Below are 57,671 nucleotides of genomic sequence, written 5' to 3'. Positions count from 1 at the left end.
GGAATTTCTGTAAAAATGATTACAGGTGACCATAAAGATACTGCGATGGCAATTGCTAAAGAAATCGGTATTGAAAACTACGCACAAGCGCTAGTCGGAAAAGATATTGAACAATTATCTGATGAAGAATTAGCTGACGTGGTTTTAGAAACAGATGTTTATGCACGAACCACACCTGAACATAAGCTACGATTAGTCGAAGCGATTCAAAAAAATGGTTTGATTGTTGGAATGACAGGGGATGGTGTCAATGATGCTCCAGCGTTAAAACAAGCCGATATCGGAATCGCCATGGGAATCAAAGGAACTCAAGTAACAAAAGACGCAGCTGACATGGTTTTAGCCGATGATAATTTTGCAACAATCACTAGCGCGGTCAAAGAAGGACGCAGAGTGTATGACAATTTAAAGAAAACAATTTATTTTTCATTGCCAACAGCCTTTGCTCAAGGTTTACTGGTTGTCGTATCATTATTGATGGACACACCTTTACCGTTGACTTCTGTTCAAATTCTTTGGTTAAACATGGTAACAACTATTACCTTGTCTTTTGCCTTAGGTTTCGAACCTTTAGAAAAAAATGGCATGACCCGCTCCCCGCGTGATCCGAAAGAAAATATCTTGAGTCGCTATGCTGTCTTCCGTATTTTCTATGTGTCCATCTTGTTAGCTTCACTAGGGTTTTTAATTAACGGTTATTTAGCTAATCAAGGTTCTAGTACAGAGGCAATGCAAACAACACTGATTACTACCCTCGTTTTAGGGCAAGTATTTTACATGATCAATTGTCGCGAGATTCATCGCTTCTCGATCAATAAAAGCATTCTTTCGAATAAAGTGTTGTGGTTGTCATTACTGATTCTATTATTACTACAACTATTGTTGATTTTCACTACACCAATGCATATTGCACTTGGAACGACTGCCATTAGCTGGTCATACATTCGATTAGCGTTATTGTCAGGTATCGCCGTGTTTATTGTTGTAGAAATTGAAAAATTTCTCACACGTCGATTTTTTAATTAAACAGACAAAGGTACTCAAAATATATTTATAGCTAGTATATCTAAGCAGTAAGCACTAGTTTCTCCTTTTAAATCAATTATTTTGTAAATAGCGTTTACTAATTGGTGCTTACGATCTGGTGTTACTGGACTGGAATACTACCATAGTTCTCCATTCAGCCTATACAGATTGCTGGGTCAATCTATAGACAAAACAGATCGTGTCATAAAAAGATAAATAGATTATTTTCAGCTTATCTCCCAAAAAAGGGGACATATGCCCCCAGCGTATATTCGTATTTAGGGTGTGAGACAAAAATAAAATTCATTTTTGTTTCACACCCTAAGTTCGTATAAAAATTGAACCCAGAAGCAATTTTTTCGTAAATAATTGTTTATTCTAGTCTCTTTTTATTGTTCTTCATTCGATTTTAGAAAAGAAGCATTGATGAAAAAAACGATTGATTTTTGTGGTAGGATCATTTTCTTCGCGTAAATTTCAAGTCTAAACATTCTATATTGATAATTATACTGGTTTAGCTGAAGTAACAGATTTAGATAATGCTAAATTATATCAAATTCAAGAGGGTCAAAATGGTGTTTCAGGACGTTTTTAGTGGATAATTTAAGACGGAAAAGTTACACACAGAATATTTGTTAGAAATTCAGAATTGAATGGTAAAAAAAAATCCAAAGCATAAAGAAATTTTCAACATGAAATTGTAAAAGTTAAGAAACCCATAAGCATTTCTTTTCAACACTTTAATAGAGTTATTTAAACATTCTAATGGCCACTTTATCTTCCGATGGACAATGAGGATAAGGATGAACTGAATAATCAAGTAGACCTGAGAAGACCTGACAGATTCTTCCTTTTTAAGCAATTTTTAATAACAGTGATGTTTAAGTCTAGAATATCTAAGGTTTCTTTTATATGATTTGTATAGACACCTTGTTTTCTTCCATTACTACAAAAGCAGCGATGTAACCGATAAAAACAAATGGTAGTACAACAAACGAATAAATCAATCCATAAGGCTGGTTCGGTGTGTTTCCTGAAAAATCAACTTTTAAGAGTCCATAAATAAATGTTGCTGCAAAAATCAAAAACGGCAATAATACCGCTGTTTTTGTTATCTTTTTAAATTTTATAATACCAACTCCTCCCTACTTTCTTCAAAACTCCTTTTTCGATCGAGCCTAACTCTCTATTAGTTTACCACAAGGAAAAAGTAGGTCTACTTAATAGTTAAATTTATACGGCTGCCTTTTTCTTAACTAAAACAGCTATTGCAGCCATTAGCAGAATTATCCCCATAAAAGCAGGTGCAGCAGCTCCTAGCATTACATAAAGCTGTCCCCCGATTATTGGACCAATGATTCTTGCTAATGACTGAATCGATTGGCTCCCACCTTGGACGCGGCCTTGCTCACTCGAATCAGCAGATTTTGAGACCATTCCATTGAACGCTGGACCAAAGACTGAATCACCAAAACCGAAGATAAACATCCCGACGATGAAAAATAGATAGAAAGAAAAAATTGCGGAGGCACCGATCAACCCATATCCAATAATTTCAGAACTCATTCCTAAAATAACGATTTGTTTATCACTTAGTTTACGTAAAAGCCCTGGCATAATAAATCCTTGAGAAATAATATCCTGAATCCCCATAATTGAAAATACCAGACCGATCAGAGCAGGTTTCCAATGAAATGTATCGATTGTAAATTGGGACAAAATAGCTTGTAATGAACCGCTTGGAATCCAAAGTAAGAAAGCTGAAATAAGCAAACGATTTAAATTCTTCATCGATAATACATTAAATAGTTGGATAAATGGATTTAATCTTGATGGGGTAATTTCTTTTAAACGATTATCCTTATGAAGACTTTCCGGCATAAAAAAGTAGCCATAAACCACATTCAATAACGTGATGATTGCACCAAAATACAATGGCGCAGCATAACCAAATTTTGCTGCTAATCCCCCACCTAATGCAGGCCCCATAACAGAACCGACACCCGTGATCGCACTGGCCCAGCCAAAGTATTTGGTTCGCTGTTCTTTGGGTGTGATATCGGCAAAGTAAGCAAAAATCGTACTGATGCTTCCTCCTGTTATTCCTTCAATGATCCGGCCAGCAAATAACACCCATAAAGAACCGCCGATCCCAAAAACCAAGAATCCGATTGCAGCTCCTAAAAGACTGAATAACAGCAACGGTCGTCGCCCAAATCTATCGCTCAATGCGCCAAGAATTGGAGCTGAAAAGAACATACAAAAGGCATATACTGAAATCAAAAGTGTAACGACAATTGCTTGATTATTTGGATTGATGATATATGGTTGGACTAAAAACGGGATGACAGGAGTTATGATGCTAAACCCTATTCCGATTAGAAATACAGAGATTAGACCAAAGAGTAACGCATGTTTATCTGTGGATGGTCCCGCTGCTATTTTATTTTGTGATTTTAACTTTGACATGAATAGTTCTCCTTAAACTTTTTAGTTTCCTCGGAAACATATACACTTTACCTTTAATTTGTTTCCATGTCAACAAAAAAAGATGAGACAAAAGTAAAAATCGCTTTTATCTCATCCTCTTTGAATACTATTATTTTTATTCTGACTTGATATTGATTCCTTGTTTCCTCATTTCTTCGTCTAAGTGTTCACTATATTTTCCTATAAAACGAAGCATGTCATCAAATTGTTCTTGTGTAACATCTTCAAAAACCACTTTATCACGTTCTTGAAACTCTTCATGAAGTTTTTCATGAAGATCAAAAACCTGCTGACCTTGCTGCGTAAGCCGAAAATAGATTTCTTTTTTATTTTCAGGTTTTTGATAACGCTCAATCAAGTCTTTTTTTAGAAGCTTTTTCGTTATCTTGCTGATAGCACCTCTTGTCATATACAAGGATTCCGCAAGTTGGGTCACATTGGGATCTGTCGTTTTGCCAATTGATTCGATACAATGAACTTCGGAAGGTTTATATTCTTTAAGCGCTTGTTCCATTTTTTGTTTATTCAACCAAGATAGCTTATTAAATAACGTTCTGAATTCCATTGTTGTCTGTTCTTTTTTATTCATAGCCTATCTCCCTTTACCATTGAATCATTTATTCTAGTATAATGATTTTTTGTTTCTTTTACAACAATATTCAGTTTTTTAAAAAAAACTCGCCCCTGTCCTCTGTCTCACTTAGCGTTAGAAAATGCTTAATCTAACTAAGCCAAATATTGACTTTTTTAGTCAAATAACGTACACTATGAACTTGAATCTGATAATTAAATAGTACCTCAAATCGAGGTAGAGGTTGCGTTTTTTATTAAGCTTATGGAGTGAGAGGACACGTCGAAATAAGTCTAGGAAAAATCGCCGAAATACATAATAGCCTCCCTGTTATGTGTTGGGCCGCAAGTGAAAAACTTGTGGACTGTCTTAGTAGTGATGCTAAGTTGCGCTATGTTTTTGTTGAGAGTACCTGACGATAGTAGGCAACCATGCATATTTGTATGGTTGCTTTTTTGTGCGAAGAAGAGCAATTCAACGCTCTTCTTCAAAGCTCTTTAAACCAAATTATAGTAGCACAAATTCAGTGATTTAAAAGAAAGGAAGAATAATATGAACAAAAAATCATTTTCACTTGGCTTACTGTTTGCAGTTATATTTAGTATTTTCTGCGCTCCATTGTTGAGCCAAGCAGAAGGAACAGGCGCAAATGGTGAATTCCGTGTCGGTATGGAGGCAGGTTATGCCCCATTTAACTGGTCACAAAAAACAGACGCAAATGGCGCTGTCCCCATTCAAGGAAATTCTTCTTATGCAGGAGGATATGATGTCCAAATCGCCAAAAAAATTGCGGATGGACTGGATAAAAAACTCGTTATCGTTCAAACAAAATGGGATGGCTTAGCACCTGCTCTACAATCTGGAAAAATCGATGCCATCATTGCTGGTATGAGTCCAACCGCAGAGCGCCGAAAAGAAATTGATTTTACTGACCCTTACTATGAATCACAATTGGTAGTTGTCGTTCAAAAAAATGGACAGTTTGCAGAGGCTAAAAATTTAAAAGATTTATCTGGTGCGAAAATCACAGCACAGTTAAATACGTTCCATTATAGTGTAATCGACCAAATTCCTGGTGTGAATAAACAGCAAGCAATGGATAATTTTTCTGCAATGAGAACGGCCTTAGCATCTGGCATGATCGACGGTTATGTCAGTGAACGTCCTGAAGGTGTAACTGCAACAAGTGTCAACAAAGACTTGGAAATGCTTGAATTTTCTAAGGAAAATGGCTTCCAAACAAATGCTGAAGATGTTCAAATCGCAGTCGGAATGCGAAAAGCTGACCCCGAAATCAGCAAAGTCAATCAGATTTTATCTGGTATTTCTTCAGAAGAGCGAACAAAAATCATGGATCAAGCAGTCAAAGATCAACCAGCTGCTGAAACAAGCGACAATGAAAAATCGGGTCTTTTAAATGATTACAAAACTATTTGGAATCAATACGGCGGGATGTTTATCCGTGGTGCAGGTTTAACTTTATTTATCGCATTGATCGGAACGGTTGTGGGAACAACCTTAGGACTGTTGATTGGTGTTGTCCGTACGATTCCAGAATCTGAAAATAAAGTAACACGCTTCTTCCAGAAATTGGGTAATGGCTTGCTTTCTATTTATATTGAAGTATTCCGTGGTACGCCAATGATGGTACAAGCGATGGTTATCTTCTATGGTTTGGCTTTGGCTTTTGGAATTTCTCTGGATCGGACAGTTGCTGCATTGTTTATTGTTTCAATCAATACAGGGGCTTATATGTCTGAAATCGTTCGTGGCGGAATTTTTGCTGTCGACCAAGGACAATTTGAAGCGGCCCAAGCAATCGGGATGACACATGGTCAAACAATGCGTAAAGTCGTTGTTCCTCAAGTATTACGTAATATTTTACCAGCGACCGGAAATGAATTTGTCATCAATATTAAAGATACTGCTGTATTAAGTGTTATCGGTGTAGCTGATTTATTCTTCCAGGGAAATTCCGCATCTGGCGCGAACTTCCAATTCTTTCAAACATTTACGATCGTTGGAGTCATGTATTTGATCATGACGTATGCGATTACGCGTATTTTACGTGTCGTTGAGAAGAAAATGGACGGTCCTTCTGCTTATGTGAAACTAGAAGAAACAGATAATATAAAAGAAAGCTAAGAGGTGATGATGATGAACCAAATTATTGAAGTCGAACATTTAAGAAAAAGCTTTGGTGAAAATGAAGTGTTAAAAGATATCAACGTGACGGTAAATAAAGGAGAAGTCGTGACGATCATCGGCTCTTCTGGTTCGGGTAAATCGACTCTTTTACGTTGCATCAACTTACTGGAAAAGCCAACTGGCGGTAAAATTATCTATAAAGGTGAGAATGTTTTAGAACGTGGCTATAACTTGCCGAAATATCGAACTAATTTAGGCATGGTCTTCCAATCGTTCAATCTGTTTAATAATATGAATGTTTTAGAAAATTGTACATCTGGACAACTTACTGTTTTAAAACGCGGGAAAGAAGAGGCACGAAAAATTGCTTTAGAAAATCTTGAAAAAGTTGGGATGGAACGTTTCATCGATGCGAAGCCATCGCAACTTTCTGGTGGACAAAAACAACGTGTCGCAATCGCTCGTGCCCTTTCAATGAATCCTGATGTAATGCTTTTTGATGAACCAACCTCGGCACTTGATCCTGAAATGGTCGGTGAGGTATTAAAGACAATGAAAGATTTAGCGAATACAGGACTTACCATGGTCATCGTAACGCATGAAATGGAATTTGCAAAAGAAGTTTCTGACCGTGTAATTTTTATGGATAAAGGTGTGATTGCTGAAGAAGGTACATCTGATGATATCTTTGTTCATCCAAAAGAAGAACGGACGAAAGAATTTTTACACCGTATTTTGTCAAAATCATAAGTAACAGTGACTAGGACAGAAGCATATCTCCAGAAGAATTACTTTTGTTTTAACTGTTTATTTGTATTTAGGGTGTGAAACAAAAGTGATTTTGGCTTTTGTCTCACACCCTTTGTTTATTTATATTTTCTAATCGTTGGTGGTGTATACGTATCAATAAATTGTTGAATTTCCTCTAACGAATTCGAAAAGAAAACCTTCTCTCGATCAGTCTGTGTTAAAAATCCATCTGCGACCATTTTATCAAAGAAATCCGCTAATAAATCATAATACCCATCGACATTAAAAAAGATACACGGATTTTGGTGTTCCCCAACTCGCCCCCATGAAACAACTTCTGATATTTCCTCTAGCGTTCCCGGTCCACCAGGTAATGCTAAGTAACAGTCTGCTAAATCGATCATCTTACGTTTGCGTTCATGCATATCCCTTACTTCATGCATCTCAGTGATATGTTGATGTGCTAACTCTCGCTCTAATAAAAACGACGGCATTATACCGATCACTTTTCCGCCCTTTTCAATAACCGTATCAGCCAAAATTCCCATTAAGCCGACATTCCCTCCACCGTAAACAAGGTCATAACCATTTTGACTCATCCATTGGCCTAATTCTTTTGTTTGCTCCTGATAAATCGTCTTGTTTCCTAAACTTGCGCCGCAATAAACTGCCATTTTTTTCATAAAATTCCCACCTACGCTCATTAAATAATTTTTTATGCTTCTTCATTTTTTGTTTGATACGATATATCATTAAACGATTTTATTGTATAGTTTTTTTGCTTGTATTCTTTTTGTAAAATCGTAATACTTGTATTGGCCAGCGGTCCACCTTCACGCCATTTAGCTTTTTCTTTTCCCACTAGTGAATTGATCAGCGTAATTAATAAAACCCCATGCGCTACGATCAATATTTTTCCATCCGGATATTCTTCACTAATCTTTTCTATCGTCTGAGTTGAACGTGCCACTAAAGAATCGATGGTCTCACCGCCAAAAGCTACTGGATCATATAAGTCTGGCCGTTGGCGCAAATGACTCGTTTGCTCATCTGTATGATCGATTTCAGCACCTTCACGTTTGCCAAATTTAATTTCTCTTAAGTTGTCATAATACTTAAGCGTTAAACCATCCAAAAAATTATTTTCTTTTAGGATGTAATTTGCTGTGTCCATTGCTCTTTTTTGAGTACTAACAAAAGCTGCATCAAATGATAGATCACAAAGATAACGTCCGGCTTGAATCGCTTGTTCGATTCCTATCGGCAACAAGGGTGAATCAATGTCTCCTCCTTGAAATCGTAAACTTAAATTCAACTCAGTTTTACCGTGTCTAACAAAATAAAATGTGGTCATTTTTTTCCATCCCTTCATTTTTTAAGCGTCTTTATACTTGATTATGATACTACAAATAGAGCCTCTTTACTTTAGGAACACTAAAGTATTTTTCATTTTAGTCTTCTCTATGATACCATAACAAAAGAGACTGTCAGGGTTTGTTAGGATACACAATCAATTTTTGTCTGTGTATTTTAATTTAGCAGATCAATGTGGTACTTCTTTTAAGCTATTTTGATCGCTCTTACACACAAACTAAAAAGTTCACTAAATTAGATTTAAGAAAGATGGGATATAATGGAAAAGAAAATCAGGATTCGCTCAATGGAAGAACGTGATCTTCCTGCATTACTTGAGATTGAAAATACGATTTGGACAAATGAAAATTCTCCAGTACTTCATTATTATAAATCTGTTGATGAATATAAAGAGAAAATCGACGGACGAATCATTTTTGTCGCAGTAGAAGGAGATACTGTTCATGGTTTTGTTGATGTTCATCATCCAACGCCTCTGCTCTCTCATAAAAAACAATGGATGTTTGGTATCGGCGTTCATCCGAATAGTCAGTCATTCGGTATTGGGCGGCAATTATTAGATTATTTAAAGGAAGTTGCAGTGACAGAAGGGATTCATAAAATTTCTTTGCGCGTCATGGGGCCAAACACGAAGGCGATTCAGTTTTACCGTAAAAATGGGTTTATTCAAGAAGCGTTATTCAAAGATGAATTTTTTATCAATGGTGCATTTTGTGATGATTATCAATTTGCCTTTTTCACTAATCAATCTCAGTGATTTTCAATATTTTCAAAAAACCTTTCATTTTTTCTGAAAATTCGCTTGCTGTAGTCTTCTTATTCTGTTATTTTTATTAAGGACAAAATTTAAGGAGTGTTGAAGTGTGACAAAGAAATTATCATGGCGTGATTACCTTTATGTAGGTTCCATGCTATTTGGTTTATTTTTTGGAGCAGGGAATCTGATTTTTCCTGTTCATATGGGACAAGAGGCTGGAGCTAGTATTTTTCTGGCTAATCTCGGCTTTTTGATTACAGGTATTGGTTTACCCTTTTTAGGTGTGATCGCTATCGGTATTTCCAAAAGTAATGGTGTTTTTGATTTGGCAACTCGTATTAATCGACGTTATGCAGTTTTATTTACAGTATTGTTATATCTGACGATTGGTCCTTTTTTTGCCTTACCTCGTCTGGCAACAACGTCTTTTGAGATTGGTTTAGCTCCTTTTATCCCAAGTGATCAGTATACCTTGATTTTAGCAATTTTTTCAGCGCTGTTCTTTTTGGTTGCTTGGGCTTTTTCACGTAAACCTACTAAATTATTAGGTTATGTAGGAAAATTTTTAAATCCATTATTTCTATTTTTGTTAGCAATTTTGATTCTACTGGCTTTTCTTACACCACTCGGGTCTATCTCATCTGCCCCAGTGACTGAGACTTATGCAGCCAATCCTTTTTTTAAGGGCTTTACTGAAGGTTACAATACATTAGATGCACTAGCTTCTCTAGCATTTGGGATCATCATTGTTTCGACGATTCGAGGAATGGGTGTAGAAAAACCAAATGATATTGCGAAAGATACCATCAAATCTGGTGCGATCAGTATTATTTTAATGGGTATCATCTATACCTTGTTATCTTACATGGGGACAATGAGTTTGGGTAAATTTCCTCTTAGTGAAAATGGTGGAATTGCTTTAGCTCAAATCGCAAACTACTATTTAGGTAATTTAGGTAGTATTTTACTGGCATTTATTGTTATTTTAGCCTGTTTGAAAACAGCAATTGGGTTAATCACGGCTTGTTCTGAAACGTTCAGTGAGCTTTTTCCCAAACGTTCTTATGGTTTTTACATTGCAGCAGCCAGTATTTTACCTTGTCTGTTTGCCAATGTTGGCTTAACGAATATTATTCAATTTTCAATTCCTGTCTTAATGTTTCTCTATCCTTTAGCGATGACCTTGATGATTCTAGTCATCATCAGCCCACTCTTTCATCATCGCAAGGAAGTCTATCAAATGACGACTTATGTGACATTATTTGCAGCCTTACTTGATGCTTTAAACAGCTCACCTGAGTTCATCAAATCAAATGGTCTCGTTACAACTATTTTAAAGGCTGCTGAACATTATTTGCCTTTATTTACGATTGGTATGGGATGGGTCGTCCCTGCAATAATTGGCTTTGTGATTGGTTTGATTTGGACGAAGGTCAAAAAAGAAGCTGTTCCTAGCTAATCGCCATAGGCTCGGACAGAGGTGGTTGCTTGTGCTTCCATCATTCATATTTGAGGAGTGAGATAAAAGTAGATTTTACTTTTGTCTCACTCCTTTTTTTTAAATAAGTTCATGATTTTATTTTTTTAATCCAAATAAGAAATAATGTTTACGCTCTTTTATCCTTTGTTCAATTTCACAAAAAAATATCTTTTTGTTAAGTATGCATCACTAAATATTCATCGACTATCGTCTTAGCTGACAAGTGTCCATAAAGTACAGTAGAATAGGGGCAAGGAAGTGATTAAAATGTTATATGAGGAATTGATGATGGATTCAGGAATGCTTACAAAGTTTAAAGTATTCAAGCGTATTACACAAATCAATCAACCAGATATCTCTATTACCCAGTTATCTGAAGAACTCTTTTTAAATTATCAGCAGACATTTATTATCATAAATGAAATCAATAATGATTTAGTTAAAGTGATTTCTACTCACCCATCAATTTTGCAAAAAGCAGGAAAGATCGACAGTACAAAAATGCTGGTAATGATTGATGAATATCGGTATTATCTACTAAAAAAATCGGTTCCGTTTCAATTTATTCTTTATTTTTTAAATCATGATTCTCCAAGTATAGATGATTTTTGTCAACGTTATTACGTGAGTCGCTCAACAGTTTCCAGAAAGATCCTACCCTTAAAAAAACATGTAAAACAATTTAATTTACGCTTTACATATACTGAAGCAAACTTGTCTGGTGACGAGCGCGCTGTCAGGATCGCGCTTTTTGATATTTTATGGCTAGGAACACGAGGAACCGTTTGGCCTTTTAAAAGCGTTGCCCTTGAAGACGCTGAAAAACTTGTCCATGCATTTTCTGAATATTTCCCATTGTCCAGAACCTATTTGGGTGCCAAAGAGCTGACGTATTTTGCAGCAATCTTTCTTTGCCGTACTCGGAAAAAATTTTTTGTTCTTTATGATGAACGTTATAACTTCTTAATGATGAATAATCCGTACTATGATTTTGAACGACTGAACAAAGAGCTTAGTCCAATTCAAGCATTACCTTCTAAGTATAGTAAAGGAGAAAGTAGCTTCATCTTTTTCTTAGCTCACTATTCACCTTTTTATACGTTAGATGATGATCCTTCATTAATTCAAACGCTCCATGACTTTTCTTCTAGACCGAATCCTGTCTATGAATTAGTCCAAGAATTTTTAGCGTATGCTAAGCTCAATGTCTTTAAAAAAGAACCGGAATTGCTCGATAAACCAAATGTGATTGGAAATTTGCTGAACATTACCTTTGCTTTTTATGTCTTGCGCCAACCTCTTCCAAATCTTCAAAAATTGATAGAATTACCGCGTAAAAGGAAAAAACTAGACGAACTTCTGGAAATAAAAATTCAAGCTTTTTTTGATGAAAAAGCAAAAGAAAAAGAGTATAAATTTATTTATACAATTAAAGCGTCGGTCGTTACCATGTTCAAAGCTGTATTACTTCCTATTTATGATAAACCAAAGCATTCTGAGCATTTAAAAATCGGTATTGCTTTTGAACATAATTTTCTTTTGGTCAGAAGGATTTATCAGTTTTTAAATGATTTAGATTTTGTTGATGTCTCTCATTATCAAGAAGAATTGAATGAACAATATGATTTGGTCGTTAGTTCTTCTTTATTACCTAGAAAAAAATATCCAGAATTACCGCTTTATTTCTGGGATTTGTCTTATAACGAAGAAAATCTAGCTGACCTGTACCGCACAGTCCAGCAGGTTGTTGATAAAAAAAATAGTATCACAGAATAAAGAATCAGCACTGAACTAGTATGAGATACCCTTTATTTCACCCAATATTGTATATTATTCTGATTTTTTTAGTAGGAAGAAATACTTTATAAAAAAGGATCCAGATTGTATAAAAAAAGAGTGAGGCAAAAGTTAAAAATACTTTTGTCTCACTCTCGACTAACTAGATAATATGAAGCTTACTCATCATAAGTAGTCTCATGAAAAAATGCTACGTCCAATCCTTTTTCTTGTTCTTCTTTTGTTGTTTCTATTCTGGTTACTTTTGATGCAGCAATCAAAATAAGTCTAGTCACAATGAATGCATAAGCGGCAACGAAACAGACCCCTAAAATTTGAACAAGTAGTGCCTTTAAGCCCTCGGATGTTACCAATGAAGCGCCGGTTCCAAAAATACCAATCAAAATAGTTCCAGTAAATCCTCCGACACCATGAACACCCCACACATCTAATGCATCATCCCAGCCTTTTTTCTTACGAAAATCAACAGCAAGATTACAAATATGCATCTTCGCGGATTGCAGTATGCGGACAACTTCCTGTTTTTACACCTATAATACGATCTTCACTTAGTACAGAGTTATCACACAAAAATTTCACATCTTCTTTTGTATAGATATCATTTGTGATTACAGCAACATTCAACTCCTCATTCATTTGTCTCACTAAGCGTTCAATAAGTAGCGTTTTTCTTGATCCAACAGGTCCATCGACATCAATTATTACTTTTTTTTCATCTATTATTTTCTCCCTATGACATAAAAAGTCTAAAAATCTGTGTCTCATGATTAATTTGTGATAATTCGATTCCAGGGACATTTGCACCTAGATACGAAGCGTCTATTGGATCATCAGAATCATTTCAGAAATACCTTCCATAACATCATTTTTTATTAAAAGATTTCTTCCCTCATTCATTAATTCCGAGACTGTTTTTCCCTCACGTGCTCCCTCTAAAACTAAATCGGTAATTAGTGCCACACTTTCAGGAGGGTTTAATTTAATTTTTTTGTCTTTTCTTCTTTGGGCAATCATGGCCGCTAAACTGATCATCATTTTTTTTGTTCTCTTGTTGTCAACTGCATATTAAGTGCTCCCCTCTTCTTTTTATTTAGGCCATAAATCAAGCAGCATCAGGAATCCTGGAATCCAAGCTGTAACAATTCCTTCACCGACTAATAGATAACCTACAAATTTCCCTAAATTTTTTCCCAGTGTATTTTCAAGAAATCCTGTAAACCATAGAATTCCCCAGAGAAACCAAATTATTCCATATAATGCATTGCCACCATATCCATAAAAACATAATATTCCTGCTGGAATAGCGTTGATTGCTGTATAAAGATAAGTGAACGCAAATAATACCCCCGTCGCACTTGCATAGAACCCAGACGAATCTTTACTAGCAACTATTCCATAGATAGTACCACCAAATTTAAAATTAAACGTAATCCGCCTTTAAATAGATTCATGACCACGATGGATTCATCTTTGGTTCCTTGAAGCCGATATAGCCCGTTACTCATCAATACCATTCCTACATACAGTAAAATAACTAAAAAAATTATATACACTTTATATAATCCGCTTACAAAAAAGGATATCCAAAAATACTTGATCAACATTATTTAAAGAGTTTTTGATTTATATTAAAAAAACAGACTAAAACCTAATTCCATCCTAGAAACAACTAATTATGAGTTAAAAATAACTAAAATCTAAAGTATTAACCTTACACAAAAATAGAATAAATCTTTTATTTATATGTTTATTTCATTTTGTCAACAAAAAGCCTTTATATAACATGTATTCTACTCTTAAATATCCTCATTTACAAACAATATCATTCTTTTATTCTTTTTTCATAAATTTTGTTATAAAAAAAGGACTAAAACACAGATTTTTGTCCCTGTATCTCAGTTCTATTTAGTAAAATTTGTTTATTTAATATTCTTTATCCATATTTCACTTCAACTATAGACAATTCTTAGGTATGAGCGGCTAACTATTTGAGATCAGCTCTCTTTATTACCTAGAAAAAATAATTAGAACTATCGCGTTACTTCTGAGATTTGTTCTACGATGAAGAACAGCTAGCTGATTTGTACTAGATACTCCAGTAGGTTGTCGATAAAAACCAGTCTCTAATCTCAATGAAAATAGTTGGAATTACGCTATCAGCTATTTCATTAAATTACATTCTAACTTTTATTCTCGTTTTGCATTTAAATTCACGACAACGATATCACCTTTATCGTATCTATGGCGTGTTTGCGAATATTCAAACGGAACACCTGAATCTAAAAATACGACTTGATCAACTTCCAAGATTGGGTCAATTTCTTCACATTCCAAATATTTTTTATCATTTTCATTTGGTCGATCTGCATGAATTCTACGATTAGCAACCCCAATGCCCAAACCTAATACGTCTTCAATATGACTATATATCGAGTGATACAATACTTTTTCTGTGATACCTGTGATAACTTTAATTGGCATGATCGTATACTCCAACAGCAAAGGTTCTCCTTTAAAATAACGTAGACGAATAATATCATAAACTGGTTTTGAGGGATCAATCATTAGTTTTTCGCATTCCATTTCATTAGGAAAACGAATTGAAAAGGAAATAATTTTACTCGTTATTTTTCCTTTTAAACCTAAATGTTTGGTCACGCCATTATAGATATCCGCTTTACTATCAAGTTCTGACAATGTGCGAGCATTTTTCCTCACGAATGTTCCGGAACCGCGACGACTATATACTAAGCCTTCGATTCTCAAAATCTCCAATGCTTTTTGTATCGTCATTCGACTTGTTTTATATTCTTTGGCCAACACTACTTGCTCCGGCATTGACTTTTCGCTGTTATAAAAACCACTAATGATTTTTGCACGAATATCATCTGCAACTTCTTTGTATCTTGACATGACAAATCCTCACATTCATTTTTCTTTCATTTATTATAAAACGGATTATATGCATTATCAACTCCTTTAAATGTTGTTCATTTTATAATAAATGACTTTACATTTAAATTTTTATGTTGTAAACTCTGTTTGTAAACGTTTACTATAAAATCAAAATAGGAGAATCATTATGAAACCTACTAAGAATTTTTTTTGGGGAAACTCTGTTTCAAGTATGCAAACGGAAGGAGGATGGAATGAAGGCGGAAAAAGCTTATCCGTTTATGATATCCGTGAAGCATCTGAATTTGCCAGTGACTGGCATTATGCCAACGATAACTTCCACCATTTTGATGAAGACTTAGATTACATCAAAGATTTAGGCATGAATATGTATCGTTTTCAGATTTCATGGAGCCGTGTGGTCAAAGATGGTGATGGTGCGTTCAACGAAGAAGGCATTGCTTATTATGAACGTTTAATCGATGGCTTATTGGCTCGTGGTATTGAACCTATGATTTGTTTGTATCATTTTGATATGCCCTTACATCTAGCAGAAAAATACAACGGCTTAATGAGTAAAGAGGTATTGCATGCTTTTGTTCGTTATGGAAAAGAAATGATCGACCGCTTTGCCAACAAAGTTAAGTATTGGATCGTCTTTAATGAACAAAATTTGTACCATGTTTCAGAAGCATTCAAAATTAGCGGTTACGTAAAAGGAGAACGAACGATTGATGATCTTTATAAAATTCTACACAACGTAATGACCGCGCATGCTCGAATTGCTAATTACATTCATGAAACAACGGATGCTAAAATTGGCGGCATGCTAGCTTACTCCGAAGTCTATCCTGCTACAAGCAATCCAAAAGATATTTTAGCTGCTAGAAAATGGGATGAATTTGTCAATTACACGTTGCTTGATGCCTATACTAAAGGTGTATATTCTCATGAAATGATGACCTTTGTAAAAAATAATCAAGTCGATATGGGGATTCTGCCTGGTGAGTTAGAAGATATTGGAAAGCAAAAAAATGATTTTTTAAGTTTCAGTTATTATGCATCAACGACTCTTAATGGGGATAAAATTCCAATTGGAACCCCTCCAAACTTTTTCCTTGATTATGCTAAAGAAGATAATCCTAACATCAGTACCACCGAATGGAATTGGCAGATCGATCCACTTGGCTTTAGAGATGTTTTAAATAAAATGTACCAACGCTATCGTTTACCTGTCTTTCCTATCGAAAATGGGATCGGGGTTCAAGAAGAATGGGATGGCATAAATCCAATCCAAGACGATTACCGAATCGACTATCATCATGACCACTTAAAAGCAATGTATGATGCTATGATTATTGATGGCGTAGACGTTATTGGTTATCTTGGCTGGGGCTTGATCGATATCTTAAGTTCTCAAGGGGATATGCGCAAGCGATACGGACTCGTCTATGTCAATCGGACAAACCATGATTTACTAGATATGAAACGTGTACCTAAAAAAAGTTACGATTGGTTTAAACAAGTGATAGCTACTAATGGGGAGATCATTTACAGTAAAGGGGAGTAGTCGTTATGGACAGAAACAAAAGAAGTTTTTTAGATAAATTCACAGAAGTCTCTATCAAAATTGGAAATCAAGTGCATCTTCGTTCTTTGCGAGATGCCTTTACCACCATTATGCCGATGTTTATCTTAGCTGGTTTAGCAGTTTTAGTAAATAATGTTTTGTTTCCTTTTGCTTTTAAAGACGATACTTTATCTAAGTTACAAACTTTTGGAAATGTGATCACTAATGGCACATTAAATATTGCTGGATTATTGATTGCACCAATGATTGCCTATTATCTCGCAAAAAATAAAAACTTTAATAACCCAATTTCTGCCACTGCTGTCGCTACATCTACCTTAGTTATCATGATGGCGATGACTTACACTGTAACCCCGATCGGTTCAGAAACAGCTGTCACTATTGACGGAATTCTAACTTATGGTAATTTAGGCACACAAGGAATGTTTTCTGGAATTATTATCGGTTTGCTTGCAACTGAGTTATATATGAGAATCTCTTCTATCAAAAAATTACAGATCAATTTAGGTGATCAAGTACCACCAGCTGTTGGTCGTAGTTTCAGTTCATTGCTTCCCTCACTTATCACACTCAGTTTGTTCGCTGTCATTTCAACGATTTTAATTGTTCTTTTTGATACTGACCTTATTACATTGATCTCAACTTTAATTCAAGAACCTCTAAGAAAAGTCAACACGTCACTTTTAGGATTTTTACTGATTTACACTACAGGCAATTTCTTATTTACCTTAGGAATTCATCAAACAGTCATCAATGGTTCGTTACTTGATCCACTTTTATTAGTCAATATGAATGAAAATATGGCGGCTATCAACGAAGGAAAAGAAGCCCCTCATATTATCAATAGTTCGTTTATTACCGTTTATAGTCAAATGGGCGGAACAGGTGGTACTATGGCGTTGATCCTTGCAGTCATTTTATTTGTTAAATATAAACCCTACAAGGATGTGGTTAGCTTATCTGTTGCACCAAGTATTTTTGAAATAAATGAACCAATTATTTTTGGGTTACCCATTGTCTTTAATATTCCAATGATGATTCCTTTTATTTTTAGTCCAGTAATCGGTGCTTTAATTGGGTATTTTGCTACGGCAATTGGCTTTGTTAAACCACTCTCTGTATTAGTCCCTTGGACAACACCACCGATTATTAGCGGTTTTCTTGCTAGTTCTGGTGATTGGAAAGTCGCGTTTTTACAAATAATCATTCTGATAGTAACCCTATTTTTCTATCTTCCATTCTTGAAAATTTCCGAACGAGTGTCCAGAGCGCAAGCGGCACAATTACTTGCAGAAAACGACAATCAATAATTTTTCACTCTGACTCATAATTAGCAAATACGGCCGAGATAAAATCATTTAGCTCCGAAAATAAGAAGGAGCTGCTTTTTTCTCGCCATTTAGTCAGATTTAGAGCGTGAAACAAAACTGGTCTTTCGTTTTGCCCCACGCTCTTTTTTCTATTATTCATATTTCACTTCGACCAAATACAATCCTTCTGGATGAGCGGTCGGACCTGCTAAATTACGATCTTTCGCTTTGATAATTTCGGGAATCAGCGTTTCATCCATTCGTCCATTTCCCATTTTGAGCAAAGTTCCTACTAAAATTCGAATCATCTTGTACAAAAAACCATCTCCACGAAAGGTAAAAATCAATTCATCTTGCTCTTCATTCACTACAAGACTTGCTTCATGAATTGTTCGAACCTTATCATCGATCTCAGTTCCAGAAGCACAAAACGACGTAAAATCATGTGTTCCAACTAGGTCCGTTAATGCGTTCTGAATTTTTTCCGTATCTACTTCATAAGGAAAATAACTAGCATAAAAACGTTTAAAGGGACTTCTTGGTTTCCCGATATCTACTCGAAATTGATAGGTCTTTTCAACCACATGATAACGAGCATGAAAATCATCTGAAACGATTTCCACCTTTTTTACAGCAATATCTTCAGGTGTTTGAGTATCTAATGCATAACGCATTTTCTCAAGTTCTTTCTCCTGTGGGTAGTCAAAATGAATAACCTGTCCTTTTGCATGAACACCCGCATCCGTCCGACCTGAACCAAAAATCGTGATTGTTTTACCATTATTCATTTTTTTCAGTGTTTTTTCAACTTCTTCTTGTACCGTTCGTCCATTTGGCTGAGCTTGAAATCCATTGAAATTCGTTCCATCATACGCAATTATTGCTTTATAGCGTGGCATTTCTTTTCCACCTTTACTTCTAACTTCTTATAAAAATCAACACGACTGTTAATACGGCAAATGCAAGCATCACGACCGTATCTTTCATATGCCAATGAAGAATTCGATATTTTGTTCGTCCGTCGCCACCTTGGTAACCACGAGCTTCCATCGCAATTGCTAAATCTTCTGCTCGATTAAAACTACTAACAAACAACGGAATCAACAGTGGGACTACAGCTTTCATTTTCTGAATCAAGTTCCCTTCACCAAAATCTACCCCACGAGCACGTTGAGCATTCATGATTTTTTCCGTTTCATCCATCAATGTTGGGACAAAACGCAAAGCGATCGATAACATTAATGAAACTTCGTGGACAGGGAAACGAACAACTTTTAGTGGACGTAACAGATATTCGATCGCATCTGATAGATCGAGCGGCGGTGTTGTCAACGTCAATAGTGTGGACATGAAAATAATCAACACAAAACGACAAAAAATAAACAAACCATTGATGACCCCAAACTCAGTGATCGTAAAAATTCCCCAACTAAAGTAAACTTCTCCACCTTGAGTAAATAACATCTGTAAAGCAACTGTGAATAAAATCAGCCAAATCAGCGGCCTGATCCCACGAATAAAGAAACGAATATTTACTTTAGAGAGAAAAATAGCAAATAATGTAAAAATAGCTAACACGCCATATGTTTGCCAATTATTCGCTAAAAAGATAATCCCGATAAAATAAAAACTCGCAATTAACTTCGCTCTTGGGTCCATTGTATGAATAAATGAATCTCCTGGAATATAACGTCCAAAAATCAATTTGTTCATCACAGGTCCTCACCTGCCTTTTTTAAGCCTTTTAATAGGTCATCTGCTAACCTATCTGCCGTTAATGGTAATTCTTCAAAGGAAATCCCTTTAGCCATCAGCTTCTCGGCAAACATCGCCGCGGTTGGAACGCCTAATTGTTTTTCTTTCAACCAATCAATATCTTGAAATACATCTTGCGGTGTTCCAGATTTTACGATTTTACCTTTTTCTAGTACAAGTACATGATCAGCATAATTAGCCACATCATCCATTAAGTGTGTGACTAAAACGATCGTCATCCCACGCTCTTCGTGCAGACGTTGAAACATCTCCATCATTTCTTTGCGTCCTTGTGGATCAAGTCCTGCTGTAGGTTCATCCAAAACCAATACTTCCGGTTCCATCGCCAAAACACCAGCAATCGCTACACGACGCATTTGTCCACCAGATAATTCAAAAGGAGAACGTTCTAAATAACTAGCCTCTAATCCAACTAAACCAAGCATTTCAGCAGCTAATCTATCTGCTTCTTCTCCTGCTATACCAAAATTCTTTGGACCAAATGCAATATCTTTTGCTACTGTTTCCTCAAATAATTGAGCTTCAGGAAATTGAAATACAATACCGACTTTTTTACGGATCGGCTTTAAATTTTTATTGTTGGTTTCAGGAACGATTTTTCGCTCCCCGATCGTTACAGTTCCTTTTGTTGGTTTTACTAACGCATTCAAGTGCTGCAACAACGTGGACTTGCCACTACCAGTATGCCCTACAATCGCTGTATAAGAACCATCTTCTATCGTCAAATTTAAATCAAATAATGCCCGTTGTTCAAATGGTGTATTGGGTTGGTACGTAAAATCTACTTGTTCAAAACGGATGTCCATAACCAATCCACCATCCTTTCTTCAGTCAAATATTCATCTGGCACATCAATGCCACGTTCTTTTAAAGCAATTTTTAGCTTTTCAGGAAAAGGTAAATCTAAGCCCATCTGGATTAATTCAGTCCCCGCTGAGAATATTTTCTCTGGTGTCCCTTCACTAACCAGTTCCCCTTGTTTCATTACTAAGATTCGATTTGCATTCGCCGCTTCATCAATATCATGAGTAATTGAAATAACTGTCAAGTTACTTTCTTCTTTGATTTTTTTGATTGTTGTAATGACCTCTTCCCGTCCTTCAGGATCAAGCATACTCGTAGCTTCATCTAAAATAATAATATCTGGACGTAAAGCGACCACTCCTGCAATCGCTACCCTTTGTTTTTGTCCACCAGACAAACGAGCTGGTTCACGTGTAGCAAACGGACTCATTCGGACTTTCTCTAATGCGTCTTTGACTCTCATAAGCATTTCATCTCGTGGAATCCCTTGGTTCTCTAAGCCAAATGCGACATCATCTTCTACGGTTGAGCCAACAAACTGATTATCAGGATTTTGAAAAACCATTCCGACCATCTTACGAATATCCCAAACATTAGTTTCATTTAGTTCTTTTCCACCTACCGAAATACTACCTGATGCTGGTAGCAACAAGCCGTTGATTGTTTTAGCCAGCGTTGATTTCCCTGACCCATTATGTCCAATAATCGCAATCCACTCACCTTGTTCGATGGAAAAAGATACATCTTTCAAAGCGGGAGAAGCATCTTCTGGTTGATAGTTAAAGTTGATATTTTTTAATTCAATTATCGGTTGCATCGCGTACTCCCTCAATTATTTAGTCTTCCTAACACTAACAAAAAATCAGTGTTTTTTCAATCATCTATTCTTATCTTTGCACTATTCTCTATTATAACAAAATAAGTTCATTTATGTGTATTCTTATCTGTCAAGACAGAAACTTTTTTTATAATCCAATAAATTATTTAGAATAGTAAAAAAACGAAAGGAAACCAAATAAGTTTTCTTTCATTTTTTTACTATCTCTGTGGCACTTATTATTTATTTAAATAGTCAAAAGCATACTGAGCATATAGCTCTGCACCGATTTCCATTGCATCCTCATCTACATTGAAACGGCCATGATGATGGGCCCACTGTGTATCTTTTTTTGGATTTCCACAGCCGACCAAAGCAAAGCAACCAGATGTGTTCTCTGTAAAGTAACTGAAGTCTTCTCCTCCAGTTGTTGGCGGTTCTTGGATCAACGCTGATTCACCAAAATTTTCTTTGATGATCGACTGCGCAAATAAAGCATCTTCTTCATCATTGATCACAGGTATTGTCCCATAATTATAATCAAGCACCGCAGTACCGCCATACATTGTAGCTGTTTGCTCCGCATAACGTTTTAATGCCTTTTCTACACGATTACGCGTCTCAATACTAAAACAACGTACAGTCCCTTCTAAACCAGCATTTTCAGCAATCACATTGAAACGTGTCCCGACATCCATTTTACCTACTGTCACTACAACTGGATCTAACGGATTGGTTTCTCTAGAAACGACTGACTGTACATTCATAACAAATGAAGAAGCGATCACTGCTGCATCTATACAAGCATCTGGCATTGCACCATGTCCACCTCGTCCTTTAAACTCAATCGAAAAAATATCTGCTGAAGCAAATGATGAGCCTACAACACAAGATGCTGTCCCAGAAAGCATCTGTGACCAAATATGAATTCCGAAAACATCATCTACCCCTTCTACCGCTCCTTGTGCAACCATTGCTTTGGCCCCCTGAGCATTTTCTTCAGATGGTTGAAAAATGAAACGAACGGTTCCTTTGATCTCTGCTTGAACTTCTTTTAACGCTTTGGCAGCAGTCAATAGCATAGCTGTGTGAGCATCATGACCGCATGCGTGCATTTTCCCTTCTTCTAATGATTTGTAAGAGATGCTGTCATTCAGTTCTTGAACAGGTAAAGCATCCATATCTGCACGTAAAGCAACTGTCTTTCCCTTCATAGCCCCAGTAAGTTCTGCAATGATTCCTGTAGGTTCAGTCTTACGATAAGGAATACCGATTTTATCTAACGCTTCAGCAATTTTTTCCGTTGTTCTGAATTCTTCAAATTGTAATTCCGGATGTTGATGCAGATCTCTCCTAAAATCGATCATTTCTTCTTTATACTTTTGAACTAATGCTTTTAATTTGATCATTTTATTCCCTCATTTCTATAAAGTTAATAATACATCACGCAACATCTTCAATATTAAAAATAGTCATTAGCAATATCTGAATATTCTGATTAATGAAAGCATACTAAAAAGCACTCTCAGATGCAATAACCTATCAAAACAAAAAAGCCCTAAGAAAAATTCTTAGGACAAAAAAATACACCTTATTATATGATGAGTGCTTCCCTACCAAACAAGTTCGGTAGGGAAAGCGTTGAGCTAGACTAGGAGTCGCCTCCAACATCATAACACTCTAAAAGAATCATCTATAAAGTGACGGTATAGTTTGATTATTTAACAAATTCGATAATGACCATTGGTGCTGCATCTCCGCGTCTTGGTTCTGTCTTCAAGATACGAGTGTAACCACCTTGGCGTTCAGCATAACGAGGTGCAAGATCATTGAATAACTTTTGTAAAGCTGATTCAACAACGATTGCTTCATTTTCTTCACGTACACTAGCGACTTCATTACGTACAAAAGTAGCTGCTTGACGACGTGCATGAAGATCTCCACGTTTGCCTAAAGTAATCATTTTTTCTGTTGTAGAACGAACTTCTTTCGCACGAGCTTCAGTCGTAACGATACGTTCATTGATAATTAAATCAGTAGTTAAATCACGCAACATTGCCTTACGTTGGCTTGATGTGCGTCCTAATTTACGATAACCCACGTTGGTTTTCCTCCTTCGTAAAAAGTATTAATCGTCTTTACGTAAGCCTAAACCTAAATCATGTAGTTTTAGTTTAACCTCTTCAAGAGATTTACGACCTAAATTACGTACTTTGATCATTTCTGGTTCAGATTTATTTGTAAGTTCTTGTACAGTGTTAATACCTGCACGTTTTAAACAATTGTATGAACGAACAGACAAGTCTAGTTCTTCGATGGTCATTTCTAGCATTTTTTCTTTTTGTGTTTCTTCTTTTTCAACCATGATTTCAGCGTTTTTCGCTTCATCAGTAAGATTAACAAAGATGTCTAAATGCTCCGTCATAATCTTAGCAGCTAAGCTAAGGGCTTCTTGAGGAATGATTGAACCATCAGTCCATATTTCCATTGTTAATTTGTCGAAGTCATCACGACGACCAACACGAGTGTTTTCTACTTGGTAGTTCACACGGCGAACTGGTGTATAGATGGAATCAACAGGGAGAACACCAATTGGCATATCTTCCTTTTTGTTCTCGTCTGCTTGAACATAGCCACGACCAGGTTTCACTGTTAAGCGAGCATGGAAAGTAGCTCCTTCAGAGACACTACAGATAATTAAATCTTTATTCAAGATCTCAACATCGCTGTCAACGATAATATCGCCAGCAGTTACTGTAGCAGGTCCTGTAATATCGATCTCAAGGGTTTTTTCTTCTTCTGCATAAAGCTTTAATGCTAACCCTTTGATATTCAAGATAATTTGAGTTACGTCTTCTCTTACACCTTTAATGGTAGAGAATTCATGCAACACACCATCGATTTGAATATTGGTAATAGCGGCTCCTGGTAAAGAAGATAATAAAATACGACGTAGAGAATTGCCTAAAGTAGTCCCGTAACCTCTTTCCAGTGGTTCAACGACGAACTTGCCATAATCTCTATTCTCATCAATTTTTTCGATTCTTGGTTTTTCAAATTCAATCATTCTTATCTATACCCCTTTCAAAACGAAAAGTGTCTTGTTCAATGACGTTCTTAATTCAAACTCAGAATGAGTGGCACTCATTAAACACGACGGCGTTTTGGAGGGCGGCATCCATTATGAGGAACTGGAGTCACGTCACGAATTGCAGTCACTTCTAAACCTGTTGCTTGCAATGAACGAATCGCTGCTTCACGTCCAGAACCTGGTCCTTTAACTGTTACATCAACAGTTTTAAGTCCGTGTTCTTGTGCTGCTTTAGTTGCAGCTTCTGCGGCCATTTGAGCTGCAAACGGTGTTGATTTTTTGCTTCCTTTAAAACCTAATGATCCTGCTGATGACCATGCTAATGCATTACCATGACTGTCAGTGATCATTACAATTGTATTATTGAATGTAGAATGGATATGTGCAATCCCAGTTTCTATATTCTTTTTCACACGGCGTTTACGACTAACTTTCTTTGCTGCCATGAAGATCTAACCTCCTTCACTTAGGAATTATTTTTTCTTGCCTGCTACAGTACGAGCTGGGCCTTTACGAGTACGTGCATTGTTTTTCGTGTTTTGTCCACGAGTTGGTAATCCACGACGGTGACGGATTCCACGGTATGAACCGATTTCCATCAAGCGTTTGATGTTCAGGTTGACTTCACGACGAAGATCACCTTCAATTTTTAACTTATCAATTTCCGCACGGATAGCATCTGTTTGTTCGTTTGTTAAATCGCGAACACGAATATCTTCAGATACACCAACGTTTGCTAAAACTTTTTTAGCGGTAGTATTACCAATACCAAAAATATAAGTAAGAGAAATTACTACACGTTTATCACGAGGGATGTCTACTCCTGCAATACGAGCCATTCTACGTTACACCTCCTATTATCCTTGACGTTGTTTATGTTTTGGATTTGCTGGGCAAATGACCATAACACGTCCTTTACGGCGAATTACTTTACAATGTTCACACATTGGTTTTACTGATGGTCTTACTTTCATGATAATACCTCCTTGAATTTTACGGAGTACAATTATTTAAAGCGATAAGTGATTCGACCACGAGTTAAATCATATGGAGATAACTCTACAGTTACTTTATCTCCAGGTAAAATTCGAATATAGTGCATACGGATCTTACCGGAAACAGTAGCAAGAACTTGGTGTCCATTTTCTAGTTCAACTTTAAACATTGCATTCGGCAAAGTTTCGACGACTGTACCTTCGACTTCAATCATATCTTCTTTAGCCACGCACAGTACCTCCTTGTACTTGTTTCGCATTTTCACACGATAAAATGGCGGAAACTTCAGCCCCCACCTAGAATTTTCAATTAAGCTTCTACAAAAAGGTAGAAGTCGGACTGATATATTCTATCATAAACTATTCGATTTGGCAAGAGAATCTGAATCAAACACAAATGGTAAGTATGCAGCAAATCAGATAACTATTTTTTTTCAATGATTTCTTTCACTTCAGAAAAAACAGTATCGATCTCGCGGTTCCCATCTATTGTATGCAATACATTTTTAGCCTTGTAAAAGTCTAAAATCGGCGCACTGCTTTTGATGTTGACTGCCAGACGGTTTTTGACCGTTTCAGGCTTATCATCTTCTCTTTGATAAAATTCATGTCCGCCGCAACGATCACATGTTCCTTCTACAGTAGGAGGATTGAAGATTTTATGATAAGTTGCTCCGCACGTTCGGCAGATAAACCGACCAGCTAAGCGTTCAACCAAGATATCTTCTTCGACATGGATGTCGATGACAGCATCAATTTTTTTATTTAATTCTTTTAACATTTTATCTAATGCTTCTGCTTGATCCAAAGTACGTGGAAAACCATCTAATAAAAAACCTTTATCAGTATCAGGTTCTGCCAAACGTTCTTTGACAATTCCATTCGTTACATCGTCTGGAACCAAAGCACCTTTATCGATATAAGATTTCGCTTCTAAGCCAAGAGCAGTTTCGTTTTTCATCGCAGCACGGAACATATCTCCTGTAGAAATATGCGGAATACCATAAGTATCCACGATCTGTTCTGCTTGAGTCCCTTTGCCTGCCCCAGGCAATCCCATTAAAATGAGGTTCATTTCATTTCCTCCTAATTTTAAAGGCTGGCTTTTGAAGCTAGCCCAATGAGAGAATGGTGCTGAGGATAATCCTCAACACACTATTCTTACTTATTGATAAAGCCAACATATTGACGTTTCAACATTAAACCTTCTAATTGTTTCGCTGTTTCTAAAGCAACACCTATCACAATCAGTAAGCTCGTTCCTCCAAGGCCGATAGACTGCGGTAATTTCCAGATCATTTGTGCAATGATCGGAAGTAACGCAACTAAACCTAGGAATATCGAACCGACAACACTTAGTCTCATTAACATTCCAGAAATATATTCTTCTGTCCCTTTACCTGGTCGTACGCTTGGAATATAACTTCCTTGTTTTTGTAAGTTTTCCGCTAATTTCTCAGGGTTTACTTGAACAAATGCATAGAAGAATGTGAAAGCGACGATCAGTACAGTATAAATAATCGCACCTGGAACGGTATTGTAACTAAAAATTTGTGTCATTATATCATACCAACCTTCACCAGAATAACTCTTAGAGAAGGCTTGTAAAACAGCATTCGGCGTCGCAATCAACGAACTAGCGAAGATAACTGGGATAACCCCTGCAGCATTTACTTTTAATGGTAAATAACTGCTAGTTGGCGCACCTGAAACACGTTTAGTATATTGGATTGGAATTTTACGTTCTGCTTGCTGGAAAAATGTTACTACTGTAACAATAACTAAAATCGCAATGATTAAAATTGCAATAAAAATAGCAGATTGCCAAATTCTAGAAGGCTCAATATTGATAAAGTAATCGTCAATGATTTCTTTGATCCCTTCTGGTACACGAGAAATAATCCCGGCGAAGATAATCATTGAAACACCATTACCGATTCCTTTTTCAGTAATTTGTTCTCCTAACCATGTTACAAACATTGTTCCACCCGTTAAAATAACAGAAATCATCACATACGTGTTTACGTTAGGATTTTCTACAATCCCAACTGAACTTAATTGTTGAAATCCAGCAGTTATCCCAATAGATTGGGCAATACCTAAAACGATCGTTAGATATCTTGTTGCTTGATTCAATTTCTTACGTCCAACTTCACCTTGCTTCGACCATTCTACGAATTTTGGTACAATATCCATTTGTAATAATTGGATGATGATCGATGCTGTAATATAAGGCGAAACCCCCATCGAGAAGATAGAGAAGTTTTGCATCGCACTACCGCTGACCATATTCAACATGTTTAAAAATGGTAAATTGCTTAAGTCTTGCAAACCTTTTGCATTCACGCCAGGTACAGTTATATGTGCACCTAAACGAAATACAAAAAGAATGAATACAGTAAACAAAATTTTTGATCTAATGTCTTTGACTTTAAAAGCATCTTTTAATAGTTTAAACATTAGATCACCTCGATTGATCCACCAGCTGCAACAATTGCTTCTTCTGCTGCTTTAGAGAATTTAGCTGCTTTCACAGTTAATTTTTTAGTTGTTAATTCACCATTGGCAAGAACTTTGATTCCAGCTTTTTCGTTTTTCACGATTCCAGCTTCGATCAAGCCTGCAGGTGTTACTTCAGTTCCATCTTCGAAACGATTTAAGACATCTAAGTTGATGACTGCATAATCTTTACGGTTGATATTCGTGAAGCCGCGTTTTGGTAAACGACGGAATAATGGAGTTTGACCCCCTTCAAATCCTAGTCTTACACCACCGCCTGAACGAGCTTTTTGCCCTTTTTGTCCACGGCCGGATGTTTTACCATTACCAGATGAAGTACCACGTCCAACACGGTTACGTACTTGGCGTGAACCTTCAGCAGGTTTCAATTCATGAAGTTTCATTGGTTTGGCACCTCCTTAACAATGTACTATTGTAAATTAAACTTCTTCAACGTCCACTAAATGTGACACAGTGTTGATCATACCTTTGATTGCTTCGTTAGCAGGTTTGACAACAGAGCTGTTTACTTTTCCTAAACCTAATGCTTTTACTGTATCTTTTTGGTTTTGAGGACGTCCGATAACGCTGCGTTTTAATGTAACTTTTAATTCAGCCATTCTTTTGTCCTCCTTATCCTAAGATTTCTTCTACAGATTTACCACGAAGTGCTGCCACTTCTTCGGCACGTTTTAATTGTTTTAACCCTTCAACTGTTGCGCGAACAACGTTGATTGGTGTGTTGGAACCTAATGATTTTGATGTAATATCTGCTACACCAGCTAATTCTAATACGGCACGAACTGGTCCACCAGCGGCTACCCCAGAACCTTCTACTGCAGGTTTCATAAGGATACGGCCACCACCGAATACCCCGATCACTTCGTGAGGGATACTAGAACCAACCATAGGCACTTCAACTAAGTTTTTCTTCGCGTCTTCGATTGCTTTACGGATTGCTTCTGGCACTTCTTGTGCTTTACCAGTCCCAAAGCCAACGTGACCGTTTTTATCTCCCACAACAACTAGTGCTGCAAAACGTAGACGACGTCCACCTTTAACAACTTTAGTTACACGGTTGATAGAAACCACGCGGTCTTCTAATTCCAAGTGTTTTGGATCAATATAAACCATGAATGGTGTTCCTCCTTCTCCTAAAATTCTAGTCCATTTTCACGCGCTGCTTCAGCTAAAGCTTGCACGCGGCCATGGTAAAGGTATCCACCACGGTCAAAGACTACTACTTTAACGCCTTTTTCAGCGGCACGTTCAGCGATTAATTTACCAACAGCTGCGGCTGTTTCTGTTTTGTTTCCACCTGAAATTTCTTTATCTAAGGCAGAGGCACTTGCTAGCGTTACACCCGCTACGTCATCAATGATTTGCGCGTAGATGTTTTTGTTAGAACGGAATACGTTCAAGCGTGGGCACTCAGCAGTACCAGAGATTTTGTTACGTACACGGCGATGTCTCTTTTGGCGTGTTTTGTTTTTATCTGGTTTTGTAATCACAATTGTCACCTCTTTGTATTTGCTAGCTATTAAGCTGCGATAAACAACGGATCGTTATTTTTCAATCTGAGTTGAAAAATAACTCTCAAGCTGCTATTATTTACCAGTTTTACCTTCTTTACGACGTACGAATTCGCCAACATAACGGATTCCTTTGCCTTTATAAGGTTCTGGAGGACGAGTACCACGAATATTTGCTGCTAATTCACCAACGTGTTCTTTGTTAGCGCCTTTTACAACTACTTGTGTATTCGAAGGTACTTCTACAGTTACACCAGCTGGTGGTGTGATTTCTACTGGATGAGAATACCCAACGTTAAGAACTAATGTAGTCCCTTGCATTTGAGCACGGTACCCAACCCCGATAAGTTCAAGACCTTTTTCAAAGCCTGTACTTACACCAACAACCATGTTGTTGAAGTTCGCACGAGTTGTTCCGTGGATTGTTTTCATGTCTTTGCTATCATTTGGACGAGTGAATGTTACTTCATTTCCTTCGATATTCATTGTGATATCAGCAGAAAATTCACGCGTTAATTCACCTTTAGGTCCTTTTACAGTAATGTTGTTTCCTTCTTGTTTGACTTCGACGCCAGCAGGAAGTACAACGATTTTATTACCAATACGGCTCACTTAGAGACACCTCCTTGTGTGTTTTTTTAAATTACCATACGTAGGCGATTACTTCGCCGCCGATGTTTTTAGCTCTTGCTTCTTTATCAGTTACAACACCTTCAGAAGTAGAGATAATCGCGATTCCTAGACCATTCAATACTTTAGGTACTTCGTCAGATTTGACATAAGCACGTAAGCCTGGTTTAGAGATACGTTTTAAGTTTGTGATAACACGTTCTTCGTTTTTACCGTATTTAAGGAAAACACGAATCACGCCTTGTTTGTCATCTTCGATATATTCTACATCGCGTACGAAACCTTCACGTTTAAGGATTTCTGCGATATCACGTTTGATTTTTGACGCAGGCACTTCTAAGCTTTCATGTTTAACCATGTTTGCATTACGAATGCGCGTTAGAAAATCTGCAATTGGATCTGTCATGACCATTGAACTATTTACCTCCTTTATGCGAGTTTACTTGTTTACCAGCTAGCTTTCTTCACGCCGGGAATTTGACCTTTATAGGCAAGTTCGCGGAAGCAAATACGGCAAAGATGAAATTTACGATAAACTGAATGTGGACGTCCGCAACGTTCACAACGAGTATACGCTTGTGTTGAATGTTTTGCAGGGCGTTTATTTTTAGCAATCATTGATTTTTTAGCCACGTAGTTCGCCTCCTTTTATTATTTTTGGAATGGCATACCTAATTGTGCCAACAATTCACGAGATTCTTCATCTGTGTTTGCAGTCGTTACAATAACGATGTCCATACCGCGTACTTTATCTACTAAATCATAATCAACTTCTGGGAAGATTAATTGTTCTTTAACACCTAAAGTATAGTTACCACGTCCGTCAAAAGCTTTTTTGCTTACTCCGTGGAAGTCACGTACACGAGGTAGAGAAACAGATACTAATTTATCTAAAAATTCGTACATTCTTTCTCCGCGTAAAGTAACTTTCGCACCGATTGGCATTCCTTCACGTAAACGGAATCCAGCGATTGATTTCTTAGCTTTAGTAATCAATGGTTTTTGACCTGTGATCAAAGCTAGTTCTTCAACTGCTTTATCTAAGTTTTTCGCGTTTGAAACAGCGTCACCCACACCCATGTTAATAACGATTTTATCAACTTTTGGTGTTTGCATAACTGAACTATAATTAAATTTTTCCACTAATGATGGAGTAATTTCTTTAATATATTTTTCTTTCAGGCGGTTCATTTAGTAAGCCCCTCCTTCCTTTTAATCTATTTATCTAAGACTTCACCGGTTTTTTTAGAAACACGGACTTTTTTACCATCGACTTCTTTGTAACCTACACGACCAGCTACACCTGTTCCATCAATCACCATTACATTAGAAACATGAATCGGCGCTTCGACTTCTAGGATTCCGCCTTGCGGCGCTGCTTGATTTGGTTTTTGGTGTTTTTTCATGATGTTAACACCTTCAACGATGACTTTGTCTTTTTTAGGAAACGCTGCTAATACAACGCCTTCTTTATTTTTGTCTTTACCAGTGATAATTTTCACTTTATCGCCTTTTTTAACAAACATTACTGTTTCGCACCTCCTTTGATACGTGTCCTGATTATAATACTTCTGGTGCTAGAGAAACGATCTTCATGAAGTTGTTTTCACGTAATTCACGTGCAACAGGACCGAAGATACGAGTTCCACGCGGGCTCTTATCATCACGAATGATTACAGCAGCATTTTCATCAAATTTAATGTATGAACCGTCTGTACGACGAGCTCCTGATTTAGTACGAACGATAACGGCTTTTACGACTTCACCTTTTTTGACAACCCCACCTGGCGTTGCATGTTTAACCGTAGCAACAATCACGTCACCAATATTAGCAGTTTTACGTCCAGAACCACCTAGTACTTTAATCGTTAAGATTTCACGAGCACCTGAGTTATCTGCGACTTTTAATCGGCTTTCTTGTTGGATCACGATGTGTATCCCCCTTTCAGATTTTATGTTTCAATCTATATAGGAAAATCTCGTTTTTATTAGATAATAACTGCTTCTTCGACTACCTCTAGTAAACGGAAACGTTTTGTAGCTGATAATGGACGAGTTTCCATGATTCTTACGATGTCTCCAACTTTTGCAGTGTTGTTTTCATCATGAGCTTTGTATTTCTTAGAATATTTCATACGTTTACCATAAATAGGATGGTTTTTCTTTGTTTCTACAACAACAGTGATAGTTTTATCCATCTTGTCTGAAACAACACGACCTTGGTAAACTTTGCGTTGATTTCTTTCTTCAGTCATACGCGTTTGGCCTCCTTCCACTATTAGTTAGCTTGTTCACGCAATACTGTTTTGATGCGTGCAATCGATTGACGTACTTCTTGAATACGTGCAGTGTTTTCTAATTGACCTGTTGCTAGTTGGAATCTAAGATTAAATAATTCTTCTTTGAATTGCTTTTCTTTTTCAAGCATTTCGGCAGTGGTTAATTCTCTGATTTCTTTAACCTTCATTCGATTCACCACCCATTTCCTCACGTTTTACAATTTTGGTTTTCACCGGTAATTTGTGGGATGCAAGGCGAAGTGCTTCACGAGCTACTTCTTCAGGTACTCCTGCGATTTCAAACATGATTTTACCACGTTTAACTGGTGATACCCAGCCTTCAGGTGCCCCTTTACCTTTACCCATACGAACACCGATGGCTTTACTTGTATATGATTTGTGAGGGAAAATTTTAATCCATACTTTCCCGCCACGTTTCATATAACGAGTCATAGCAATACGGGCAGCTTCGATTTGGCGGTTAGTAATCCAGTGAGATTCAGTTGCTTGTAAACCCCATTCACCAAATGCTACTTCTTTTCCGCCTTTGGCTTCACCACGCATTTTACCTCTAAATTCACGACGGTGCTTTACACGTTTAGGTACTAACATGATTATTTCCCTCCTTTCTCAGCGTTTTTTTTCGTTGGAAGAATTTCTCCACGGTAAATCCACACTTTAACTCCTAATTTTCCGTAAGTTGTGTCTGCTTCTTCCCATGCGTAATCGATATCAGCACGCAATGTGTGAAGTGGAACTGTACCTTCAGAGTAACCTTCTGAACGAGCGATATCCGCCCCGTTTAAACGACCTGATACTTGTGTTTTGATTCCTTTAGCGCCTGAACGCATAGTGCGTTGGATCGCTTGTTTTTGAGCACGACGGAAAGCAACACGATTTTCTAATTGACGTGCAATTCCTTCGCCTACTAATTTTGCATCTAAATCTGGTTTTTTGATTTCAATGATGTTGATATGAACTCTTTTACCAGTTAATGAATTTAATGATTTTCTTAGGTTTTCGACTTCAGATCCGCCTTTACCGATAACCATACCTGGTTTAGCTGTGTGGATTGAAATATTCACACGATTTGCAGCGCGCTCGATCTCAATTGTAGACACAGCGGCATCAGCAAGTTTTGTCGCGATAAATTTACGGATTCTTAAATCTTCGTGTAAGAACTCAGCATACTCTTTTTCAGCATACCATTTTGCATCCCAGTCGCGGATGATGCCTACACGCATTCCTATTGGATGTACTTTTTGACCCACTGATTGTCCCTCCTCTTAATCTTTTAAGATTCGGCAGCCACTATTTCAAAATGCTAAAGCATTAAGAAAAATGGACCTCCTCTTATTAAGTGACGTCTGTTTTAAAAAAACAGATTATTTTTCTGATACGACTACTGTAAGATGACTTGTACGTTTGTTAATTGGTGATGCTGAACCTTTTGCACGAGGACGGAAGCGTTTCATTGTTGGTCCTTCGTTGACAAATGCTTCAGATACTACTAAGTTTTCAACGTCTAAGTCAAAGTTATTTTCTGCGTTAGCAACTGCTGACATTAAAACTTTCTCAATGATTCCAGCAGATTTGTTAGGCATGAATTTCAAGATAGAAATTGCATCCGCAACGCTTTTACCTCTGATAAGATCGATTACTAAACGGGCTTTACGAGGTGAAGTGCGAACTGTTTTTGCAGTTGCCTTAGCTGATGTAATTTGTTCTGACATTTGCATTTCCTCCCCTCAAAATTAACGTCTAGTTTTCTTATCGTCGGCTCCGTGGCCACGATAAGTTCTAGTTGGTGCAAATTCACCTAATTTATGACCTACCATATCTTCTTGGATGTATACAGGAACGTGTTTACGTCCATCATATACAGCAATTGTAAACCCAACAAATTGTGGGAAAATTGTAGAACGGCGAGACCAAGTTCTAATTACTTTTTTCTTTTCAGCACCTTCTTGAGCTTCTACTTTTTTCATTAGATGCTCATCGACGAAAGGTCCTTTTTTCAAACTACGACCCATGGTGAACCTCCTCTCAAAATGTACGACACATGGTCAAAAAAATTATTTAGTACGACGACGAACGATAAGTTTGTCTGATTTAGCTTTTTTATTACGAGTTTTCAAGCCGATAGCTGGTTGGCCCCAAGGTGATACTGGCGCTTTACGTCCAATCGGTTGTTTACCTTCACCACCACCGTGTGGGTGATCGTTCGGGTTCATTACGCTACCACGTACAGTTGGGCGTTTACGCATCCAACGAGAGCGGCCTGCTTTACCAATGTTGATTAATTCGTGTTGTTCATTACCAACAGCACCGACAGTTGCACGGCAAGTTGCTAAGATCATACGAACTTCACCAGAGTTCAAACGGATTAATACGTATTTGCCTTCTTTACCAAGTACTTGAGCACTTGTTCCAGCAGAACGGATTAATTGACCGCCTTTACCAGGTTTCATTTCAATGTTGTGGACAACAGTACCTACTGGAATATTTTCCAATGGCAATGCGTTCCCAATTTTAATATCTGATTCAGTACCGGAAACAAGGCGCATGCCTACTTCCAATCCTTTTGGTGCTAAAATGTATGCTTTAACTCCATCTTCGTAATGTACTAACGCGATGTTAGCAGAACGATTTGGATCATACTCGATAGTTTTGACAACCGCTACAACGTTATCTTTATTACGTTTGAAGTCAATCATACGGTATTGGCGTTTGTGACCGCCACCTTGATGACGAACAGTAATACGACCATTGTTGTTACGACCGGCATGGTTTTTTAATGGCGCCAACAACGTTTTTTCCGGTGTTGATGTCGTGATTTCAGCGAAATCAGATGCTGTCATATTACGACGGCCATTTGTGGTAGGTTTGTACTTTTTAATCGCCACGTCTTTTTCCCTCCCATTTAATAGTTAAACATGGTCTGCTTATTCAGCAGCATCGAAAATTTGAATTTCTTTTGAATCATCAGTTAATGTCACAACAGCTTTGCGACGTTTTTTTGTGTAACCAGCATGTTTGCCCATACGTTTAAATTTAGGGCGCACGTTAATGATGTTTACGTTTTTAACTTTAACATCAAATGCTGCTACAACAGCTTGTTTTACTAAAGTTTTATTGGCGCGAGTGTCCACTTCGAAAGTGTATTTCTTTTCGTCCATAGCAAGCATGGATTTTTCAGTGATCACTGGGCGTTTGATTACGTCTAGTAAGTTCATTATGCAAGCACCTCCTCAATTTGAGTAAGAGCAGTTTGTGTTGCCAATACTTTAGTATTAGAAACGATATCTAAAACACTTACGTTATCAGAAGTTACTACAGAAACGTTTGGTAGATTACGTGCAGACAATGCTGCAAAATCATTTCCTGTTTCTAAAACAACTAATACTTTCGCATCAATAGATAAGTTTGTAAGAACTTGTTTAAATTCTTTTGTTTTTGGTGCATCAAAGCCTAACGCTTCAACAGCAACCAAGTTGTTTTCAGCAACTTTATCTGACAATACAGATTTCATTGCTAAACGACGAACTTTTTTAGGAAGTTTGTAGCTGTAAGAACGTGGTGTTGGTCCGAAGACTACGCCACCTCCACGCCATTGTGGTGAACGAATTGAACCTTGACGAGCACGACCAGTTCCTTTTTGACGCCATGGTTTACGGCCACCGCCACGAACTTCTCCGCGATGTTTTACTGAGTGTGTACCTTGTCTTAATGAAGCACGTTGCATGATGATTGCATCGTAGACAACTGTTTCATTTGGTTCGATTCCGAAAATCTCTTCGTTTAAAGTGATTTCACCATTTTGAGTTCCATCTTGTTTAAATAATGCTACATTCGGCATTCCTTAGTTCCTCCTTTCCCTACGCTTATTTAGCTTTCACAGCTGATTTGATTGTGATTAATGATTTTTTCGCTCCAGGAATGTTCCCTTTGATCATGATTACATTTCTTTCAGCGTCCACTTTAACAATTTCAAGATTTTGAATTGTTACGCGGTTACCACCCATACGGCCGGCAAGTTTTTTATTTTTAAATACACGGTTTGGCGCTACTGGACCCATTGACCCAGGACGACGGTGGTAACGAGATCCGTGACTCATTGGTCCGCGGCTTTGTCCGTGACGTTTGATAACGCCTTGGAATCCTTTACCTTTCGAAGTTCCTGTAACATCAATAATGTCTCCTGCTTGGAAAACATCTACCTTAATTTCTGTACCTACTTCATATTCTCCCAGCTCAACATTTTTGAATTCCTTAATGAAGCGCTTAGGAGCCGTGTTTGCTTTTGCAACATGACCTTTCGCAGGTTTGTTCGCTAATACTTCACGTTTGTCTTGGTAACCGATTTGGATAGCTTCGTATCCATCAGTCGCAACAGTTTTTACTTGTAAAACTACGTTTGGCGTAGCTTCAACTACTGTTACTGGAATTAATTCACCAGACTCAGTAAAGATTTGTGTCATTCCCACTTTTTTCCCTAAGATTCCTTTGGTCATGAGTACACCTCCATTGTCTTGATTTTATAGTTTGATCTCAATATTCACACCAGATGGTAAGTCAAGCTTCATTAAAGCATCAACTGTTTTTGGTGTTGGGTTCACAATGTCGATTAGACGTTTGTGCGTACGCATTTCGAATTGTTCGCGTGAATCTTTGTATTTATGAGTCGCACGAATAACTGTGTAAAGCGAGCGTTCTGTTGGTAATGGAATTGGTCCTGACACGTCAGCTCCAGTTCTTTTTGCTGTTTCCACAATTTTATCCGCTGATTGATCTAAAATACGGTGTTCATACGCTTTTAAACGGATACGAATTTTTTGTTTTGCCATCTTGTTCCCTCCTTCGCCTATTTTGAAAGTAGACATAGCTCCACGAAAATTTTTCCGTCACGCTCGTTCGTGGCAAAGCGCCCGGGCGTGTCGCAACCTCTCGTTTCCTAGCCGGTAGATCAAAAGCTTGATTTACCAATGCTTTTACACTTCTGTAAATAGCACCTTTGTAATTATATTATAGAAACATAGTAATAGCAAGGTTTTTTTCGTAAAAATCACATTTTTTTTAATTGCCTTTCTTAAAAAGATATTTTAAAGGCTACACTTTTTTTCCTACCTCCTCAATCATTCGACGTTCAAAAATAATTTTCTACTATTTTTACATTAAACACTTTTATATCTTAATTAGTGAATAGAACTCCTTTTAAAACTGCCTAGGTATACTTTTTATCGTCACTCAAAAAAACACCCCGACTCTCTTTGATACTATGTCATCAAAACCTAGTACAAAAGAAAATTCAAGGTGTCTCTCTCATATAATAATAGATTAAAACTGTCTATTTTAATCCATTATTTTCAATAACTTGGCGATACCAAGCAAAAGAATCTTTTTTATAGCGCTGCATTGTACCATTTCCTGCATTATCACGATCTACATAAATCATTCCATAGCGCTTTTTCATTTCGCCAGTTGTAAATGAAACTAAATCAATAATTCCCCAAGGCGTATAACCTAAAAGTTCTACACCATCATAATCAACTGCTTTTTCTAACGCTTCAATATGTTTGCTTAAATACTCAATTCTAGTTTCGTCATGAACTTTCCCATTTTCCAACTCGTCAATAGCGCCAAATCCATTTTCTACGATAAACAGAGGTACTTGATAACGATCATATAAACGGTTCAATGTAACGCGTAGTCCTTCCGGATCAATCGCCCAGCCCCAATCAGTTGATTGGATATGCGGGTTATCAACACCATTAGCCAGGCCACCGTTAACGATGTTATTGTCGATATCATTTTTAGCGTCCGCTTTTACTACTGTCGACATATAGTAGCTAAACCCAACATAATCGACTGTTCCAGCTTTCAAAACGGCTAAATCTTCTAAACGTATGTCTATATTATACCCTTCTCGTTCGAACTCTTTTAATGCGTAGTTTGGATATTTCCCGCGAACATGTACATCAGCAAAGAAAAACCTTTGACGATTCGCTTCTTCAGCTGCCATAATATCGGCTGGATCACATGAATAAGGATAGATAGGCACGTGAGAAACCATACAGCCAATTTGAAACGCTGGATTAATTTCTTTCCCGATCATCACAGCTTTAGCACTGGCAACCAGTTCGTTGTGAGCGACTTGATACATCACTTCTTTAGCATTTTCGCCTTCTTCAACCAAAACACCTGAATTCGTCCATAAGAAAATTGGATTATTAACATCCATTTGATTATTGATTTCGTTAAAAGTCATCCAGTATTTCACTTTGTCTCGGTACCGTTCAAACACTACTTTGGCAAACTTAGCAAAAAAATCAATCACTTGACGATTGCGAAAACCACCGTATTCACGCGCTAAATGTAAAGGCATTTCAAAATGGGATAGTGTGATGACTGGCTCAATACCATTTTTCAACAATTCATCAAAAACATCATCATAAAATTCCAATCCCTCTTCATTCGGTTCAGCTTCATCACCTTTAGGGAAAATTCGCGTCCACGCAATCGAGGTGCGTAAGCACTTCAAACCCATTTCTGCAAATAACGTAATATCTTTCTTATATTCATGATAAAAATCAATTGCAACTTGATTTGGATAAAATTTATCCGCTTCAATTGTTGCCGTAATCTCCCTTGCAACACCATGTTCTCCTGCAGTCATTACATCAATTACGCTTGGGCCTTTACCACCAGCATTCCAACCACCTTCAAATTGATGGGCAGCTAAAGCTCCACCCCATAAAAAATCTTTTTGTACCATTTTCTTATTCCTCCAATCGTTTAAGTCTGTTTAGTTAAAGTTTAAAATTATATCGTTTCGTTCTACATGTGTCTTTTCTGTGATTAACATGTCTTTCAATTCATTACTATTCGGTACTACAACAATCGTTGTCGCTACATATCCTGCAGCTTGAATTTTTTCACTGTCAAAGCTTAACAACGGCTCTCCGGCTTGAACTTCTTGATCCTGTTTCACAAAATAGTGAAAGCCTTCACCATGCATATTCACTGTATCCAACCCAACATGAATCAATAATTCTACTCCGTCCTTAGATGTTAAGCCCACAGCATGTTTTGAATCAAAAACAGCGCTAACCGTTCCCGAAAATGGTGCATAAACGTTATTATCGCTTGGTTCAATGGCAACTCCATTGCCCATAACACCGCTAGCAAACACTTCATCTTGCACTTGACTCAACGGTACAATGTCCCCTGCTAATGGTGCTAAAATAGGATTTTTTGGTCCATCTACTGTCATCAGAGGTTCTCCAGTCGCTAGTTCTTGGATTAACTCTTGATCATCTGCTCTTGTTTCACCAGTACCAAAAAACCGAGCTAGGACAACTGGTCCTACTAATGCAATCAATGAACCCACTACAATCCCGATAAACGAACTTGGATTATCCTTACTAATCGCATTAACGGTTGTTAAGACACCCGGTAACCCTGCATAAGCATAGTAGTACGGGTTAAAGAAACTAGCTACAATGGCTCCGATACCACCAGAAATACAACCATAAATAAACGGTTTTTTCAAACGTAAAGTGACACCGTAAATAGCTGGCTCAGTAATGCCAAAAATCCCAGTAATGAAAGCTGATAAAGAAACACCTTTCATTTCTTTATTACGTGTTTTTAAGAAAACAGCTAAAGCAGCTCCGACTTGCGCAATCACAGCAATCGTTTGAAATGCTTGGAAAGAGTCACGACCATATAAATCAAAGTTAGCTAAAACCATCGGCGTAACACCCCAATGAACTCCAAAAATCACAATGACTTGCCAGACACTCCCAATAATTCCAGCTGCTAAAAACGGCACATTTTCCGCTAAGAAGTTATAGCCATTCGCAATCGCTGTTGCCGCACCTGATGAAATCGGTCCGATGATCAAAATAGTTAAAGGCACCATAATGACTAGACAGATCAACGGTACAAACAACGAGCGAACAACACTTGGAATTCTTTTTTCAATAAAATGCTCCAAATAAGATAAGAGCCAGACCAAAATTAGTGGTGGTAACACTGAAGACGTATAAACTGTTTCAGATAAAGGAATGTTAAAAAAAGTAATTGCTTGACCTGAAGCAATCGTACCTGCCATCTCAGCCCAAGTCGGCGAAACTAATGCGGCACAACAGGCAATGGCTATATACATATTTGACTTAAAATGGCGAGAAGCTGTCACTGCAATAAAAATAGGTAAAAAGGTAAATGGAGCCCAAGAGATAAAACTAAATACTTGATACGTACCTGTTTCTGCAAACATTGGAAAGGCCAAATTCACTAAAATCAAAATACCTTGTAAAATTCCTGCTGCCGCTAAAACATAAATGAACGGGGCAAAAACTGCTGACATTGTCGCAACAAGACGATTTAAAATGGAGCCTTTCCGCGCATCATCACTTGATAGGTTTTCCATCTCACCTAGCTTAATAAACGCATCGTAAACTTCTCCAACATGAGTACCGATTACAATTTGCATTTGACCACCAGACTCAACCGCAGTAATTACACCTGTTAATTGAGATAATTGCTCTTTCATCTCAGGTGTACTCGCTTTCAATACAAGTCGAAGACGTGTAGCACAACGAGCAACATTCACAACATTATCCGCTTTTACGATAGTCAAAATATCACTTGCTAATTTTGAATAATCCCTGATTTTTCCGCTCAATATAAAAACTCCCTTTTTATATATTATACATTTACATTTTTTATTGTATGGGTATAATATAATTGTAACCGAACAATTTGTCAATACATTTTTTATTTACAAATATTCTTTTACTGATACACTTAACTAGAAAAGCTTTTAAAATTGACTGATTTATTGAAATTAGAAAATTTTGATTGGAGGAACTTATGCTGAAATATCAAGAAGTCGCACAACAAATTGAAATTAAAATCCAAACTGAAAATCTTCCTCAAGGGACAAAATTACCCAGTGTCAGTGAATTAATCACTGAATATCAGGTTAGCAAAAATACGATTTTACAAACATTAAGAGTGTTAGAATCACGTAGCGTCATTTATCAAGTTCAAGGTAGCGGTATTTTCGTGCGCCGAAGAAAGCGCAAAGGCTATATCACTTTGTTAGAAAATCAAGGATTTTCAGGAGATTTGACCTATTTTGATGTGGTCTCAAAAGTAATTAACGTGACAATTGTCAAAGCAACGGAAGAGGTGGCAAATAATTTGCATTGCACGCTTGATGACGATGTGTATCTAGTAAAGCGCGTTCAATCGATTCGTGGGCAAATATTGTGTGTAGAAGAATCTTATTACAAAATGAGTGTCGTCACTTTTTTGAATGAATCGATTGCAGAGGGCTCGATATTCCACTATTTAGAAAAAGGTTTAAATATTCATATAGGCTTTTCTGATAAATATTTAAGTGTGCATAAAACAAAGGGGGAAATTTCCCAGTATTTAGAACTACCAGAAGATTCCCCCATGCTATTAGTCGAAGAAATATATTATACAAATACTGGCGATCCGTTTGATTTCGCCAAAAATTACTATCATTATGAACATTCTCAATTCTTCGTACAAGGATAAGTGAACAGAATATCTCTCAAGATTTTACGAATCATTCCACAGTAAGATCCTAATCCAAAAAATGTAAAAAACTCTTAAATCCTCCTAACATTTAAAACAGCAAAAAAGTCGAAGGGAAATCCCTTCGACTTACGTCCGAGTACGCCGATGTTTTACGTCGGTTTTATTGCTTTATATTAAATCGTTAAATTTAAATTATTTAGTGATTTCAGAAACAACGCCTGAACCAACAGTACGTCCGCCTTCACGAATAGAGAAACGAGTTCCGTCTTCGATAGCGATTGGGTGGATTAATTCAACGTCCATTGCAACGTTATCACCAGGCATTACCATTTCAGTACCTTCTGGTAATTCAACTACACCAGTTACGTCAGTTGTACGGAAGTAGAACTGAGGACGGTAGTTAGTGAAGAATGGAGTGTGACGTCCGCCTTCTTCTTTTGATAAAACATAAACTTCAGCTTTAAATTTTGTGTGTGGAGTGATTGAAGCAGGTTTTGCCAATACTTGTCCACGTTCGATATCTTCACGGGCTACACCACGTAATAAAGCACCGATGTTATCGCCAGCTTCAGCGTAGTCTAACAATTTACGGAACATTTCAACACCAGTAACTGTTGTTTTAGCAGTATCTTCTTTAATACCAACGATTTCGATTTCGTCACCAACGCGAACTTCTCCACGTTCAACACGGCCTGTAGCAACAGTACCACGTCCAGTGATTGAGAATACGTCTTCGACTGGCATCATGAATGGTTTGTCAGTATCACGAGTTGGAGTTGGGATATACTCATCAACTGCAGTCATTAATTCCATGATTTTTTCTTCATATGAAGAGTCGCCTTCTAGAGCTTTCAAAGCAGAACCAGCGATAACAGGAGTGTCGTCACCTGGGAAATCGTATTCTGATAATAGATCACGAACTTCCATTTCTACTAATTCTAATAATTCTTCGTCATCTACCATATCCATTTTGTTTAAGAAAACAACGATGTATGGTACACCAACGTTACGTGATAACAAGATGTGTTCACGAGTTTGAGGCATAGGACCATCAGCAGCTGATACTACTAAGATAGCTCCATCCATTTGTGCAGCACCAGTGATCATGTTTTTAACGTAATCCGCGTGTCCTGGGCAATCCACGTGGGCATAGTGACGAACATCAGTTTCATATTCGATGTGAGAAGTGTTGATTGTGATACCACGTTCTTTTTCTTCTGGAGCGTTATCGATATCAGCGTATGATGCAGCATCTCCGCCACCGTGTTTAGCTAACACAGTTGCAATTGCAGCAGTTAATGTAGTTTTACCATGGTCAACGTGTCCAATAGTACCAATGTTTACATGGGGTTTAGAACGGTCAAATTTTTCTTTAGCCATTTTAAATGTTCCTCCTAAAATATATGAATTTTATTTTATTTGATAGATAGTTTACTACTACCTGATCATCTTTAATTAGTTTAACCGAAATCGTTAGAAAATCCTAGTCATAAATAAGTAAAGACCTATTTCTTAACTATTATGCGTTGTTTCCGCCATTTTTCTTGATGATTTCTTCTTGTACAGATTTTGGTACGTCTTCATAGTGGTCAAAGACCATCATAAATGTACCGCGACCTTGTGTTGCTGAGCGTAACGTTGTAGCATAACCGAACATTTCAGCTAGAGGTATCATCGCATTAACGATTTGTGAGTTACCGTGTGCTTCCATACCTTCAACACGTCCACGACGACTTGTAACGTGTCCCATGATATCACCTAAGTAATCTTCTGGTACAGTAATCGTTACTTTCATCATCGGTTCTAAGATAACTGGATTAGCTTTCTTAGAAGCCGCACGTAGTGCCATAGAAGCAGCTACACGGAAGGCTGTTTCATTTGAATCGACATCATGGTATGAACCATCGTAAAGTTTTGCTTTGATATCAACTAATGGATATCCAGCAAGAACACCGTTGTTCATAGATTCTGCCAAGCCTTTTTCGACTGCAGGGATGTATTCACGAGGAACCACACCACCAACGATGGCATTTTCAAATTCAAATCCTTTACCCTCTTCGTTTGGCGTAAATTCAACCCAGACATGTCCGTATTGACCTTTACCACCAGACTGACGTACAAACTTACCTTCTGCCTGAGTTAAAGGCGCACGGAAAGTTTCACGGTATGATACTTGTGGCGCACCAACGTTAGCTTCAACCTTGAACTCACGTCTCATACGGTCTACTAATACGTCTAAGTGCAATTCGCCCATACCAGAGATAACTGTTTCACCAGTTTCAACGTTTGTTTCAACGCGGAATGATGGATCTTCTTCTGCAAGTTTTTGCAAAGCGATCCCCATTTTATCTTGGTCGGCTTTTGATTTAGGTTCAACAGCTACTTGGATAACCGGTTCTGGGAACTCGATTGATTCAAGAATAACTGGCGCATCCATCGCACATAAAGTATCACCCGTTGTTGTATCTTTCAATCCAACAGCGGCAGCGATATCGCCTGAAAAGACTTTATCAATTTCTTTACGTGTGTTCGCATGCATTTGTAAAATACGACCGATACGTTCTTTTTTGTCTTTAGAAGCGTTCAATACATATGAACCACTTTCAAGGACACCAGAATAAACACGGAAGAATGTTAGACGACCTACGAATGGGTCAGTCATAACTTTAAAGGCTAATGAAGCAAAAGGTGCTTCGTCATCTGCAGGACGAGTCGTTTCTTCGTCTGTTTTAACGTCGATCCCTTTGATTGCTTCGATATCAAGTGGTGATGGTAAGTAATCAAGTACTGCATCAAGCATTATTTGAACACCTTTATTTTTAAAGGCAGACCCACACATTACTGGGAAGAATTCAACGTTGATCGTTGCTTGGCGGATACCCGCTTTTAATTCTTCAATAGTAATTTCTTCACCGTCAAGATATTTCATCATTAGGTCTTCATCAGTTTCAGCAACAGCTTCAACTAATTTTTCACGCCATTCAATTGCTTGTTCCATATATTCTTCTGGAATTTCAGTTTCTTGAATGTCTGTACCTAAGTCATTTGTATAGATTTCAGCTTTCATCGTAATTAAATCGATGATCCCTGTAAAGTTATCTTCTGAACCAATTGGTAATTGGATTGGATGAGCATTTGCTTGTAAACGATCATGTAATGAGTTTACAGAGTATAAGAAATCCGCACCGATTTTATCCATTTTATTACAGAAAACAATACGTGGAACTTTATAATCAGTTGCTTGGCGCCAAACTGTTTCAGTCTGAGGTTCTACACCTGATTGTGAGTCAAGAACGGTTACAGCACCATCCAATACTCGTAGTGAACGTTGAACTTCAATTGTGAAATCCACGTGTCCTGGTGTATCGATGATATTTACACGGTACCCTTTCCACTCTGCAGTTGTTGCAGCAGATGTGATAGTAATACCACGTTCTTGTTCTTGTTCCATCCAGTCCATTTGTGATGCACCTTCGTGCGTTTCACCAATTTTGTGAATTTTACCAGTATAGTATAAAATACGCTCTGTTGTTGTTGTTTTACCTGCATCAACGTGCGCCATAATACCGATATTACGAGTGTTTTCTAACGAAAATTCTCTTGGCATTCTAGGTTTCTCCTCTCTTTATTTAAATCGATTGTAAAGTGACTGTCTGTAGTAAAGTTAATTTACATACAAAGAGGATCTTACCAACGATAGTGTGCAAACGCACGGTTAGCGTCCGCCATTTTGTGTGTGTCTTCACGTTTTTTAACAGAAGCACCAGTGTTATTGGCAGCATCCATGATTTCTTTCGCTAGACGTTGTTCCATTGTATGTTCACCGCGTAGGCGAGCATAATTAACAACCCAACGTAACCCTAAAGTTGTACGACGTTCTGGACGAACTTCAACTGGTACTTGATAGTTAGAACCCCCAACACGGCGAGCTTTTACTTCTAGTACAGGCATAACGTTTTTCATTGCTTGCTCGAAAACTTCCAATGGATCATTACCTGTAGATTCTTTGATGATATCAAATGAATTATAGATGATATTAGCAGCAATCCCGCGTTTCCCATCAACCATTACACGGTTGATCAAGCGAGTTACTAATTTTGAGTTATAAATTGGATCTGGTAAAACATCGCGTTTTGTAACAGGACCTTTACGTGGCATCCGTAACTCCTCCTTCCGAAAATTCTTTATTATATAAGACCTTAGTGATTGTCAAATTATTTAGCAGCTTTAGGCATTTTAGTACCATATTTAGAGCGGCTTTGTTTACGATCTGTAACACCGGCTGTATCAAGCGCACCACGTACGATATGATAACGTACCCCTGGTAAATCTTTTACACGTCCACCGCGTAATAGTACCACGCTATGTTCTTGTAAGTTGTGACCGATCCCTGGGATATAAGCTGTTACTTCGATTAAGTTAGACAAACGAACACGGGCATATTTACGTAAAGCCGAGTTAGGTTTTTTAGGTGTCATTGTTCCCACACGAGTACAAACCCCACGCTTTTGTGGTGAGTTTACGTTCGTTTGAGATTTCTTAAAACTATTATATCCTTTGTTCAACGCTGGTGAATTAGATTTCTCCACCTTTGATTTACGAGGTTTACGTACTAATTGATTAATTGTAGGCATTCCTTGTTTCCTCCTTCCTCATTTCGCATCTAGTTCCACACATCCAGGTGGTTCTTTTTTAGCGATAAAAAATAATGCAATCTCTGCACTCATTATCAAATATGCTTCGATAGACAGTCAGCACGTCTCCAACGAGAGACCTGTAGATAAAGCACCTTTGATAGCATATCATGACTCTATGGGTTTGTCAATCTCTTTATTCCCTTCAAAAAAATATTTTTAAAACCCACTTATTAGATAAAAAATATTACTATATATAAAATTGTTACTATAACTCCTTTACCTGAAATCCAACTCAGCCAGAACTCTCTTGTACTTGAGAAATATCAAAAGGGAACATTAACTGCAAAAACTTTCTCTGAAAATGCACAACCTCAAAAAATCATTCGGACAACCATCAACCCGTTGATTGCTATTGTCAGCCAAACAAGGGAAATCGGTTGGAAAAGTCCCGGTGTAGCAATTATCACAGCCACTACCGAAGACGGCTCAGTTAAAGCAAATTGTAATCTAACAAATAATTCTAGTCCCACCTCAAATGGTTATTCTTACGTTAGATGGGGAACTGATTTACAAATCAGCAACAAATCTTTTTTGTATATTGATGAGCCCATGAAAGATACTATTTATTTTCAATATGGCGCCGGTTTCTTGAATAACTCAAAAGATAATTGGGTTGAATTTCATTTAACCACACCACAAGGAAAAATCTTTAAAGCTATGGATTACCCCGATATTTCATGGTTTAATATTACTAATATTACTGATTCCATCACTGATACCGTTATTGAATATACGACAGATGGAGAAAATTTTTCTTCTGAAAAACCTACTATACAAAATTTAGAAGGCTTTAGAATACATTACACACCAAAAATCTCTGCAAGTTTAGAGCTTTTCGTTAATCTAAAATTGAAAGTGAATAATCTCAGAGAAGAAGATAAAAGAAAAATGATATTACCGATCCAGTTAAAAAATGGGTACCATTTATATGGACCATCAACAGAAATAATTGCTGATGGAATAACGTCATACGGAATCAATACTTTTAATGTCTATTTCGCTAAATAAGTTTAGGATTAAAAATCTGAATAAACCTATTCAATCAGCTATCTTTTTTAATTACTTGCATGTATTATATTTGTGTGAGAGTTGAAAAAGAGAGGATGTTCGAAATGAATCTTAAACAAATGGCAGGAATCGAAGCTGCAAAATATGTAAAAGATGGTATGATCGTAGGGCTTGGTACAGGATCTACTGCAAAATTTATGGTGGATGAAATTGGACGACGTGTGAAAGAAGAAGGATTATCTATCGTTGGTGTAACAACCTCAAAAGAAACTGAGCGACAAGCACTTGCGTTAGGGATCCCATTAAAAAGCATCGACGAAGTTTCACACGTCGATTTAACGATTGATGGTGCCGATGAAATCAGCGAAGATTTTCAAGGGATCAAAGGTGGCGGTGCTGCTTTATTATTTGAAAAAATCGTCGCAACGTATTCAAAAAAATGTATTTGGATCGTTGATGAATCTAAGTTGGTTAAAAAACTTGGTAAATTTCCATTACCTGTGGAAGTTATTCCTTATGGCAGTCAGCAACTCGTTCGTTTGTTTGAAGAAAAAGGCTATGAGCCTGTTTTACGTACAACTTCTACTGAAGAAATCTTAGTGACTGATGGCGGTCATTACATCATTGATCTTCACTTAGAAGAAATAACGGACCCGATCGCTTTAGGGGCCTACTTAGATCAATTAGTCGGTGTCGTTGAACATGGATTATTCCTCACTATCGTTTCAACGGTTATCGTCGGTGGAGAAACGGGACCTAAAACCATTCATGTTCCGAAATAACCAATCATTGGAAAAAGATTTGAAAAAAAAGAATAACATTAAAAAAAGATAACAAATTACCTATCATTTTGTTCGTTTGTATGCTACATTTTTAGTATCCTATTTTAATTTTTTTACTAGAAAGGACGAACAATGAAAACAATTGGTTATGCACGCACAACAATTACTGACAACGATTTAGATGCTCAAATCAAAATCTTATCTGACTTTGGTTGCGACAAAGTTTATCAAGAATCATTTGACGTCACAACTGACAAACACATCATCTCTGAACTTGAGATCGTCTTAAACAGTTTAGAAGCAGGTGACACTTTGGTTATTTGCCGCTTAAACCGCTTAGGTCGTTCCACACGTCAACTAACGGAGTTGACCCAAAAGTTCAAAGAGGCAGGGATTCATTTAGTCAGTTTATATGAAGAGATCGATACTCGACATCCCATGGGCGAAATTTATTTCAAGTTAATGAACGGACTCGCAACGATGGAGTGCGACCTTATTAAAGAACGTACTTTAGTTGGTTTGAACAATGCCCGAAAAAAAGGTAAGATCGGCGGTCGCCCAAAAATAGACAAACGAACAGTCATAAAAATCCGGCACTTGTACCATGAACAGAAAGAAACAATCCAGTTTATTTCTTCGAAATGCAATGTTTCTGTCGGCACCTGTTATAAATATATCAATTTACCTGAAGCGGATGTTGCTAATTTTTCTTAAGAGTAATAACGTGATGGTTACACTGTTTATTTACAAGAATCCAGCATTTTAGCTCCGCTCTTCTTATTTGTTTTGGTTTACTTAACTCAAGTTAGCTGTTGCTGCCTGTTCTTTTTACTAATTTACAATGGAAATCTATTTTAAAACGGTGTACAATAGAACAGGAAATGAAAGTTTCAGAAACTACAACTTAAAGGAGAGCTATACATGCCAAAATTAGTATTTTCTCGTCATGGACTTAGTGAATGGAATGCATTGAATCAATTTACCGGTTGGGCTGACGTAGATTTAGCACCACAAGGTGTTGAAGAAGCGATCGAAGGCGGCCGCAAAATCAAAGAAGCTGGAATTGAATTTGATGTAGCGTATACTTCTGTATTAACTCGCGCTATCAAAACATGTAACTTACTTTTAGAAAACTCAGATCAACTATGGGTTCCTCAAATCAAATCTTGGCGCTTAAACGAACGTCATTATGGTAAATTACAAGGTTTAAACAAAAAAGAAACTGCTGAAAAATACGGAGATGACCAAGTACACATTTGGCGTCGTTCTTACGATACTTTACCTCCATTGATGGAAGCAACTGATGAAGGTTCTGCAGCAAACGATCGTCGTTATGCAATGTTAGACCAACGCGATATCCCAGGCGGAGAAAACTTAAAAGTTACTCTAGAACGTGCATTGCCATTCTGGCAAGACGAAATCGCACCTGCATTACTAGATAACAAAACGGTTTTAGTAGCCGCTCACGGTAACTCTTTACGTGCGTTAGCTAAACATATCGAAGGTATTTCAGATGAAGATATCATGGATCTTGAAATCCCAACAGGTCAGCCGCTTGTTTATGAATTAAACGATGACCTAACTGTAGCTAAAAAATACTACTTATAAAATAAGTAAAATCATTGACTTCCTCTTCATGTTTAACTTGAAGAAAAGTTTTTAATAAACGATCGACCTACAAGCGATTTCCTCTCAAATATGATAGGGATCTGCTTATAGGTCGATTGTTTTTTTGTTCAGCTTATATATTACTAATTAAAAATTCGAAGCTGCTTCCAATTTCTTTTCTTTACGAACATCTAAAAATTGTGGTTTTGCTTGTACATATCACAAGATAAAAGGTTATCTACCAGAATACGTAACATTCGATTAGAAGATTATTGTACACGGCTGACTGTTTTCTCGTCACCGTATCGTTAAGGCTCTTTAAAAATAGCAAAAGTTGCTTATACAAATGTCGATTCAGTCAAACAGTCCCGATAAATTGCTTCAACATCTGATTCAGCTAGCGGAACAAATGCATCCGTCTTGATCGTACTATGGGCTACAGCCTGTTTGGCCATCTCTTCAAATTTCTCTTCGTTGATCCCGACAGACGGTAACGTCATTGGGATATCGCATGATACAAAGAAATCATACGTCGCTTGAATTCCTTTTTTTGCTGCAAGCATTGGATCTTCTTCAACGATTCCCCACACGTTATGAGCAAACTGAGCAAATTTAGTCACCGTTTGTTCAGAAAGTACATAATCCATCCAACGTGGAGTTAAAATCGCTAGACCGATTCCATGGGTAATATCATAGAATGCACTTAGTTCATGTTCCATCGCATGACAGGACCAAACACCGTGCTTGCCATTTCTCGTCAATCCATTCAATGCCAAGCTGCTTGACCACATCAAGTTAGCACGGGCATCGTAATCATCTGGCGTATTCAGCGCAATCGGACAATTTTTAATGACCGCACGCATCAATCCCTCTGAAACAAAATCTTGTACATCTGTTCCTTTCGTTATGTTAAAGTAACTTTCAAACAAATGACTTAATATATCAGCTGAACCTGCTGCAGTTTGATAGGCCGGTACCGTAAATGTCAATGTGGGATCTAAAAACGACACTTTTGGCATCATTGAAGGACCACCAACACCTAATTTTTGGTTTGTCGCTAGATTTGTGATCACTGCTCCAGCATTCATTTCACTGCCGGTTGCTGCTAATGTCAAGATCGTAACAAGTGGTAAAGCTTCACCTTGAAACCCTTTGCGTCCTACGATAACGTCCCATGGATCTTCTTGACTATAAAAACCAGCTGCTACTACTTTGGCACAATCAATCGTTGAGCCGCCACCTACAGCTAAAATTACATCTACTTCATTTTCACGGCATAATGCTACACCACGACGAACTGTTTCAATACGAGGATTTGGTTCTACACCATTTAATTCCACTACTTTATTTTGGTTTTTCTCAAGTAGGCTGATTACTTGATCATACAATCCATTTTTCTTGATACTGCCGCCGCCGTATACTAATAGTACATTTTTACCGTACGTATTTAGAACATCTGTCAGCTCTGTTTTTAAACGGTCATTCCCAAAACGAATATCTGTTGGCACATAAAATCTAAAATTATCCAATTTTTCTTCCTCCATTCAACTTACGTTTCATACTCTATGATAGAGCAATCCATCTGAAACTTCTATTGCTTTGCTCGTCAACTACTGCGCATCATCAGCTTTGCAATAAAGGAGATCAAAAGGTTCCCCTCTCAATCTCCTTCACTCTTAACTATTGATTGCTGTTTCCAATCCCACTTCGATCATATCATTAAATGTTGTTTGACGCTCTTCAGCAGTTGTTTCTTCACCAGTTACTAGACTATCACTAACCGTCATGATCGCCAAAGCTTGAACATCAAATTTTGCTGCTAAATAATAAAGTGCTGCAGCTTCCATTTCGATTGCTAAGACACCTAATTTACCTAACTCAAAAACGCCGTCCATACTATCTTTATAAAATACATCATCAGACAAGACATTACCCACGTGAGTCACAAAGCCTTTTTCTTTTGCAGTTGTGTATGATTTCAATAGTAAATCAAAATCAGCAATTTGAGGGAAATCATATTTAGGGAAATCATTACGGATCATTGATGACGGTGTTGCTGCTGCTTGTGCGATCACTAAATCTCTCACATGAACTTTTTCAGAGATCGATCCACACGTACCAACACGAATCAATTTTTTCACATCGTATGAATTGATCAATTCATGTGCATAAATAGTCGCAGAAGGCATCCCCATTCCTGTTCCTTGAACGGAAACGCGTTCGCCTTTATACGTACCCGTATAACCTAACATTCCTCTTACTTGGTTGTAGCATACTGGATTTTCTAAAAATGTCTCGGCAATATATTTTGCACGTAACGGATCGCCTGGCAATAAAATTTTATCTGCTATTTCGCCTTGTTTTGCTTCGATATGAACGCTCATCTTTTTTCTCCTTTATAATGAAACTTTTATAGTTCAGCTAACGTTGCTTTGATTAGTTCTTTAAATTGAGATTTAACTCGCTCTGTTGTTTCTACAACTTCTGCGTGATTCAAGCTACTTTGCATACCAGCGGCTAAGTTTGTGATACATGAAATACCTAAGACTTTCAAGCCACTATGTGCTGCAACGATGACTTCTGATACAGTTGACATTCCAACTGCATCGGCCCCCATCACACGAGACATCCGAATTTCAGCAGGTGTTTCATATGTTGGACCGGAATAGCCCATATAAACACCTTCTTGTAAAGCTACATTTTGTTCGTTTGCTACTTTTTTCGCTACTTCAAAATAGGCTGGCGTATACGCATGACTCATATCTGGGAAACGTGGTCCCATCGCTTCATCATTTTCCCCAATCAATGGATTATCTCCAGTAAAGTTGATATGATCTGTGATCAACATCAAATTACCTGGTGTGAAGTTTTCGTTTACACCGCCCGCAGCATTTGTTACGATAATCGAATGAGCCCCCATTGCAGCCATCACACGAACTGGATACGTCACTTTTTGCATTGAATGGCCTTCATAATAATGGAAACGGCCTTGCATCGCTAATACTTTTTTCCCAGAAAGTGTACCATAAACTAACTTACCTGCATGTCCAACAACCGTTGAAACCGCAAAATGAGGAACTTCTGAAAAAGGAATCGCAATGGCATCTTCTACTTCATCCGCCAGCTCACCTAAACCAGAACCTAAAATCAAACCAAAATCAACTTCTCCAACACCTTTTTCTTTTAAAAATGCTGTTGTCTCTTTTAACATTTCACCTAATTTTGTCATCATTTCTCTCCTATACCAGATTATTTAAAAAACTTTCGCCATTTTCTATTTTTGGAACAGCAAAGTTTTCAGCAATGGTCGCTGAAATATCTGCATAATATCCTTGTGGCAAGCTCCCTTGCCCTGTCATTTTTTTACTGTAAGCTAATAATGGAACGTATTCTCTCGTGTGATCAGTTCCAGGGAAGGTCGGATCATTTCCGTGGTCAGCTGTGATTAGTAGTAAATCGTCCTCTTTCATTGCGTCGATAATTTCTGGAAGTCTTAAATCAAAGGCTTCTATCGCATGAGCATAACCAACCACATCGCGACGGTGACCGTATAAGGCGTCAAAATCAACTAAGTTAGTGAAACTTAATCCTTCAAAATCACGTTTCATCACTTTAAGCAGTTGGTCCACACCATCCATATTACTTTTCGTCCGCACAGAATCTGTTATGCCTTGCCCATTGAAAATATCATTGATTTTCCCAACAGCGATAACGTCTTTGCCGTTATCTTTCAATGAATCAAGAGCAGTCTGACCAAACGGATCTAGTGCATAATCATGGCGATTACTTGTTCTCGTAAAGTTACCTGATTCACCAACATACGGACGAGCAATAATACGACCGATCATATAAGGTTCATCTTTCGTGATATCACGAACGTACTGACAAATACGGTATAATTCTTCTAAAGGAATGACCTCTTCGTGCGCTGCAATCTGCAAGACTGGATCAGCGGATGTATACACGATTAAATCGCCTGTTTCCATTTGATGTTTTCCATAATCATCGATAACTGCTGTACCGCTATATGGTTTATTACAGACAATTTTTCGTCCTGAAAATTCTTCGATTTGCGCTAGTAGTTCTTCTGGAAATCCATCAGGAAATACTCGGAAAGGTTTTTGAATATTCAAGCCCATGATTTCCCAATGACCAGTCATTGTATCTTTCCCCACAGAAATCTCTTCTAATTTTGTTGCGTAGCCTTTGTGATTTGCTACAGCTTCTACATTATGAAGGGGGGCAATCGTTCCTAGCCCAAGATTTTCTAAATTAGGGATAGTCAATCCAGCTTCTTTGGCAATATGCCCTAAAGTATCACTGCCTACATCGCCGAATTTTTCAGCGTCTGGTGCTTCTCCGATTCCGACTGAATCCATCACAACTAAATGTACACGTTTAAACATAACCATCCTACTTTCTTTGATTTTGTTTTTAAAAACTTTACACGTTTATTCTGTAGAAACAAATTAATAATTATTTATAAAAAGGGCATGACTTCAGAATTCGTCCCATAGCCCCGCCCTTTTATACTACTATTATTTAGATTTGATATAATTTTTCCCAATTGCCTTTGGTCCAGATGCTTTTCCTAAGAAAACAACTAAAACGATAATGGTCAAAACATATGGTGCCGCTTGTAAGTAAACAGCTGGTATTGATGAAATTACCGGTAAATTTGATCCGGCAATACTGATATTTTGTGCAAAACCGAAGAACAATGCTGCACCCATTGCACCTAGCGGATTCCATTTACCGAAAATCATCGCCGCCATTGAAATAAATCCTTGTCCGGCAATCGTTGTCACCGCAAAACGTCCAGCAATCGTTTGAGCAAAGACCGCTCCTCCGATACCACCTAAAAATCCTGAGATCAAAACACCTGCATAACGCATTAGATAAACATTGATTCCAAGCGTATCTGCTGCCTGTGGATTTTCACCTACAGAGCGAAGGCGTAAACCAAAACGAGTCTTGAACAATACAAACCAAGAAAGAATCGCCACCAATATTGCCACAAACGCTGGTAATGTTGTTTGTTTGAAGAATAAGTCTCCTATTATGGGGATATCTTTCAAGATAGGAAATGAATAGTAACCAAACGATTCTTTGATTGTATCTGTTTGACCTTTTCCATAAATCACTTTGATCAAGAAAATCCCCAAAGCTGGCGCCATTAAATTGACTACCGTTCCGCTGATGATGTGATCTGCTCTTAAATTGATCGTTGCAACAGCATGGAGCAGTGAAAATAACATCCCAACTACGCCACCGACCAAACAAGCAAGCCAAGGCGTTGCTGCACCAAATGTATCAGCGAAGGTCAAGTTAAATACAACCGAGCTGAAGGCCCCCATCACCATGATTCCTTCTAGCCCTACATTTACAATACCACTCCGTTCAGAAAATGTCCCACCCAAAGCCGTGAAAACTAAAGGAGTAGAATAAACCAAAGTTTGTGTAATAATCGGCGCCAATACAGCGATTAATGCAATATCCATTAGATTTTTCCTCCTTCTTGACTAGTTGGATCTGTTTTTCCGTCTAATTCTTCAACAATTGCGACTTCTTTTTTATTCCCTGAAGCTTTTGCTAACAAGAAGCGAATAAGATAACTGATGGCAACAAAGAAAATGATCGAGGCAATCACGACATCAACTAATTCGATTGGAACACCTGCACGAAGCGGCATTCCTTGTCCACCAAGTTTCAATACACTAAAGAGAAGCGCTGATAATAATATTCCCACCGAGCTACCTGCTCCCAGTAAAGAAATAGCCATTCCGTCAAACCCAATACTCAAGGAAGAACCTTGAACAAAGAAGTTCCCAAATGTTCCAAGACCAAGAACGACACCACCGAGACCAGCTAATGTTCCAGAGATAACCATCGACATCACGATTGTTCGTCTGCTGCTCATTCCAGCGTATTCTGATGCGAATGGGTTCAAACCAACAGAGCGAATCTCATACCCCAAGGTCGTTTTCTTCATAAGGAACCAAATTAAAACTAAGAAAATAAGTGCCATGAAAATACCAATATTCAAACGCGAACCGCTACTCAATTCTTTCAAGAAGCCTGTACGTAAACTTGCATTTTCTCCAATTACTTTTGTAACACCTTTATTTGTCATCAAATCTTTAGCCATTACGTTGTTGACAATGTGCGTACTCGTATAGAGAAAAACATAATTCAACATAATCGTAACGATGACTTCACTTGTACCAAAGAATGCGCGTAAAAATCCAGGAATCGCAGCCGCCATGGCTCCCGCTAACGCACCAGCAAGAACTGCTAAAGGTAGAACGACCATGCGAGGTGCATCGGGCATTGAGAGTGCTACCCAAATACTTGTTATCCAGCCACACAATGCTTGACCTGACAGCCCAATATTAAAGAATCCCGCTGAATTTGCTACCGCAAACCCTAGCGCTGTAAAAATCAAAGGTCCGGCCGTTACAAAAATTTCACCAATACTTTTGGGGCTTTGAAAAGCAGTCATCAGCATCGCTTGATACCCAGCAACTGGGTTCTGACCTGAAATCAACATAATAATTGCACCAAGAATAAAGCCCATCAATACGGATAAAATCGGAACTAAAATATTCCGTAATTTTTCTGATCGATTATTCAACTGCCTCACCTGCCTTTTGACTTAATTCGGCTCTTGCTTCTTCTAAAGAATAACCAGCCATTAGTAATCCTAGTTCATTTTCAGTCGTTTCTTTTGGATCTACGATTCCGACGATTTTTCCAGAATGGATCACTGCAATGCGATCAGAAACATTTAAAATTTCATCTAATTCAAAACTAACTACTAATACCGCCTTGTCCTTATCTCGTTGTTCGATCAAACGTTTGTGGATATATTCAATAGCACCAACATCTAACCCGCGTGTTGGTTGAGATACTATCAATAAATCAGGATCACGATCGATTTCTCTAGCGATAATGGCTTTTTGTTGATTCCCTCCTGATAATGCTTTGGCAGGAACCAATTCATTTACTGTTCGTACATCGTATTCTTCTATTAATTTTCGTGCATATGAATTAATTTGGTTGTAATTCAAGACACCGCTTTTACTCAAGGGCTTCTTGTAATAGGTTTGTAGTGCAATATTTTCAGCTAAGGTCATATCCAGAATCAGTCCATATTTATGACGGTCTTCAGGTACGTGACCCACACCTGCTTCTGTGATCTTACGAGGTTTTTTATTCGTAATTGTTTCTCCTCTAAGTTCGACTGAACCACTTTCTGCCTTACGTAATCCAGTTAGTGCTTGGATCAATTCTGTTTGACCATTGCCGTCAATTCCTGCAATCCCAACTACTTCGCCTGCTCGTACATCTAAACTAAGACTTTTAACAGCTTCCAACCCACGACTTTC

General features: G+C 37.6%; 67 protein-coding genes, 5 pseudogenes and 1 riboswitch (2 of these 73 cut by a window edge). Of the genes and pseudogenes, 13 read left to right on the top strand and 59 right to left on the bottom strand.

All coding sequences use genetic code 11. The features are described from left to right. Positions 1–1,026: the final stretch of an HAD-IC family P-type ATPase gene (locus AC4BC4_RS02335; RefSeq protein ID WP_490476632.1), read on the top strand. The gene continues 1,605 nt to the left of window position 1, outside the view; the window shows 1,026 of its 2,631 coding nt (coding positions 1,606–2,631); the start codon falls outside the window, past its left edge; it ends in the stop codon at positions 1,024–1,026. Between the two features lie 643 nt (positions 1,027–1,669). On the opposite strand, the pseudogene AC4BC4_RS02330 reads toward AC4BC4_RS02335, so the two are convergent. From AC4BC4_RS02330 to AC4BC4_RS02315, 4 genes and pseudogenes are all read right to left on the bottom strand, one after another. Then, positions 1,670–1,795, bottom strand: a pseudogene (locus tag AC4BC4_RS02330) (transposase); the annotation flags it as partial. Positions 1,796–1,934: 139 nt separating this feature from the next. Next, positions 1,935–2,111 (bottom strand): hypothetical protein, encoded by a 177-nt coding sequence (locus AC4BC4_RS02325; protein ID WP_490476631.1) that lies wholly within the window; start codon positions 2,109–2,111, stop codon positions 1,935–1,937. A gap of 148 nt (positions 2,112–2,259) precedes the next feature. Beyond that, positions 2,260–3,495, bottom strand: coding sequence for an MFS transporter (locus AC4BC4_RS02320; RefSeq protein ID WP_490476630.1), 1,236 nt, complete (start codon positions 3,493–3,495; stop codon positions 2,260–2,262). Positions 3,496–3,631: 136 nt separating this feature from the next. Then, the gene (locus AC4BC4_RS02315; RefSeq protein WP_490476629.1) at positions 3,632–4,105 is read right to left on the bottom strand and encodes a MarR family winged helix-turn-helix transcriptional regulator; all 474 of its coding nucleotides are present in this window, start codon (positions 4,103–4,105) and stop codon (positions 3,632–3,634) included. A 212-nt stretch (positions 4,106–4,317) separates the two neighbouring features. Continuing rightward, a riboswitch (Lysine riboswitch) is annotated at positions 4,318–4,489 on the top strand. A gap of 150 nt (positions 4,490–4,639) precedes the next feature. Between AC4BC4_RS02315 and AC4BC4_RS02310 the strand changes: the two genes are divergently transcribed. Both AC4BC4_RS02310 and AC4BC4_RS02305 read left to right on the top strand, forming a co-directional pair. Continuing rightward, positions 4,640–6,232 carry an ABC transporter permease subunit gene (locus AC4BC4_RS02310; RefSeq protein WP_438757401.1) on the top strand — a complete coding sequence of 531 codons (1,593 nt, stop codon included), beginning with the start codon at positions 4,640–4,642 and terminating at the stop codon, positions 6,230–6,232. Between the two features lie 9 nt (positions 6,233–6,241). Then, entirely contained in the window at positions 6,242–6,985 is a 744-nt protein-coding gene (locus AC4BC4_RS02305) for an amino acid ABC transporter ATP-binding protein (protein WP_438757402.1), read from the top strand. A gap of 116 nt (positions 6,986–7,101) precedes the next feature. Here AC4BC4_RS02305 and AC4BC4_RS02300 read toward each other — a convergent pair whose 3' ends face one another. Together AC4BC4_RS02300 and AC4BC4_RS02295 are read right to left on the bottom strand one after the other, a co-directional pair. Next, a complete protein-coding gene (locus AC4BC4_RS02300) occupies positions 7,102–7,668 on the bottom strand; it encodes an LOG family protein (RefSeq protein ID WP_438757403.1) in 567 nt (188 codons plus the stop codon). A 32-nt stretch (positions 7,669–7,700) separates the two neighbouring features. Then, on the bottom strand, positions 7,701–8,339 hold the full coding sequence (locus AC4BC4_RS02295) for a histidine phosphatase family protein (RefSeq protein ID WP_490476628.1): 639 nt from the start codon (positions 8,337–8,339) through the stop codon (positions 7,701–7,703). 279 nt (positions 8,340–8,618) lie between these two features. On the opposite strand from AC4BC4_RS02295, the gene AC4BC4_RS02290 reads away from it, so the two are divergent. From AC4BC4_RS02290 to AC4BC4_RS02280, 3 genes are all read left to right on the top strand, one after another. After that, entirely contained in the window at positions 8,619–9,116 is a 498-nt protein-coding gene (locus AC4BC4_RS02290) for a GNAT family N-acetyltransferase (RefSeq protein ID WP_490476627.1), read from the top strand. Positions 9,117–9,222: 106 nt separating this feature from the next. Then, entirely contained in the window at positions 9,223–10,575 is a 1,353-nt protein-coding gene (gene brnQ / locus AC4BC4_RS02285; RefSeq protein WP_490476626.1) for a branched-chain amino acid transport system II carrier protein, read from the top strand. A gap of 288 nt (positions 10,576–10,863) precedes the next feature. Continuing rightward, on the top strand, positions 10,864–12,372 hold the full coding sequence (locus AC4BC4_RS02280) for a helix-turn-helix domain-containing protein (protein WP_490477338.1): 1,509 nt from the start codon (positions 10,864–10,866) through the stop codon (positions 12,370–12,372). Between the two features lie 179 nt (positions 12,373–12,551). Here the strand turns inward: AC4BC4_RS02280 and AC4BC4_RS02275 are convergent, their stop codons facing one another. The 6 genes and pseudogenes from AC4BC4_RS02275 to AC4BC4_RS02250 form a co-directional block, all read right to left on the bottom strand. Next, a complete protein-coding gene (locus tag AC4BC4_RS02275; RefSeq protein ID WP_490477337.1) occupies positions 12,552–12,875 on the bottom strand; it encodes a hypothetical protein in 324 nt (107 codons plus the stop codon). A 1-nt stretch (position 12,876) separates the two neighbouring features. Continuing rightward, positions 12,877–13,158, bottom strand: a pseudogene (locus AC4BC4_RS02270) (GTP-binding protein); the annotation flags it as partial. Beyond that, positions 13,124–13,216 (bottom strand): annotated as a pseudogene (locus AC4BC4_RS02265) (urease accessory protein UreF); the annotation flags it as partial. The pseudogenes AC4BC4_RS02270 and AC4BC4_RS02265, both read right to left, overlap by 35 nt. Beyond that, a pseudogene (gene ureA / locus AC4BC4_RS02260) lies at positions 13,213–13,457 on the bottom strand (urease subunit gamma). The pseudogenes AC4BC4_RS02265 and ureA, both read right to left, overlap by 4 nt. Positions 13,458–13,479: 22 nt before the next feature. Beyond that, positions 13,480–13,907, bottom strand: a pseudogene (locus AC4BC4_RS02255) (AmiS/UreI family transporter). Between the two features lie 673 nt (positions 13,908–14,580). After that, positions 14,581–15,306 (bottom strand): GntR family transcriptional regulator, encoded by a 726-nt coding sequence (locus AC4BC4_RS02250; RefSeq protein WP_490476625.1) that lies wholly within the window; start codon positions 15,304–15,306, stop codon positions 14,581–14,583. 169 nt (positions 15,307–15,475) lie between these two features. On the opposite strand from AC4BC4_RS02250, the gene AC4BC4_RS02245 reads away from it, so the two are divergent. Then, on the top strand, positions 15,476–16,858 hold the full coding sequence (locus tag AC4BC4_RS02245) for a glycoside hydrolase family 1 protein (protein ID WP_438757422.1): 1,383 nt from the start codon (positions 15,476–15,478) through the stop codon (positions 16,856–16,858). Positions 16,859–16,863: 5 nt separating this feature from the next. Then, positions 16,864–18,189, top strand: coding sequence for a PTS sugar transporter subunit IIC (locus AC4BC4_RS02240; RefSeq protein ID WP_438757423.1), 1,326 nt, complete (start codon positions 16,864–16,866; stop codon positions 18,187–18,189). Between the two features lie 152 nt (positions 18,190–18,341). Here the strand turns inward: AC4BC4_RS02240 and truA are convergent, their stop codons facing one another. The 36 genes from truA to AC4BC4_RS02060 all read right to left on the bottom strand — a co-directional run bounded on the left by truA (position 18,342) and on the right by AC4BC4_RS02060 (position 41,301). Further along, complete coding sequence (truA, locus tag AC4BC4_RS02235; RefSeq protein ID WP_490476624.1) at positions 18,342–19,088, bottom strand: tRNA pseudouridine(38-40) synthase TruA; 747 nt, start codon at positions 19,086–19,088, stop codon at positions 18,342–18,344. 19 nt (positions 19,089–19,107) lie between these two features. Beyond that, positions 19,108–19,905: an energy-coupling factor transporter transmembrane component T family protein gene (locus tag AC4BC4_RS02230; protein WP_438757425.1), complete on the bottom strand. Its 798-nt coding sequence runs from the start codon at positions 19,903–19,905 to the stop codon at positions 19,108–19,110. Beyond that, the gene (locus tag AC4BC4_RS02225; protein WP_438757426.1) at positions 19,902–20,771 is read right to left on the bottom strand and encodes an energy-coupling factor ABC transporter ATP-binding protein; all 870 of its coding nucleotides are present in this window, start codon (positions 20,769–20,771) and stop codon (positions 19,902–19,904) included. Before AC4BC4_RS02225 ends, AC4BC4_RS02230 begins: the two co-directional genes overlap by 4 nt. After that, a complete protein-coding gene (locus AC4BC4_RS02220) occupies positions 20,747–21,586 on the bottom strand; it encodes an energy-coupling factor ABC transporter ATP-binding protein (RefSeq protein ID WP_438757427.1) in 840 nt (279 codons plus the stop codon). Before AC4BC4_RS02220 ends, AC4BC4_RS02225 begins: the two co-directional genes overlap by 25 nt. Positions 21,587–21,825: 239 nt before the next feature. Then, on the bottom strand, positions 21,826–22,995 hold the full coding sequence (locus tag AC4BC4_RS02215; RefSeq protein ID WP_490476623.1) for a M20 family metallopeptidase: 1,170 nt from the start codon (positions 22,993–22,995) through the stop codon (positions 21,826–21,828). A 308-nt stretch (positions 22,996–23,303) separates the two neighbouring features. Further along, on the bottom strand, positions 23,304–23,687 hold the full coding sequence (gene rplQ / locus AC4BC4_RS02210; protein ID WP_069635449.1) for a 50S ribosomal protein L17: 384 nt from the start codon (positions 23,685–23,687) through the stop codon (positions 23,304–23,306). 27 nt (positions 23,688–23,714) lie between these two features. After that, positions 23,715–24,653 (bottom strand): DNA-directed RNA polymerase subunit alpha, encoded by a 939-nt coding sequence (locus AC4BC4_RS02205; protein WP_010761667.1) that lies wholly within the window; start codon positions 24,651–24,653, stop codon positions 23,715–23,717. An 80-nt stretch (positions 24,654–24,733) separates the two neighbouring features. Next, positions 24,734–25,123: a 30S ribosomal protein S11 gene (rpsK, locus tag AC4BC4_RS02200; RefSeq protein ID WP_010761668.1), complete on the bottom strand. Its 390-nt coding sequence runs from the start codon at positions 25,121–25,123 to the stop codon at positions 24,734–24,736. A gap of 27 nt (positions 25,124–25,150) precedes the next feature. Next, positions 25,151–25,516 carry a 30S ribosomal protein S13 gene (gene rpsM / locus AC4BC4_RS02195; protein ID WP_010766211.1) on the bottom strand — a complete coding sequence of 122 codons (366 nt, stop codon included), beginning with the start codon at positions 25,514–25,516 and terminating at the stop codon, positions 25,151–25,153. Positions 25,517–25,534: 18 nt separating this feature from the next. Next, entirely contained in the window at positions 25,535–25,651 is a 117-nt protein-coding gene (gene rpmJ / locus AC4BC4_RS02190; protein WP_002288710.1) for a 50S ribosomal protein L36, read from the bottom strand. A gap of 32 nt (positions 25,652–25,683) precedes the next feature. Next, positions 25,684–25,902 (bottom strand): translation initiation factor IF-1, encoded by a 219-nt coding sequence (gene infA, locus AC4BC4_RS02185; protein ID WP_002356224.1) that lies wholly within the window; start codon positions 25,900–25,902, stop codon positions 25,684–25,686. Between the two features lie 194 nt (positions 25,903–26,096). Then, the gene (locus AC4BC4_RS02180; RefSeq protein ID WP_490476622.1) at positions 26,097–26,747 is read right to left on the bottom strand and encodes an adenylate kinase; all 651 of its coding nucleotides are present in this window, start codon (positions 26,745–26,747) and stop codon (positions 26,097–26,099) included. 86 nt (positions 26,748–26,833) lie between these two features. Continuing rightward, positions 26,834–28,132 (bottom strand): preprotein translocase subunit SecY, encoded by a 1,299-nt coding sequence (gene secY / locus AC4BC4_RS02175; RefSeq protein ID WP_490476621.1) that lies wholly within the window; start codon positions 28,130–28,132, stop codon positions 26,834–26,836. Then, positions 28,132–28,575, bottom strand: coding sequence for a 50S ribosomal protein L15 (gene rplO, locus AC4BC4_RS02170; RefSeq protein WP_206846230.1), 444 nt, complete (start codon positions 28,573–28,575; stop codon positions 28,132–28,134). The genes secY and rplO overlap by 1 nt, the downstream gene beginning before the upstream one ends. 36 nt (positions 28,576–28,611) lie before the next feature. Continuing rightward, a complete protein-coding gene (gene rpmD, locus AC4BC4_RS02165; RefSeq protein ID WP_069635453.1) occupies positions 28,612–28,791 on the bottom strand; it encodes a 50S ribosomal protein L30 in 180 nt (59 codons plus the stop codon). Positions 28,792–28,804: 13 nt separating this feature from the next. Continuing rightward, the gene (rpsE, locus tag AC4BC4_RS02160) at positions 28,805–29,305 is read right to left on the bottom strand and encodes a 30S ribosomal protein S5 (RefSeq protein WP_010761674.1); all 501 of its coding nucleotides are present in this window, start codon (positions 29,303–29,305) and stop codon (positions 28,805–28,807) included. Positions 29,306–29,325: 20 nt separating this feature from the next. Continuing rightward, the gene (gene rplR / locus AC4BC4_RS02155) at positions 29,326–29,682 is read right to left on the bottom strand and encodes a 50S ribosomal protein L18 (protein ID WP_010761675.1); all 357 of its coding nucleotides are present in this window, start codon (positions 29,680–29,682) and stop codon (positions 29,326–29,328) included. A gap of 96 nt (positions 29,683–29,778) precedes the next feature. Beyond that, complete coding sequence (rplF, locus tag AC4BC4_RS02150; protein WP_025869795.1) at positions 29,779–30,315, bottom strand: 50S ribosomal protein L6; 537 nt, start codon at positions 30,313–30,315, stop codon at positions 29,779–29,781. A gap of 31 nt (positions 30,316–30,346) precedes the next feature. Further along, positions 30,347–30,745, bottom strand: coding sequence for a 30S ribosomal protein S8 (gene rpsH / locus AC4BC4_RS02145; RefSeq protein ID WP_010761677.1), 399 nt, complete (start codon positions 30,743–30,745; stop codon positions 30,347–30,349). A 35-nt stretch (positions 30,746–30,780) separates the two neighbouring features. Beyond that, the gene (locus AC4BC4_RS02140) at positions 30,781–30,966 is read right to left on the bottom strand and encodes a type Z 30S ribosomal protein S14 (protein ID WP_002356214.1); all 186 of its coding nucleotides are present in this window, start codon (positions 30,964–30,966) and stop codon (positions 30,781–30,783) included. A gap of 18 nt (positions 30,967–30,984) precedes the next feature. Continuing rightward, entirely contained in the window at positions 30,985–31,524 is a 540-nt protein-coding gene (gene rplE / locus AC4BC4_RS02135; protein ID WP_071878400.1) for a 50S ribosomal protein L5, read from the bottom strand. Between the two features lie 26 nt (positions 31,525–31,550). Then, the gene (gene rplX / locus AC4BC4_RS02130; RefSeq protein ID WP_010761679.1) at positions 31,551–31,859 is read right to left on the bottom strand and encodes a 50S ribosomal protein L24; all 309 of its coding nucleotides are present in this window, start codon (positions 31,857–31,859) and stop codon (positions 31,551–31,553) included. A 34-nt stretch (positions 31,860–31,893) separates the two neighbouring features. Next, positions 31,894–32,262 carry a 50S ribosomal protein L14 gene (rplN, locus tag AC4BC4_RS02125; RefSeq protein ID WP_010761680.1) on the bottom strand — a complete coding sequence of 123 codons (369 nt, stop codon included), beginning with the start codon at positions 32,260–32,262 and terminating at the stop codon, positions 31,894–31,896. 59 nt (positions 32,263–32,321) lie between these two features. Then, positions 32,322–32,588, bottom strand: coding sequence for a 30S ribosomal protein S17 (gene rpsQ / locus AC4BC4_RS02120; RefSeq protein WP_010761681.1), 267 nt, complete (start codon positions 32,586–32,588; stop codon positions 32,322–32,324). 23 nt (positions 32,589–32,611) lie between these two features. Then, positions 32,612–32,800: a 50S ribosomal protein L29 gene (gene rpmC, locus AC4BC4_RS02115; RefSeq protein WP_010761682.1), complete on the bottom strand. Its 189-nt coding sequence runs from the start codon at positions 32,798–32,800 to the stop codon at positions 32,612–32,614. Then, entirely contained in the window at positions 32,790–33,224 is a 435-nt protein-coding gene (gene rplP / locus AC4BC4_RS02110; RefSeq protein ID WP_002356208.1) for a 50S ribosomal protein L16, read from the bottom strand. The genes rpmC and rplP overlap by 11 nt, the downstream gene beginning before the upstream one ends. Positions 33,225–33,226: 2 nt before the next feature. Further along, entirely contained in the window at positions 33,227–33,883 is a 657-nt protein-coding gene (rpsC, locus tag AC4BC4_RS02105; protein WP_010761684.1) for a 30S ribosomal protein S3, read from the bottom strand. Positions 33,884–33,997: 114 nt separating this feature from the next. After that, entirely contained in the window at positions 33,998–34,345 is a 348-nt protein-coding gene (gene rplV / locus AC4BC4_RS02100) for a 50S ribosomal protein L22 (RefSeq protein ID WP_010761685.1), read from the bottom strand. Positions 34,346–34,366: 21 nt separating this feature from the next. Continuing rightward, the gene (gene rpsS, locus AC4BC4_RS02095; RefSeq protein ID WP_438757431.1) at positions 34,367–34,645 is read right to left on the bottom strand and encodes a 30S ribosomal protein S19; all 279 of its coding nucleotides are present in this window, start codon (positions 34,643–34,645) and stop codon (positions 34,367–34,369) included. 42 nt (positions 34,646–34,687) lie between these two features. After that, complete coding sequence (gene rplB, locus AC4BC4_RS02090) at positions 34,688–35,518, bottom strand: 50S ribosomal protein L2 (RefSeq protein WP_438757432.1); 831 nt, start codon at positions 35,516–35,518, stop codon at positions 34,688–34,690. Positions 35,519–35,557: 39 nt separating this feature from the next. Continuing rightward, entirely contained in the window at positions 35,558–35,848 is a 291-nt protein-coding gene (gene rplW / locus AC4BC4_RS02085) for a 50S ribosomal protein L23 (RefSeq protein WP_010761688.1), read from the bottom strand. Then, entirely contained in the window at positions 35,848–36,471 is a 624-nt protein-coding gene (gene rplD, locus AC4BC4_RS02080) for a 50S ribosomal protein L4 (RefSeq protein WP_010761689.1), read from the bottom strand. The genes rplW and rplD overlap by 1 nt, the downstream gene beginning before the upstream one ends. A gap of 25 nt (positions 36,472–36,496) precedes the next feature. Beyond that, entirely contained in the window at positions 36,497–37,126 is a 630-nt protein-coding gene (gene rplC / locus AC4BC4_RS02075; RefSeq protein WP_438757433.1) for a 50S ribosomal protein L3, read from the bottom strand. 24 nt (positions 37,127–37,150) lie between these two features. Beyond that, a complete protein-coding gene (gene rpsJ, locus AC4BC4_RS02070; protein WP_002389727.1) occupies positions 37,151–37,459 on the bottom strand; it encodes a 30S ribosomal protein S10 in 309 nt (102 codons plus the stop codon). A 500-nt stretch (positions 37,460–37,959) separates the two neighbouring features. Further along, complete coding sequence (locus AC4BC4_RS02065; protein ID WP_438757434.1) at positions 37,960–39,387, bottom strand: 6-phospho-beta-glucosidase; 1,428 nt, start codon at positions 39,385–39,387, stop codon at positions 37,960–37,962. Between the two features lie 30 nt (positions 39,388–39,417). Then, positions 39,418–41,301 carry a beta-glucoside-specific PTS transporter subunit IIABC gene (locus AC4BC4_RS02060; RefSeq protein WP_490476620.1) on the bottom strand — a complete coding sequence of 628 codons (1,884 nt, stop codon included), beginning with the start codon at positions 41,299–41,301 and terminating at the stop codon, positions 39,418–39,420. Between the two features lie 188 nt (positions 41,302–41,489). Here AC4BC4_RS02060 and AC4BC4_RS02055 point away from each other — a divergent pair, with 188 nt between their 5' ends. After that, the gene (locus tag AC4BC4_RS02055) at positions 41,490–42,185 is read left to right on the top strand and encodes a GntR family transcriptional regulator (RefSeq protein ID WP_490476619.1); all 696 of its coding nucleotides are present in this window, start codon (positions 41,490–41,492) and stop codon (positions 42,183–42,185) included. A 195-nt stretch (positions 42,186–42,380) separates the two neighbouring features. On the opposite strand, the gene tuf is transcribed toward AC4BC4_RS02055, so the two are convergent. From tuf to rpsL, 4 genes are all read right to left on the bottom strand, one after another. Then, complete coding sequence (gene tuf / locus AC4BC4_RS02050; RefSeq protein WP_438757437.1) at positions 42,381–43,568, bottom strand: elongation factor Tu; 1,188 nt, start codon at positions 43,566–43,568, stop codon at positions 42,381–42,383. Positions 43,569–43,707: 139 nt separating this feature from the next. Then, positions 43,708–45,795: an elongation factor G gene (fusA, locus tag AC4BC4_RS02045; protein WP_438757438.1), complete on the bottom strand. Its 2,088-nt coding sequence runs from the start codon at positions 45,793–45,795 to the stop codon at positions 43,708–43,710. 80 nt (positions 45,796–45,875) lie between these two features. After that, the gene (gene rpsG / locus AC4BC4_RS02040) at positions 45,876–46,346 is read right to left on the bottom strand and encodes a 30S ribosomal protein S7 (protein WP_010761695.1); all 471 of its coding nucleotides are present in this window, start codon (positions 46,344–46,346) and stop codon (positions 45,876–45,878) included. A 56-nt stretch (positions 46,347–46,402) separates the two neighbouring features. Continuing rightward, entirely contained in the window at positions 46,403–46,822 is a 420-nt protein-coding gene (gene rpsL, locus AC4BC4_RS02035; protein WP_010761696.1) for a 30S ribosomal protein S12, read from the bottom strand. Between the two features lie 405 nt (positions 46,823–47,227). On the opposite strand from rpsL, the gene AC4BC4_RS02030 reads away from it, so the two are divergent. From AC4BC4_RS02030 to gpmA, 4 genes are all read left to right on the top strand, one after another. Further along, the gene (locus tag AC4BC4_RS02030; RefSeq protein ID WP_490476618.1) at positions 47,228–47,893 is read left to right on the top strand and encodes a hypothetical protein; all 666 of its coding nucleotides are present in this window, start codon (positions 47,228–47,230) and stop codon (positions 47,891–47,893) included. 104 nt (positions 47,894–47,997) lie between these two features. Then, positions 47,998–48,675 (top strand): ribose-5-phosphate isomerase RpiA, encoded by a 678-nt coding sequence (rpiA, locus tag AC4BC4_RS02025; protein WP_490476617.1) that lies wholly within the window; start codon positions 47,998–48,000, stop codon positions 48,673–48,675. Positions 48,676–48,807: 132 nt separating this feature from the next. Further along, the gene (locus AC4BC4_RS02020; RefSeq protein ID WP_490476616.1) at positions 48,808–49,389 is read left to right on the top strand and encodes a recombinase family protein; all 582 of its coding nucleotides are present in this window, start codon (positions 48,808–48,810) and stop codon (positions 49,387–49,389) included. 207 nt (positions 49,390–49,596) lie between these two features. After that, a complete protein-coding gene (gpmA, locus tag AC4BC4_RS02015; RefSeq protein ID WP_025869861.1) occupies positions 49,597–50,283 on the top strand; it encodes a 2,3-diphosphoglycerate-dependent phosphoglycerate mutase in 687 nt (228 codons plus the stop codon). A 338-nt stretch (positions 50,284–50,621) separates the two neighbouring features. Here the strand turns inward: gpmA and AC4BC4_RS02010 are convergent, their stop codons facing one another. From AC4BC4_RS02010 to AC4BC4_RS01980, 7 genes are all read right to left on the bottom strand, one after another. Continuing rightward, positions 50,622–51,812: an iron-containing alcohol dehydrogenase gene (locus AC4BC4_RS02010; protein WP_490476615.1), complete on the bottom strand. Its 1,191-nt coding sequence runs from the start codon at positions 51,810–51,812 to the stop codon at positions 50,622–50,624. 147 nt (positions 51,813–51,959) lie between these two features. Beyond that, positions 51,960–52,667, bottom strand: a complete 708-nt coding sequence (deoD, locus tag AC4BC4_RS02005; RefSeq protein ID WP_069645957.1) for a purine-nucleoside phosphorylase — start codon at positions 52,665–52,667, stop codon at positions 51,960–51,962. 26 nt (positions 52,668–52,693) lie between these two features. Further along, complete coding sequence (locus AC4BC4_RS02000; protein WP_490476614.1) at positions 52,694–53,512, bottom strand: purine-nucleoside phosphorylase; 819 nt, start codon at positions 53,510–53,512, stop codon at positions 52,694–52,696. Between the two features lie 10 nt (positions 53,513–53,522). Then, positions 53,523–54,689 (bottom strand): phosphopentomutase, encoded by a 1,167-nt coding sequence (deoB, locus tag AC4BC4_RS01995; protein ID WP_490476613.1) that lies wholly within the window; start codon positions 54,687–54,689, stop codon positions 53,523–53,525. Positions 54,690–54,821: 132 nt separating this feature from the next. Beyond that, positions 54,822–55,784 (bottom strand): ABC transporter permease, encoded by a 963-nt coding sequence (locus tag AC4BC4_RS01990; RefSeq protein ID WP_438757453.1) that lies wholly within the window; start codon positions 55,782–55,784, stop codon positions 54,822–54,824. Further along, positions 55,784–56,917 (bottom strand): ABC transporter permease, encoded by a 1,134-nt coding sequence (locus tag AC4BC4_RS01985; protein ID WP_490476612.1) that lies wholly within the window; start codon positions 56,915–56,917, stop codon positions 55,784–55,786. Before AC4BC4_RS01985 ends, AC4BC4_RS01990 begins: the two co-directional genes overlap by 1 nt. Further along, positions 56,910–57,671: the final stretch of an ABC transporter ATP-binding protein gene (locus AC4BC4_RS01980; protein ID WP_490476611.1), read on the bottom strand. It continues 804 nt past the right edge of the window; 762 of the gene's 1,566 nt are visible here — the last part of the coding sequence; the start codon falls outside the window, past its right edge — the gene reads right to left on this strand; it ends in the stop codon at positions 56,910–56,912. The genes AC4BC4_RS01985 and AC4BC4_RS01980 overlap by 8 nt, the downstream gene beginning before the upstream one ends.

It is taken from the genome of Enterococcus sp. AMC1086 (assembly GCF_058216575.1).
Note: the sequence above shows the minus strand (reverse complement) of the source record. Positions and strands in the feature narration are given on the sequence as shown.

Bases quoted from the DNA above. Each gene is read 5' to 3' on its own strand.
- AC4BC4_RS02320 (WP_490476630.1), bottom strand. From the start codon at position 3,495: ATGTCAAAGTTAAAATCACAAAATAAAATAGCAGCGGGACCATCCACA.
- AC4BC4_RS02315 (WP_490476629.1), bottom strand. From the start codon at position 4,105: ATGAATAAAAAAGAACAGACAACAATGGAATTCAGAACGTTATTTAAT.
- AC4BC4_RS02310 (WP_438757401.1), top strand. From the start codon at position 4,640: ATGAACAAAAAATCATTTTCACTTGGCTTACTGTTTGCAGTTATATTT.
- AC4BC4_RS02305 (WP_438757402.1), top strand. From the start codon at position 6,242: ATGATGAACCAAATTATTGAAGTCGAACATTTAAGAAAAAGCTTTGGT.
- AC4BC4_RS02300 (WP_438757403.1), bottom strand. From the start codon at position 7,668: ATGAAAAAAATGGCAGTTTATTGCGGCGCAAGTTTAGGAAACAAGACG.
- AC4BC4_RS02295 (WP_490476628.1), bottom strand. From the start codon at position 8,339: ATGACCACATTTTATTTTGTTAGACACGGTAAAACTGAGTTGAATTTA.
- AC4BC4_RS02290 (WP_490476627.1), top strand. From the start codon at position 8,619: ATGGAAAAGAAAATCAGGATTCGCTCAATGGAAGAACGTGATCTTCCT.
- AC4BC4_RS02280 (WP_490477338.1), top strand. From the start codon at position 10,864: ATGTTATATGAGGAATTGATGATGGATTCAGGAATGCTTACAAAGTTT.
- AC4BC4_RS02250 (WP_490476625.1), bottom strand. From the start codon at position 15,306: ATGTCAAGATACAAAGAAGTTGCAGATGATATTCGTGCAAAAATCATT.
- AC4BC4_RS02245 (WP_438757422.1), top strand. From the start codon at position 15,476: ATGAAACCTACTAAGAATTTTTTTTGGGGAAACTCTGTTTCAAGTATG.
- AC4BC4_RS02240 (WP_438757423.1), top strand. From the start codon at position 16,864: ATGGACAGAAACAAAAGAAGTTTTTTAGATAAATTCACAGAAGTCTCT.
- truA (WP_490476624.1), bottom strand. From the start codon at position 19,088: ATGCCACGCTATAAAGCAATAATTGCGTATGATGGAACGAATTTCAAT.
- AC4BC4_RS02225 (WP_438757426.1), bottom strand. From the start codon at position 20,771: ATGGACATCCGTTTTGAACAAGTAGATTTTACGTACCAACCCAATACA.
- AC4BC4_RS02220 (WP_438757427.1), bottom strand. From the start codon at position 21,586: ATGCAACCGATAATTGAATTAAAAAATATCAACTTTAACTATCAACCA.
- AC4BC4_RS02215 (WP_490476623.1), bottom strand. From the start codon at position 22,995: ATGATCAAATTAAAAGCATTAGTTCAAAAGTATAAAGAAGAAATGATC.
- AC4BC4_RS02205 (WP_010761667.1), bottom strand. From the start codon at position 24,653: ATGATTGAATTTGAAAAACCAAGAATCGAAAAAATTGATGAGAATAGA.
- rpsK (WP_010761668.1), bottom strand. From the start codon at position 25,123: ATGGCAGCAAAGAAAGTTAGTCGTAAACGCCGTGTGAAAAAGAATATA.
- rpsM (WP_010766211.1), bottom strand. From the start codon at position 25,516: ATGGCTCGTATTGCAGGAGTAGACATCCCTCGTGATAAACGTGTAGTA.
- rpmJ (WP_002288710.1), bottom strand. From the start codon at position 25,651: ATGAAAGTAAGACCATCAGTAAAACCAATGTGTGAACATTGTAAAGTA.
- AC4BC4_RS02180 (WP_490476622.1), bottom strand. From the start codon at position 26,747: ATGAACCTCATTTTAATGGGATTGCCTGGGGCAGGCAAAGGGACTCAA.
- secY (WP_490476621.1), bottom strand. From the start codon at position 28,132: ATGTTTAAACTATTAAAAGATGCTTTTAAAGTCAAAGACATTAGATCA.
- rplO (WP_206846230.1), bottom strand. From the start codon at position 28,575: ATGAAACTTCATGAATTGAAACCTGCTGAAGGTTCACGCCAAGTACGT.
- rpmD (WP_069635453.1), bottom strand. From the start codon at position 28,791: ATGGCTGAATTAAAAGTTACATTAAAACGCAGCGTTATCGGACGTCCT.
- rpsE (WP_010761674.1), bottom strand. From the start codon at position 29,305: ATGGTTTATATTGATCCAAAACACTTGGAATTAGAAGACCGCGTGGTT.
- rpsH (WP_010761677.1), bottom strand. From the start codon at position 30,745: ATGGTCATGACAGATCCAATTGCAGATTTTCTAACGCGCATTCGTAAT.
- rplE (WP_071878400.1), bottom strand. From the start codon at position 31,524: ATGAACCGCCTGAAAGAAAAATATATTAAAGAAATTACTCCATCATTA.
- rplX (WP_010761679.1), bottom strand. From the start codon at position 31,859: ATGTTTGTTAAAAAAGGCGATAAAGTGAAAATTATCACTGGTAAAGAC.
- rpsQ (WP_010761681.1), bottom strand. From the start codon at position 32,588: ATGACTGAAGAAAGAAATCAACGCAAAGTTTACCAAGGTCGTGTTGTT.
- rpmC (WP_010761682.1), bottom strand. From the start codon at position 32,800: ATGAAGGTTAAAGAAATCAGAGAATTAACCACTGCCGAAATGCTTGAA.
- rplP (WP_002356208.1), bottom strand. From the start codon at position 33,224: ATGTTAGTACCTAAACGTGTAAAGCACCGTCGTGAATTTAGAGGTAAA.
- rplV (WP_010761685.1), bottom strand. From the start codon at position 34,345: ATGTCAGAACAAATTACATCAGCTAAGGCAACTGCAAAAACAGTTCGC.
- rpsS (WP_438757431.1), bottom strand. From the start codon at position 34,645: ATGGGTCGTAGTTTGAAAAAAGGACCTTTCGTCGATGAGCATCTAATG.
- rplW (WP_010761688.1), bottom strand. From the start codon at position 35,848: ATGAACTTACTAGACGTAATCAAACGCCCAGTGATCACTGAAAAATCC.
- rplD (WP_010761689.1), bottom strand. From the start codon at position 36,471: ATGCCGAATGTAGCATTATTTAAACAAGATGGAACTCAAAATGGTGAA.
- rplC (WP_438757433.1), bottom strand. From the start codon at position 37,126: ATGACCAAAGGAATCTTAGGGAAAAAAGTGGGAATGACACAAATCTTT.
- rpsJ (WP_002389727.1), bottom strand. From the start codon at position 37,459: ATGGCAAAACAAAAAATTCGTATCCGTTTAAAAGCGTATGAACACCGT.
- AC4BC4_RS02065 (WP_438757434.1), bottom strand. From the start codon at position 39,387: ATGGTACAAAAAGATTTTTTATGGGGTGGAGCTTTAGCTGCCCATCAA.
- AC4BC4_RS02055 (WP_490476619.1), top strand. From the start codon at position 41,490: ATGCTGAAATATCAAGAAGTCGCACAACAAATTGAAATTAAAATCCAA.
- tuf (WP_438757437.1), bottom strand. From the start codon at position 43,568: ATGGCTAAAGAAAAATTTGACCGTTCTAAACCCCATGTAAACATTGGT.
- fusA (WP_438757438.1), bottom strand. From the start codon at position 45,795: ATGCCAAGAGAATTTTCGTTAGAAAACACTCGTAATATCGGTATTATG.
- rpsG (WP_010761695.1), bottom strand. From the start codon at position 46,346: ATGCCACGTAAAGGTCCTGTTACAAAACGCGATGTTTTACCAGATCCA.
- rpsL (WP_010761696.1), bottom strand. From the start codon at position 46,822: ATGCCTACAATTAATCAATTAGTACGTAAACCTCGTAAATCAAAGGTG.
- rpiA (WP_490476617.1), top strand. From the start codon at position 47,998: ATGAATCTTAAACAAATGGCAGGAATCGAAGCTGCAAAATATGTAAAA.
- AC4BC4_RS02020 (WP_490476616.1), top strand. From the start codon at position 48,808: ATGAAAACAATTGGTTATGCACGCACAACAATTACTGACAACGATTTA.
- gpmA (WP_025869861.1), top strand. From the start codon at position 49,597: ATGCCAAAATTAGTATTTTCTCGTCATGGACTTAGTGAATGGAATGCA.
- deoD (WP_069645957.1), bottom strand. From the start codon at position 52,667: ATGAGCGTTCATATCGAAGCAAAACAAGGCGAAATAGCAGATAAAATT.
- AC4BC4_RS02000 (WP_490476614.1), bottom strand. From the start codon at position 53,512: ATGACAAAATTAGGTGAAATGTTAAAAGAGACAACAGCATTTTTAAAA.
- deoB (WP_490476613.1), bottom strand. From the start codon at position 54,689: ATGTTTAAACGTGTACATTTAGTTGTGATGGATTCAGTCGGAATCGGA.
- AC4BC4_RS01990 (WP_438757453.1), bottom strand. From the start codon at position 55,784: ATGGATATTGCATTAATCGCTGTATTGGCGCCGATTATTACACAAACT.